General features: G+C 39.9%; 69 protein-coding genes (2 of these 69 only partly in view). 17 read left to right on the top strand and 52 right to left on the bottom strand.

Going from position 1 to position 55,801, the window contains the following annotated elements; translation table 11 throughout:
• From TV75_RS00925 to TV75_RS00890, 8 genes are all read right to left on the bottom strand, one after another.
• Positions 1 to 592: the 5' portion of a hypothetical protein gene (locus TV75_RS00925; protein ID WP_044336592.1), read on the bottom strand. 104 nt of this gene lie to the left of the window's left edge; the window shows 592 of its 696 coding nt (coding positions 1-592); its start codon is at positions 590 to 592; its stop codon lies off the left edge, out of view.
• A gap of 132 nt (positions 593 to 724) precedes the next feature.
• A complete protein-coding gene (locus TV75_RS00920) occupies positions 725 to 1,597 on the bottom strand; it encodes a patatin-like phospholipase family protein (protein WP_044337935.1) in 873 nt (290 codons plus the stop codon).
• Between the two features lie 153 nt (positions 1,598 to 1,750).
• Entirely contained in the window at positions 1,751 to 2,164 is a 414-nt protein-coding gene (locus TV75_RS00915; protein WP_052504379.1) for a GNAT family N-acetyltransferase, read from the bottom strand.
• An 18-nt stretch (positions 2,165 to 2,182) separates the two neighbouring features.
• Entirely contained in the window at positions 2,183 to 2,959 is a 777-nt protein-coding gene (locus TV75_RS00910) for an ABC transporter permease (protein WP_044336590.1), read from the bottom strand.
• Positions 2,956 to 3,858 carry an ABC transporter ATP-binding protein gene (locus TV75_RS00905; RefSeq protein WP_044336588.1) on the bottom strand — a complete coding sequence of 301 codons (903 nt, stop codon included), beginning with the start codon at positions 3,856 to 3,858 and terminating at the stop codon, positions 2,956 to 2,958. Before TV75_RS00905 ends, TV75_RS00910 begins: the two co-directional genes overlap by 4 nt.
• Positions 3,855 to 4,070, bottom strand: a complete 216-nt coding sequence (locus TV75_RS00900; RefSeq protein ID WP_044336586.1) for a PLD nuclease N-terminal domain-containing protein — start codon at positions 4,068 to 4,070, stop codon at positions 3,855 to 3,857. Before TV75_RS00900 ends, TV75_RS00905 begins: the two co-directional genes overlap by 4 nt.
• 125 nt (positions 4,071 to 4,195) lie before the next feature.
• Positions 4,196 to 5,188, bottom strand: a complete 993-nt coding sequence (locus tag TV75_RS00895) for a helix-turn-helix transcriptional regulator (RefSeq protein WP_044336584.1) — start codon at positions 5,186 to 5,188, stop codon at positions 4,196 to 4,198.
• A 149-nt stretch (positions 5,189 to 5,337) separates the two neighbouring features.
• Positions 5,338 to 5,661, bottom strand: a complete 324-nt coding sequence (locus tag TV75_RS00890) for a DUF4870 domain-containing protein (RefSeq protein WP_044336582.1) — start codon at positions 5,659 to 5,661, stop codon at positions 5,338 to 5,340.
• A 243-nt stretch (positions 5,662 to 5,904) separates the two neighbouring features.
• Between TV75_RS00890 and TV75_RS00885 the strand changes: the two genes are divergently transcribed.
• From TV75_RS00885 to TV75_RS00865, 5 genes are all read left to right on the top strand, one after another.
• A complete protein-coding gene (locus TV75_RS00885; RefSeq protein ID WP_044337933.1) occupies positions 5,905 to 6,684 on the top strand; it encodes an undecaprenyl-diphosphate phosphatase in 780 nt (259 codons plus the stop codon).
• A gap of 10 nt (positions 6,685 to 6,694) precedes the next feature.
• Positions 6,695 to 7,294: a DedA family protein gene (locus TV75_RS00880; protein WP_044336580.1), complete on the top strand. Its 600-nt coding sequence runs from the start codon at positions 6,695 to 6,697 to the stop codon at positions 7,292 to 7,294.
• A gap of 63 nt (positions 7,295 to 7,357) precedes the next feature.
• On the top strand, positions 7,358 to 8,488 hold the full coding sequence (locus tag TV75_RS00875) for an amidohydrolase (RefSeq protein WP_044336578.1): 1,131 nt from the start codon (positions 7,358 to 7,360) through the stop codon (positions 8,486 to 8,488).
• Between the two features lie 277 nt (positions 8,489 to 8,765).
• A complete protein-coding gene (locus TV75_RS00870) occupies positions 8,766 to 9,323 on the top strand; it encodes a GNAT family N-acetyltransferase (protein ID WP_044336577.1) in 558 nt (185 codons plus the stop codon).
• Between the two features lie 139 nt (positions 9,324 to 9,462).
• The gene (locus tag TV75_RS00865) at positions 9,463 to 9,978 is read left to right on the top strand and encodes a hypothetical protein (protein WP_052504378.1); all 516 of its coding nucleotides are present in this window, start codon (positions 9,463 to 9,465) and stop codon (positions 9,976 to 9,978) included.
• A gap of 85 nt (positions 9,979 to 10,063) precedes the next feature.
• Here TV75_RS00865 and TV75_RS21315 read toward each other — a convergent pair whose 3' ends face one another.
• The 6 genes from TV75_RS21315 to TV75_RS00840 form a co-directional block, all read right to left on the bottom strand.
• Positions 10,064 to 10,213, bottom strand: coding sequence for a DUF2639 domain-containing protein (locus TV75_RS21315; RefSeq protein ID WP_082051093.1), 150 nt, complete (start codon positions 10,211 to 10,213; stop codon positions 10,064 to 10,066).
• Between the two features lie 60 nt (positions 10,214 to 10,273).
• Positions 10,274 to 11,344 carry an undecaprenyldiphospho-muramoylpentapeptide beta-N-acetylglucosaminyltransferase gene (locus TV75_RS00860; protein ID WP_044336575.1) on the bottom strand — a complete coding sequence of 357 codons (1,071 nt, stop codon included), beginning with the start codon at positions 11,342 to 11,344 and terminating at the stop codon, positions 10,274 to 10,276.
• 153 nt (positions 11,345 to 11,497) lie between these two features.
• Entirely contained in the window at positions 11,498 to 12,973 is a 1,476-nt protein-coding gene (locus TV75_RS00855) for a phytoene desaturase family protein (protein WP_044336573.1), read from the bottom strand.
• The gene (locus TV75_RS00850) at positions 12,970 to 14,064 is read right to left on the bottom strand and encodes a glycosyltransferase (protein ID WP_044336571.1); all 1,095 of its coding nucleotides are present in this window, start codon (positions 14,062 to 14,064) and stop codon (positions 12,970 to 12,972) included. The genes TV75_RS00855 and TV75_RS00850 overlap by 4 nt, the downstream gene beginning before the upstream one ends.
• A 12-nt stretch (positions 14,065 to 14,076) precedes the next feature.
• Positions 14,077 to 14,793: a lysophospholipid acyltransferase family protein gene (locus tag TV75_RS00845; RefSeq protein ID WP_044336569.1), complete on the bottom strand. Its 717-nt coding sequence runs from the start codon at positions 14,791 to 14,793 to the stop codon at positions 14,077 to 14,079.
• The gene (locus TV75_RS00840) at positions 14,790 to 15,557 is read right to left on the bottom strand and encodes a carotenoid biosynthesis protein (RefSeq protein ID WP_044336568.1); all 768 of its coding nucleotides are present in this window, start codon (positions 15,555 to 15,557) and stop codon (positions 14,790 to 14,792) included. The genes TV75_RS00845 and TV75_RS00840 overlap by 4 nt, the downstream gene beginning before the upstream one ends.
• A 156-nt stretch (positions 15,558 to 15,713) precedes the next feature.
• Here TV75_RS00840 and TV75_RS00835 point away from each other — a divergent pair, with 156 nt between their 5' ends.
• Entirely contained in the window at positions 15,714 to 17,081 is a 1,368-nt protein-coding gene (locus TV75_RS00835) for an MATE family efflux transporter (RefSeq protein WP_044336565.1), read from the top strand.
• Between the two features lie 61 nt (positions 17,082 to 17,142).
• On the opposite strand, the gene TV75_RS00830 is transcribed toward TV75_RS00835, so the two are convergent.
• The 4 genes from TV75_RS00830 to TV75_RS00815 form a co-directional block, all read right to left on the bottom strand.
• Positions 17,143 to 17,916 carry an SDR family oxidoreductase gene (locus TV75_RS00830; protein WP_044336563.1) on the bottom strand — a complete coding sequence of 258 codons (774 nt, stop codon included), beginning with the start codon at positions 17,914 to 17,916 and terminating at the stop codon, positions 17,143 to 17,145.
• Between the two features lie 213 nt (positions 17,917 to 18,129).
• A complete protein-coding gene (locus tag TV75_RS00825; RefSeq protein WP_367379294.1) occupies positions 18,130 to 18,993 on the bottom strand; it encodes a CAP domain-containing protein in 864 nt (287 codons plus the stop codon).
• 273 nt (positions 18,994 to 19,266) lie between these two features.
• Positions 19,267 to 19,626, bottom strand: coding sequence for a hypothetical protein (locus TV75_RS00820; protein WP_044336561.1), 360 nt, complete (start codon positions 19,624 to 19,626; stop codon positions 19,267 to 19,269).
• A gap of 158 nt (positions 19,627 to 19,784) precedes the next feature.
• Positions 19,785 to 20,066 carry a hypothetical protein gene (locus TV75_RS00815; RefSeq protein WP_044336560.1) on the bottom strand — a complete coding sequence of 94 codons (282 nt, stop codon included), beginning with the start codon at positions 20,064 to 20,066 and terminating at the stop codon, positions 19,785 to 19,787.
• A 71-nt stretch (positions 20,067 to 20,137) separates the two neighbouring features.
• On the opposite strand from TV75_RS00815, the gene TV75_RS00810 reads away from it, so the two are divergent.
• On the top strand, positions 20,138 to 20,383 hold the full coding sequence (locus TV75_RS00810) for a DNA alkylation repair protein (protein ID WP_044336558.1): 246 nt from the start codon (positions 20,138 to 20,140) through the stop codon (positions 20,381 to 20,383).
• A gap of 87 nt (positions 20,384 to 20,470) precedes the next feature.
• On the opposite strand, the gene TV75_RS00805 is transcribed toward TV75_RS00810, so the two are convergent.
• From TV75_RS00805 to TV75_RS00785, 5 genes are all read right to left on the bottom strand, one after another.
• Complete coding sequence (locus tag TV75_RS00805; RefSeq protein WP_044336556.1) at positions 20,471 to 22,090, bottom strand: MDR family MFS transporter; 1,620 nt, start codon at positions 22,088 to 22,090, stop codon at positions 20,471 to 20,473.
• A gap of 113 nt (positions 22,091 to 22,203) precedes the next feature.
• Complete coding sequence (locus TV75_RS00800) at positions 22,204 to 22,614, bottom strand: MarR family winged helix-turn-helix transcriptional regulator (RefSeq protein WP_044337930.1); 411 nt, start codon at positions 22,612 to 22,614, stop codon at positions 22,204 to 22,206.
• A gap of 104 nt (positions 22,615 to 22,718) precedes the next feature.
• Positions 22,719 to 23,081, bottom strand: a complete 363-nt coding sequence (locus TV75_RS00795) for a DUF2085 domain-containing protein (protein WP_253275450.1) — start codon at positions 23,079 to 23,081, stop codon at positions 22,719 to 22,721.
• 10 nt (positions 23,082 to 23,091) lie between these two features.
• The gene (locus tag TV75_RS00790) at positions 23,092 to 23,388 is read right to left on the bottom strand and encodes a hypothetical protein (protein WP_044336554.1); all 297 of its coding nucleotides are present in this window, start codon (positions 23,386 to 23,388) and stop codon (positions 23,092 to 23,094) included.
• 23 nt (positions 23,389 to 23,411) lie between these two features.
• A complete protein-coding gene (locus tag TV75_RS00785) occupies positions 23,412 to 24,332 on the bottom strand; it encodes a CobW family GTP-binding protein (RefSeq protein ID WP_044336552.1) in 921 nt (306 codons plus the stop codon).
• A 279-nt stretch (positions 24,333 to 24,611) separates the two neighbouring features.
• Between TV75_RS00785 and TV75_RS00780 the strand changes: the two genes are divergently transcribed.
• Positions 24,612 to 25,337, top strand: a complete 726-nt coding sequence (locus tag TV75_RS00780) for an AlbA family DNA-binding domain-containing protein (protein WP_044336550.1) — start codon at positions 24,612 to 24,614, stop codon at positions 25,335 to 25,337.
• Position 25,338: 1 nt separating this feature from the next.
• On the opposite strand, the gene TV75_RS00775 is transcribed toward TV75_RS00780, so the two are convergent.
• From TV75_RS00775 to deoD, 5 genes are all read right to left on the bottom strand, one after another.
• A complete protein-coding gene (locus TV75_RS00775) occupies positions 25,339 to 26,274 on the bottom strand; it encodes an LCP family protein (RefSeq protein ID WP_052504376.1) in 936 nt (311 codons plus the stop codon).
• Positions 26,275 to 26,387: 113 nt separating this feature from the next.
• Positions 26,388 to 27,848, bottom strand: a complete 1,461-nt coding sequence (locus TV75_RS00770; RefSeq protein ID WP_044336549.1) for a S41 family peptidase — start codon at positions 27,846 to 27,848, stop codon at positions 26,388 to 26,390.
• Between the two features lie 118 nt (positions 27,849 to 27,966).
• On the bottom strand, positions 27,967 to 28,554 hold the full coding sequence (locus TV75_RS00765; RefSeq protein WP_044336547.1) for a YitT family protein: 588 nt from the start codon (positions 28,552 to 28,554) through the stop codon (positions 27,967 to 27,969).
• 178 nt (positions 28,555 to 28,732) lie between these two features.
• On the bottom strand, positions 28,733 to 29,584 hold the full coding sequence (locus TV75_RS00760; RefSeq protein ID WP_044336544.1) for a M15 family metallopeptidase: 852 nt from the start codon (positions 29,582 to 29,584) through the stop codon (positions 28,733 to 28,735).
• 149 nt (positions 29,585 to 29,733) lie between these two features.
• Complete coding sequence (gene deoD / locus TV75_RS00755) at positions 29,734 to 30,438, bottom strand: purine-nucleoside phosphorylase (protein WP_044336542.1); 705 nt, start codon at positions 30,436 to 30,438, stop codon at positions 29,734 to 29,736.
• A 129-nt stretch (positions 30,439 to 30,567) separates the two neighbouring features.
• On the opposite strand from deoD, the gene TV75_RS22435 reads away from it, so the two are divergent.
• Both TV75_RS22435 and TV75_RS22040 read left to right on the top strand, forming a co-directional pair.
• Positions 30,568 to 30,690 (top strand): hypothetical protein, encoded by a 123-nt coding sequence (locus tag TV75_RS22435; RefSeq protein ID WP_268876310.1) that lies wholly within the window; start codon positions 30,568 to 30,570, stop codon positions 30,688 to 30,690.
• Between the two features lie 17 nt (positions 30,691 to 30,707).
• On the top strand, positions 30,708 to 30,851 hold the full coding sequence (locus TV75_RS22040) for a hypothetical protein (protein WP_172655602.1): 144 nt from the start codon (positions 30,708 to 30,710) through the stop codon (positions 30,849 to 30,851).
• Positions 30,852 to 30,919: 68 nt separating this feature from the next.
• Here TV75_RS22040 and TV75_RS00750 read toward each other — a convergent pair whose 3' ends face one another.
• From TV75_RS00750 to TV75_RS00740, 3 genes are all read right to left on the bottom strand, one after another.
• Positions 30,920 to 31,240 (bottom strand): YodL domain-containing protein, encoded by a 321-nt coding sequence (locus tag TV75_RS00750; protein ID WP_044336541.1) that lies wholly within the window; start codon positions 31,238 to 31,240, stop codon positions 30,920 to 30,922.
• Positions 31,241 to 31,336: 96 nt separating this feature from the next.
• Positions 31,337 to 32,107, bottom strand: a complete 771-nt coding sequence (locus tag TV75_RS00745) for a sporulation protein (protein WP_044336539.1) — start codon at positions 32,105 to 32,107, stop codon at positions 31,337 to 31,339.
• 17 nt (positions 32,108 to 32,124) lie between these two features.
• Positions 32,125 to 32,928, bottom strand: coding sequence for a serine/threonine protein kinase (locus TV75_RS00740; protein WP_052504375.1), 804 nt, complete (start codon positions 32,926 to 32,928; stop codon positions 32,125 to 32,127).
• Positions 32,929 to 33,218: 290 nt separating this feature from the next.
• Here TV75_RS00740 and TV75_RS00735 point away from each other — a divergent pair, with 290 nt between their 5' ends.
• A complete protein-coding gene (locus TV75_RS00735; RefSeq protein WP_052504374.1) occupies positions 33,219 to 34,307 on the top strand; it encodes a DUF2515 family protein in 1,089 nt (362 codons plus the stop codon).
• A gap of 116 nt (positions 34,308 to 34,423) precedes the next feature.
• On the opposite strand, the gene TV75_RS21310 is transcribed toward TV75_RS00735, so the two are convergent.
• On the bottom strand, positions 34,424 to 34,600 hold the full coding sequence (locus tag TV75_RS21310; RefSeq protein ID WP_082051090.1) for a YozD family protein: 177 nt from the start codon (positions 34,598 to 34,600) through the stop codon (positions 34,424 to 34,426).
• Between the two features lie 124 nt (positions 34,601 to 34,724).
• Here TV75_RS21310 and TV75_RS21705 point away from each other — a divergent pair, with 124 nt between their 5' ends.
• Positions 34,725 to 34,895: a hypothetical protein gene (locus tag TV75_RS21705; RefSeq protein ID WP_156142292.1), complete on the top strand. Its 171-nt coding sequence runs from the start codon at positions 34,725 to 34,727 to the stop codon at positions 34,893 to 34,895.
• Here the strand turns inward: TV75_RS21705 and TV75_RS00730 are convergent.
• From TV75_RS00730 to TV75_RS00690, 9 genes are all read right to left on the bottom strand, one after another.
• Positions 34,879 to 35,538 carry a hypothetical protein gene (locus tag TV75_RS00730; protein ID WP_044336537.1) on the bottom strand — a complete coding sequence of 220 codons (660 nt, stop codon included), beginning with the start codon at positions 35,536 to 35,538 and terminating at the stop codon, positions 34,879 to 34,881. The genes TV75_RS21705 and TV75_RS00730 overlap by 17 nt on opposite strands.
• 258 nt (positions 35,539 to 35,796) lie before the next feature.
• Positions 35,797 to 36,021 carry a YozE family protein gene (locus tag TV75_RS00725; protein WP_044336535.1) on the bottom strand — a complete coding sequence of 75 codons (225 nt, stop codon included), beginning with the start codon at positions 36,019 to 36,021 and terminating at the stop codon, positions 35,797 to 35,799.
• Positions 36,022 to 36,132: 111 nt separating this feature from the next.
• Positions 36,133 to 36,417: a YokU family protein gene (locus TV75_RS00720; RefSeq protein ID WP_044336532.1), complete on the bottom strand. Its 285-nt coding sequence runs from the start codon at positions 36,415 to 36,417 to the stop codon at positions 36,133 to 36,135.
• The gene (gene ablA, locus TV75_RS00715) at positions 36,410 to 37,837 is read right to left on the bottom strand and encodes a lysine 2,3-aminomutase (RefSeq protein WP_044336530.1); all 1,428 of its coding nucleotides are present in this window, start codon (positions 37,835 to 37,837) and stop codon (positions 36,410 to 36,412) included. The genes TV75_RS00720 and ablA overlap by 8 nt, the downstream gene beginning before the upstream one ends.
• A gap of 197 nt (positions 37,838 to 38,034) precedes the next feature.
• Positions 38,035 to 38,868, bottom strand: a complete 834-nt coding sequence (ablB, locus tag TV75_RS00710) for a putative beta-lysine N-acetyltransferase (RefSeq protein WP_044336528.1) — start codon at positions 38,866 to 38,868, stop codon at positions 38,035 to 38,037.
• 193 nt (positions 38,869 to 39,061) lie between these two features.
• A complete protein-coding gene (locus TV75_RS00705) occupies positions 39,062 to 40,327 on the bottom strand; it encodes a peptidase (RefSeq protein ID WP_044336526.1) in 1,266 nt (421 codons plus the stop codon).
• Between the two features lie 11 nt (positions 40,328 to 40,338).
• Positions 40,339 to 41,004, bottom strand: coding sequence for a 3-oxoacid CoA-transferase subunit B (locus tag TV75_RS00700; RefSeq protein ID WP_044336524.1), 666 nt, complete (start codon positions 41,002 to 41,004; stop codon positions 40,339 to 40,341).
• Positions 40,983 to 41,681, bottom strand: a complete 699-nt coding sequence (locus tag TV75_RS00695; RefSeq protein ID WP_044336521.1) for a 3-oxoacid CoA-transferase subunit A — start codon at positions 41,679 to 41,681, stop codon at positions 40,983 to 40,985. Before TV75_RS00695 ends, TV75_RS00700 begins: the two co-directional genes overlap by 22 nt.
• Before the next feature lie 2 nt (positions 41,682 to 41,683).
• On the bottom strand, positions 41,684 to 42,991 hold the full coding sequence (locus TV75_RS00690) for an aspartate aminotransferase family protein (protein ID WP_044336519.1): 1,308 nt from the start codon (positions 42,989 to 42,991) through the stop codon (positions 41,684 to 41,686).
• A 342-nt stretch (positions 42,992 to 43,333) separates the two neighbouring features.
• On the opposite strand from TV75_RS00690, the gene TV75_RS00685 reads away from it, so the two are divergent.
• Positions 43,334 to 45,115, top strand: coding sequence for a methyl-accepting chemotaxis protein (locus TV75_RS00685; protein ID WP_172655600.1), 1,782 nt, complete (start codon positions 43,334 to 43,336; stop codon positions 45,113 to 45,115).
• A gap of 64 nt (positions 45,116 to 45,179) precedes the next feature.
• On the opposite strand, the gene TV75_RS21305 is transcribed toward TV75_RS00685, so the two are convergent.
• On the bottom strand, positions 45,180 to 45,320 hold the full coding sequence (locus tag TV75_RS21305; RefSeq protein ID WP_082051089.1) for a YjcZ family sporulation protein: 141 nt from the start codon (positions 45,318 to 45,320) through the stop codon (positions 45,180 to 45,182).
• 164 nt (positions 45,321 to 45,484) lie between these two features.
• Between TV75_RS21305 and TV75_RS00680 the strand changes: the two genes are divergently transcribed.
• Positions 45,485 to 46,063 (top strand): DUF502 domain-containing protein, encoded by a 579-nt coding sequence (locus tag TV75_RS00680; RefSeq protein ID WP_044336516.1) that lies wholly within the window; start codon positions 45,485 to 45,487, stop codon positions 46,061 to 46,063.
• Positions 46,064 to 46,271: 208 nt separating this feature from the next.
• On the opposite strand, the gene TV75_RS00675 is transcribed toward TV75_RS00680, so the two are convergent.
• The 4 genes from TV75_RS00675 to rsgA form a co-directional block, all read right to left on the bottom strand.
• Positions 46,272 to 46,772, bottom strand: a complete 501-nt coding sequence (locus TV75_RS00675) for a PTS sugar transporter subunit IIA (RefSeq protein ID WP_044336514.1) — start codon at positions 46,770 to 46,772, stop codon at positions 46,272 to 46,274.
• Positions 46,773 to 46,880: 108 nt separating this feature from the next.
• Positions 46,881 to 47,303: a peptide-methionine (R)-S-oxide reductase MsrB gene (gene msrB / locus TV75_RS00670; protein WP_044336512.1), complete on the bottom strand. Its 423-nt coding sequence runs from the start codon at positions 47,301 to 47,303 to the stop codon at positions 46,881 to 46,883.
• Positions 47,296 to 47,784, bottom strand: coding sequence for a peptide-methionine (S)-S-oxide reductase MsrA (gene msrA / locus TV75_RS00665; RefSeq protein WP_253275449.1), 489 nt, complete (start codon positions 47,782 to 47,784; stop codon positions 47,296 to 47,298). The genes msrB and msrA overlap by 8 nt, the downstream gene beginning before the upstream one ends.
• A 241-nt stretch (positions 47,785 to 48,025) precedes the next feature.
• A complete protein-coding gene (rsgA, locus tag TV75_RS00660) occupies positions 48,026 to 49,051 on the bottom strand; it encodes a ribosome small subunit-dependent GTPase A (protein ID WP_253275448.1) in 1,026 nt (341 codons plus the stop codon).
• Between the two features lie 327 nt (positions 49,052 to 49,378).
• On the opposite strand from rsgA, the gene TV75_RS00655 reads away from it, so the two are divergent.
• Positions 49,379 to 50,119, top strand: a complete 741-nt coding sequence (locus tag TV75_RS00655) for a DUF4397 domain-containing protein (protein WP_044336509.1) — start codon at positions 49,379 to 49,381, stop codon at positions 50,117 to 50,119.
• A gap of 63 nt (positions 50,120 to 50,182) precedes the next feature.
• Here TV75_RS00655 and TV75_RS00650 read toward each other — a convergent pair whose 3' ends face one another.
• The 3 genes from TV75_RS00650 to TV75_RS00640 form a co-directional block, all read right to left on the bottom strand.
• Complete coding sequence (locus TV75_RS00650; protein ID WP_044336507.1) at positions 50,183 to 50,770, bottom strand: YpmS family protein; 588 nt, start codon at positions 50,768 to 50,770, stop codon at positions 50,183 to 50,185.
• Entirely contained in the window at positions 50,767 to 51,597 is an 831-nt protein-coding gene (locus TV75_RS00645) for an SGNH/GDSL hydrolase family protein (RefSeq protein ID WP_044336504.1), read from the bottom strand. The genes TV75_RS00650 and TV75_RS00645 overlap by 4 nt, the downstream gene beginning before the upstream one ends.
• Before the next feature lie 119 nt (positions 51,598 to 51,716).
• A complete protein-coding gene (locus TV75_RS00640) occupies positions 51,717 to 52,694 on the bottom strand; it encodes a nucleoside hydrolase (RefSeq protein WP_044336502.1) in 978 nt (325 codons plus the stop codon).
• Positions 52,695 to 52,925: 231 nt separating this feature from the next.
• On the opposite strand from TV75_RS00640, the gene TV75_RS00635 reads away from it, so the two are divergent.
• The gene (locus tag TV75_RS00635; RefSeq protein ID WP_044336500.1) at positions 52,926 to 53,411 is read left to right on the top strand and encodes a PCYCGC motif-containing (lipo)protein; all 486 of its coding nucleotides are present in this window, start codon (positions 52,926 to 52,928) and stop codon (positions 53,409 to 53,411) included.
• Between the two features lie 85 nt (positions 53,412 to 53,496).
• Here the strand turns inward: TV75_RS00635 and TV75_RS00630 are convergent, their stop codons facing one another.
• The 3 genes from TV75_RS00630 to TV75_RS00620 form a co-directional block, all read right to left on the bottom strand.
• Positions 53,497 to 54,339, bottom strand: a complete 843-nt coding sequence (locus TV75_RS00630) for a DegV family protein (RefSeq protein WP_044336497.1) — start codon at positions 54,337 to 54,339, stop codon at positions 53,497 to 53,499.
• Between the two features lie 173 nt (positions 54,340 to 54,512).
• Positions 54,513 to 54,785: a DUF2535 family protein gene (locus TV75_RS00625; protein WP_082051088.1), complete on the bottom strand. Its 273-nt coding sequence runs from the start codon at positions 54,783 to 54,785 to the stop codon at positions 54,513 to 54,515.
• A gap of 83 nt (positions 54,786 to 54,868) precedes the next feature.
• Positions 54,869 to 55,522 carry an SOS response-associated peptidase gene (locus TV75_RS00620; RefSeq protein WP_044336494.1) on the bottom strand — a complete coding sequence of 218 codons (654 nt, stop codon included), beginning with the start codon at positions 55,520 to 55,522 and terminating at the stop codon, positions 54,869 to 54,871.
• A gap of 192 nt (positions 55,523 to 55,714) precedes the next feature.
• On the opposite strand from TV75_RS00620, the gene trhA reads away from it, so the two are divergent.
• Positions 55,715 to 55,801, top strand: the beginning of a protein-coding gene (gene trhA / locus TV75_RS00615; RefSeq protein ID WP_044336492.1) for a PAQR family membrane homeostasis protein TrhA. Its footprint extends 552 nt past the window's final position; 87 of the gene's 639 nt are visible here — the first part of the coding sequence; the start codon lies at positions 55,715 to 55,717; its stop codon lies off the right edge, out of view.

The raw sequence follows: 55,801 nt of genomic DNA, 5'->3' as shown, positions 1-55,801 counted from the left end.
AATCGAAAAGTTGTTGAACACTTTGAGGAAGATATCCTTTTTGTAAGGATAAATAATTTTTTTTGTTATAATTCAAAATCCATCTTTTGTTTCCTTTATAAACGATAATCGTGTCACCCTCGTCACTTCTCCATTCGATAGCAGTAGAGCTCTGATATTTCAAGTGAAAAATCTTTCCGGCTCCTCCTTGATCAATTTTCATGGTTCTGCTCCATTTGGAAATTGCCATCGGGTGTTTATTTTTCCGGTGAAGCATGTAATGCTTCGGTTTGTTGATCAAGGACGTTCTTTGAATAAAGTATTCTGACCATCCATTCGTTTTTACGTAATATGAACCTTCTTTCGTCTGAACCCCGATTAATGCATGCTCGGAAACAGGGATATTCTCATAAAATAGTCGGTTCGCTTTCTTTAGCTCCTTCTTCATACTAAAGCTGAGATAAAGATTTGAAAACGCAGGTATAAAAATCAGCAGGGGAAAATAATATAGTTGTTGAGTCACCATCAGCATTCCTACACCTATAAGAAAATACATGGTACTGCGATAAAGCAACGTATATTGTTCATTTTTGTAGATTTGATAGAGGTTCATGAAATGCTCGTCCTTTCAAGGAATCTCTATCATATGTATGTGAAAATCCCTTAATTAGACCAATCAACAGGAAAAAGCCAACGCATACAGAACCCTCATGAGAAGATTTTCTGACAATCGTTGGCTTATATGTTATGAGTGAACTGGAGCCGCTGAGCGATTCCATTCAATTATCTTTTTCTCTTTTGCCTCTGCATCAAGGTACCCCTGCCAGTACAATTCATCCAGCCTTTGTGGATTTTTTTCAATACGGCTTACTTTTAACGGGTATTGGGGTTGAATGATCAGGACATCCCCTTTCTTTTCTCTCGTTTCTAATTCCTTGATCGTTTGATTGTAACGCAAGTAACGGTTCATCATCGTTTTATGTAATTCAGGATATTGAGGATACTTTCTTTTCAGAAGGAAAGAAAAACGTGAAGGCTTTTTATAATAGCCCCTGTTTCTAGTTAGAATGACTACATTTTTCTTAAACCCGTCCCGCTCAGCTTTTTCGATGGGAACTGGGTCACTTATCCCTCCATCGAGGAGATGACGGGATTCAAACTCAACGATCGGAGCGACAAATGGCAGGGAACTCGACGCCCGGATAACCGTAAGAAGCTCGTCCCCATAGTCTCTTCTCGAGAAATACGCCGGTTTACCTGTATGACAATCTGTGGTGCCGACAATAAATTCCGTTGAATTAGAGTGAAAAGCTTCATAATCAAAAGGGACCAGCTTATTTGGTATTTCATCAAACACATAATCCATTCCAAATAGTTCTCCCGTTTTCCAATAGTTCCTCCAGGATAAATATTTTGGATCACGGATAAAATCTACATTCACTTTTTTATTTCGTCCATTTTGCTTAGATAAATAGGATGCCGCATTACATGCCCCGGCAGATACTCCGATCACATAAGGAAATTCAATGCCTCTTTCCAGGAAGTATTCCAATGCTCCTGCCGTGTATATCCCCCTCATTCCTCCGCCTTCGAGAACGAGGCCAGTGTGTTCAATCATCATCTTGTATACCTCCTTAATGATGCAAGCATTATCGTCACCGGTATCGAATAAACCACTATATTTTCCCACAAAGCAGTAAGAATGTGTACTAACTTGCTCAATGATCAAGCCACTTATTGATTTCATTCCTTATGATTCCCTCTCGGTCTCTCATTCATCGGTCATCAGGGGAATAAGCTTGGCGTTACACATTTTCTCATAGAATTCGATGGGTCCGGCTTCTTTTAATACGGCGTACATATACCCTTTCTCTTGCATGCCCTGCAATGCATGATAAAGGAGACCCTTTCCCACTCCCTTATGGCGAGTGGCCTGGAGGACCCCCATCGGTCCGTATATCCCTTTTTTATTTTTATAAACATCAAATGCTGCAAATCCAATCAATTCACCTTTTTCTTTCGCTTTGATAATCGGGATGGAATCCCCTGATGATTGAAAGGCTTGTAACAACGTTTTTGACCATGGTTTTCCAAAATGCCCCTCAACCCACATCAATAACTCATTTTCATCTTCAGCCTGGACAGGGCTGATTTGAACAGCAGGGTCCCCAGGTCCGTCCCTCAAAAAAGGGAGCTGAGTTGGTCAGATCAAATCTTTTTTCTTGTAGAGTGGTGGTGCTATGAGCAGGATAGCCAGGCAAAGGATGATAGTGAAGATAATGGTTCCTGTCAGGTGATCCGGCCACGTGCTGTAATGAACGATTTCATTTACATAGTTGGATAGCTGCCCTGGAGACCACTTTAAGGTTTTGGTCATGTATCCTGAGACAAAGGTTAATACTATGGCGATCCCAAACGTAAAGAACCCTGCAAGGCCAGAAGTTTTTACTAAACTGCTCATGAAGACGACCAATGTTAAGATAAAGGTAAGCCACAAGCCATAAACGAGGAATCCCTGTAGGAATGATGTATAGCCTATTCCGTTAAATAATACTTGAATATAATACCAGCTGGATATCATCCCCAGTCCATAGGAGATCCACACCAGAACAAATGCAGCCATCCATTTTGAATATATATAAGCTGCGTATGATACGGGCTTTACCAATACCATAACAGCATTTCCGCTCTTTCTCTCTCCTGCAATCGTTCCCATGAAACCTAACACGATGATGAGGACACCAAAGGTACTGAACTGGCTGATAGTCGATAATAACACTTCTTCAGATGATGGCGTTGGAATGCTGATGACCGTTCCTTCCGGCAGATCCCCTACTGAATTAATAATGTCTGGTAAATAAAATGCCGTCAATGGCTCCGTTAAGCCGAATAAGATGAATACGATAGGCATCCAAATCATCTTATAATTCCGTATTAGTTCCAGCATTTCTTTTCTGAATAAAACCCAGAATGTTTTCATTTTTTAATCACCTCCATGAATAGCTCTTCAAGGCTTTGTTCACTTGTTTCAAATCTAGTCACTCCCCAATGGTTTTCTGAGATCAAAGAAAAGATTCTTGCTCTATCCCTCTCCAGTTCACTTACTTCGAAAGAGAGTCGATTTCTGTCTGCTATCAGATGATGGACCCAATCTTTTTGCAGCAGATACGGTTTATACTTTTCGCTATCTTCGTTAAAATACAGGTTCAATCTCGGTGTCTGGTGTCTTTTTTTCACTTCTACTAGAGGCCCTTCTTCAATCAGCACACCACCGTGCAAGAACAACACGTCATCACAAACTTGTTCTGCATCATTCAAAATATGGGTAGAAAAAAGGATCGTCGTTTCCTTCTTTAACTTTTTTAACAGCTCCAGCACTTCTCTTCTCCCGAAAGGATCTAGGGCAGAGACAGGTTCATCAAGGATTAATAGCTTCGGCTGATGAATAAGAGCTTGAGCTATCCCTAATCGCTGCTTCATTCCACCAGAATAATGGCCAATTATCCGGTCCTTTCCTTCCTGCAAACCGACTAGCTCTAGAAGTTCTTCACTTCGATTTTGAGATGATTTCCTCGTTAATCCAGCTATTTCACCTGAAAAGATGAGAAATTCTTTTCCTTTCATCCATTCAAAAAAGGAAGGATATTGGGGCAGGTAGCCGATCATTTCCCGTATATCCCGAGAGGGTTCCCTGGTTGAAATCAATCCATTAGTAGGTGTAATCAACCCTGCAAGCATATTTAAAGTAGTGGTTTTCCCCGCTCCATTGGGACCCAGAAGAGCTGTACAACGACCTTGTTCTAATTGAAAAGAAAGATTCTTCACAGCAGGCTTTTCCCTATACTTCTTTTCTAAAGACGTTACTTCCAATACGTTCATCCATCTTGCCTCCTTCCAAAAATGAAATACACAACCGGTCCGATAATATTGATAAACAGGATAATGAGAACCCATAACCATTTAGGCCCATTCGTTGCTTTAATACGGATCACATCAATCACTGCAACCACCATTAGTATGACTTGAATAAGGATGACAGGAGCAATAAGCCCCCAATTTATAGACTGGAATGTTTCTTGTAATTCGTTCATATCCGATTCCTCCTTTTGTATTCAAATATAAGACGGAGGAAAATGAAAATCGTTCATTTTTCTTTCAAATAAACTCTGAAACAATAAAAAGCACTGAGCCCCATTCAATGAGGTTCAGTGCTTCATTATTGATGATATAAGGAATACAGCTTAGTCACTTCCGTTTTAACGGTGTCCACCAGGGTAGGAGGAGATATGACTCTCGCCTGACTGCCAAAATTTAAGATCCAGTTCACCAGTCCACTACTGACACGGGCTTTTGTTGTTAGAATAAAATGGTTTTCACCATCTCTTTGAATGTTTACATCCTTTCCGAACTTATCGATGACAACATTGATGAGGTGGTTTTGAAATGAAACTTTAATCCATTCTTCATCACCTGCAAACATGTGAAAGGTGGACTGTACATACTTGGATACATCAAAGGGTTCGTATGGAAAGGTTTCTGAAAGGGGTTCTACATTTCTTAATCGATCCACGCGGTAGTGTCGAATTTCATCTGCTTCAAAATAATAGGCAATGAGATAGTAGAAATCATTTGCCCATGCAAGGGCATGGGGCTTTACTTTATATAGTTTTCCTTCATGGCTCAAATTAAATTGTTTTGTCACATCGTATCGACCATATTGGAACGTAATCATTCTACGTTCTGCTATTGCTTCATGAATATCATGGATAGCGAGACGAATATAAGGACTTTCACTTTTAATGGAGGAATCGATTTGAATTTCATTATGGAGCTTTTTCCCTTGATGAATACTCGTGAGCCGCTTTATTTTTCCAGTCAGCTGTCTCGTTTCCTTCTTTGATATAAATTTGGCCGAAACGACTGCATCGATGAGCATGCGAAGTTCATATAACTCGAACAAACGATATTGATGACTATAATATTTAGGCAGCCCTTCTTTTTCCTGGTTTATAGTGACATCAAAATTATTTCTAATAAGGTGCTCAAGGTCATCTTTTAATGAATTCTTGTTCAATTTCACGTCAGGGCCAAACATCTGCTTAAAACGCAGAATTATATCATCCAAACTCAACTCATGATCCTCATCCGTTTCTTCACTCAAAATACTCATCAACCTGAGCACTCTCTCTTTATTATCCACCCTCGTCATTTTGACACGCTCCTTCTATGGATAGACCCATCCTAATCGCAGAGACATTTTTATAAAACTATCAATATTCCGATAATTTTGTCAACACTTTATTCTTTTTATTTCAACAGAAAAAGAGAACCCACGAATACTCATGGGTTCCCAATTGATTATTTAAGTAAACGAAAGACCGTCGGGATTCTATATTGCTCTCCCTCGTAGGCTCTGATCGCTCCCAGTATCGTAAAGATCAAGGCCATGACTCCCACTACGGGAGCTAGAATAAATCCAATCAGCACCACCATCAAAATGGTGCTCACCAAACCATAAATGGCATATGAAATAAGAAAGTTGAAGTATTCCTTTCCATGATAGTCCACAAATTCTGAATCATCCTTTTTGATTAGCCAGATGATCAATGGTCCGATGAATGCTGTGAAGAAGCTTAATATATAAATAAGGGCAGCCATCATTCTTTCATCTTTTGTAGGCATATTGAAATTCCTCCTTTTCACTGCTCACCCTAGACTGGAGTAAACAGACTGTTAGATTATATCCTCCTCTATACTTACGTGCATTTTATCAGAAAGTTTCATCCCGGCATGAATTTTTTTTTGAGAACCCTTTAAGAGAAATTCTTCAAACTTCAGGACAGTCCTCATGAAACGTGAAAGGATGGAATATAAGTTAAAAGAGGAGTTTGTCCTTAGTGGACTTGCAGAAAGGTAGTGATGGATTTGAATAAATTTGAAGCCTTTATTCTGGGAATCATACAAGGTTTAACAGAGTTCCTTCCAATTTCAAGCACTGGTCACCTTTATCTAGGAAGGCTTACCTTTGGACTCCAGGAAGCTGGACTATTCTTGGATACGATGCTTCATATCGGAACATTGATTGCTGTTCTCGTTGTGTATCAAAAGGAACTTCTCTACATGCTGAGGCACCCCTTTAGTAAACTATCATGGATTCTTATTATTGGAACGATCCCGGCTGTGGTCGTGGGCTTTTTGTTCGAGGATTTCTTTGACTCAATCTCAAAGACGGGTGCTACGATCGGATGGGAGTTTCTTGCAACGGGATGTATCATGTATTTGGCAGATGGAGTGAAAAATGGCTACAAAAAACTGGATGATCTTACTTACGCAGATGCAGTGGTGATCGGAAGCTTTCAAGCAGCAGCCATATTCCCGGCATTATCAAGGTCAGGCTTAACCATTGCGGCAGGTTTATTCAGGAAGCTTGACAGGGAAACGGCGGCTTATTTTTCTTTTCTTCTCTCTACCCCTGCCATACTTGGTGGGATCGTACTACAAGGAAAAGAAATGATAGGAGGGACTGTTGAAGCGATTTCTTTTTCAAGTTTAGCCATCGGAACAATAAGTGCTGCGGTTTTCGGTTACTTCGCCATCCTTACAATGGTAAATTTCTTGAAAAAGCACTCGCTGAAAATTTTCTCCTACTATGTTTGGGCTTTGGGACTATTGATTCTCTTTCTTCAATACTCAGGGATCATGTAGGAGGAAAATGATGAACCATGAATCGATTGTACACATCCTTACACAATTAACTGATATGGGTTACGCCGGAATCGCACTTGCTCTCATGATAGAAGTGATTCCTAGTGAGCTTGTATTAAGCTACGCCGGCTTTATGGTGAGCGCTGGAAAAATCTCATTTATTGGTGCGTTCCTTAGCGGTGTCATTGGCGGAACACTTGCTCAATTATTTCTATACTGGCTAGGCTATTATGGTGGCAGACCATTCTTCGAAAAATATGGTAAGTATCTCCTTATCCATCCTAAACATTTGAATGCAGCTGAGAATTGGTTTGAGAAGCATGGTACCATTGTGATTTTCACTGCACGATTCATTCCGATTGTTCGTCATGCCATCAGTATCCCGGCCGGCATCACCCGTATGCCCCTTTCTACTTTTAGTCTTTATACCTTTGCAGCCATGCTCCCATGGACATTATTATTTATGGTCATTGGAATGGAACTTGGCACACATTGGGAGCATATAGAAGTAATCGGAGTCCGTTATATCAAACCTTTGAGTTTAATAGCGGTGCTCGGCACATTCCTTTATCTATTTTTTTCAAGTTGGAGGAACAAAAGGAAGGATTAACTTCTTTTTTTTCATGAAATTGTTTAAAATAAGAAGGAAACATGTCCCACGAAAGGATTAATTATGAATTCCATACTATTAAAAAACGCAACCATATACCCCATCACATCCAAGCCCATTCAAAACGGTTCTGTACTCATAAAAGACGGAAAAATCAAACAGATATACTCCCATAACGTAGAATCATCCCGGGATGTTTCCGTATATGATTGCCAGGGCAATTTTCTCTTCCCCGGCTTCATTGACTCCCATACCCACCTAGGGCTGTATGACGAAGGCACCGGCTGGGCGGGGAATGATGCCAATGAAACCATTGAACCGATGACGCCTCATATCAGGGCTTTTGACGGAGTATATCCATTGGATCCCGGTTTTAAGGATGCTCTGAAGTACGGTGTCACAACAGTTAATGTCATGCCTGGGAGCGCAAACGTAATCGGTGGAACGACTTCTGTGATCAAAACCTATGGATCAACGATTCGTTCGATGCTGATTAAGGAAACGTCCGGTTTGAAAATCGCCCTTGGGGAGAACCCGAAGCGGATTCATAGCAATGGAAACAACGATTCCATAACGAGAATGGGCATTATGGGAATGCTTAGAGAGGCATTTTTCTCAGCTAAATATTGCGATCAACCCGAAGAGCTCAGGGTAGCACCTTTAGTATCTGCATTAAAACGTGAAATCCCGGTTCGCATCCACGCTCACCGTGCAGATGATATCCTGTCTGCTGTCCGGTTTGCCGATGAGTTCAATTTGGATTTACGCATCGAGCATTGTACAGAAGGCCACCTCATTTCTGAGGAATTTAATGGTAAGAATTTAAAGGTTTCAGTAGGCCCAACCTTTACGAGAAGATCAAAAGTAGAACTAAAAAACAAAAGCTGGATCACGTATCAAAAATTGACGGAGGCTGGTGTCGAAGTATCCATTACGACAGACCACCCGTACACTCCGATTCAGTACTTAAATATGTGCGCGGCTATCGCTGTTCGGGAAGGGTTGGATGAACATAAAGCCCTTGAAGGAATTACCATCCTCCCTGCCAGGAACCTTGGTGTTTCTGACCGCATCGGTAGTATCGAAGTAAACAAGGATGCCGATCTAGTACTTTGGAGCCACCATCCATTTCATTTTATGGCCAAGCCGATTGTAACGTTGGTGAATGGAGAAGTCGCTTATCAAAACGTGTAGAAATTTGTTAAAAATTTTCATCAAAATTTAGCATTTTACCTATTTCCTTTTTGAGATATTTCGTATATGATACAGATGGATAATATATTTCCGGTTACAAAGACGCGATTTATTTAAATATTGAGCGACTGTAATGAAGGGAAGGCAAAAGGTGCGCCACCAGTTTCTTGACTGGTCTTAGTGGGTTCGATTCCCACCCCGAAATTTTTTAGTTACCATTTAAAAATTTCGAGGGTGGGATCGTACGCAAGTAGACTGCCCTCAAGGAGGGTCTACTATGATCAAGAAACGTGAATTACATGAGTGTCATGAGCTCTATGACCTGATGGTGCACCCGGATGTCTTCCCTTTTGTGCGTCAAAAAGCTCATTCCTATGAGGAACTTCTATTCTTAACAAAACAAACCATTGAAGCAGAGGAACGTGGAGAGCTCATTTCACGCACAATTTTAGACGAATGGGGCAGCCCTATCGGAACGATAAACTTATTTGATATTCAAGAAAATGCTGGATTCCTGGGAACCTGGCTCGGCAAACCTTATCATGGAAAAGGATACAATCAACCAGCCAAAGATGCATTCTTCGCTGAACTTTTCTTCGAATTAGGAATGGAAACCATCTTCATGAGAATCCGTAAACTGAATACCCGCTCCCAAAAAGCAGCAGAAAAACTTCCGTATGTACTAAAGGCAAACGAAACAAGAAGATCTCTTTACGAACAATTAAATGCTCAAGAAGAGGTTTATGACCTATATGAAATTCCTAAAGACTTATATACACTTTATCTATATCAGCTTCAACATTCCCAAGAAGAAGAGCAGGCTATGGAAGCTTAGAATAAAAACCGATTTCCACACGAGAAATCGGTTTTTTGTTATAAATCTAAAGATTTCCCATCTCTTCTTTCATACATAAATTCAAGTTACATCCGGGAAAGCTATAGTGAAGAACAAGGTTTATAGGAGGGCTGTCACGATGCCTATTCGAATTATCTTGGTCGTACTATCTTGGGGAAGCCTGCTGTTCCTCAAGAAGGAAACGATCATACGCTTTTCTCCTTCTGCGATTTTAGTGAGCTTCATTCTAACAACCATCACATTATGTAATTCGATTCTGAAGTTTTGGGAGATACGAGGTAGCAAACAAGAAAAATTGCTTGGTGATTTATCATTTATTCTTGGACCGTTTTTTTCTGCTACACTTTGGGTTTTCAGATTGACCTTTAGATCCTTCCCGCTCTATATGCTATTGAACCTCTCCATTAATTATGTATTTGCCTATCCCCTTACCTCATTTTTTGAGAAAAAAGGCATTTATAAATTAAAACGGATGAAGAACCACTATATGTACATGCTTACGGTCAGCTATTCTATTATTATTTATTGGTATCAATCCCTTATTGAAAATAAATTCACGAACAAAAATGAAGACCTATCCCCTCACAGATTCAGCGAAAAAACGAACGATATTATCGCCGAAAAATTATTATAGCTCATTAAAAATAGGAGCTGCTCATAATTGCCATCTTATCTTTTTTTCATAAAAGATAAGCACACACTACAGGCAGCTCCCTATATTATTTCTTTTTCGCTGCTTTCTCGAAATACAGATTTCTTACGACAAAGGTTTTATAGTTTTCCAATTTTCTTTTTTCTAACGGATGATGACTGATCCCCATCTTCTTAAGCTCTTGAAGGTACCAACCTTTTGAAAATTGATAAGCCATAGTCTTTCTCCCCTTCAACCATTTATATACTATATGCTTAAAGGAGGGTACGATGACTTATTATCGGGACATTGATGAAAGTTCCTCATACATGTCTTGTATGGTATAGGCTTTTTGACCTTTTTCCATGTTGTGGATATAGGTATCTCTGTGATCCTTCAACTCATTGACCTTCTTGAGGAAGCTTTCTTGGGTCAGCTCTTCCTCTTCAAGCTTCAATGCATATCCATGCTTTACAAAGCTGTTGGCGTTTAAGATCTGATCTCCACGGCTCGCTTCTCTTGATAGGGGTATCAGTAACATTGGTTTCTTCAACGCAAGAAACTCAAAGATCGAATTAGACCCAGCTCGTGAAATCACATAGTCCGTCATCGCTAAATAGTGAGGAAGATCACCTTTTATGAATTCATATTGTCGATAACCTTTTTGAGTATAGGTTTCATCGATATTTCCTTTGCCGCAGATGTGCAGGATTTGGAAAACGGAAAGTAGTTCATCCAGGTTCCCTCTTACCGCTTCATTAATTTTTCTCGCACCAAGACTGCCTCCCATAATCATTAACACAGGCTTTTCTTCATAATAACCGGTAAGCCGCTTTCCTTCACGTGCATCCCCTGAAAATAGCTCTTCACGAATGATGGCTCCAGCACACAATGATTTATCACTAGGAAGTGACTGAACCGTTTCAGGAAAAGTGGTGAAGATTTTGGTGGCAAAGGGAACAGCTAATTTGTTCGCGAGACCCGGTGTTACATCCGATTCATGAATCGCTACAGGGACCTTTGCAATCTTAGCAGCCATGACGACGGGAACGGAAACAAACCCCCCTTTTGAAAAGATGATATCTGGTTTCGTCTTACGAATGACGTTTAAAGCATCAAACACACCTTTCATCACTCGAAATGGATCTGAAAAGTTTTTCCACGAAAAATATCTTCTGAGCTTTCCACTTGAGATGCTTTCATATGGGATATGGGGAAATTGTTCTGTTATGATTTCCTTTTCAATTCCGTCTTCTGATCCTATATACGTTATCTTCCAACCTTCTTTTTCAAAGTGTGGAATCAAAGCGGTATTAACCGTAACGTGTCCTGCCGATCCACCGCCTGTAAATAATATACGTTTACTCATATGTATTAACTCCTAACTCAATTTTCTACTTTATCTTTTATCATTATACACTTTACCAAAAATGCCTTGGGGATAGAACTACGAAAAATTGACAAAAGAATAGGGTCCGTCAACCGGAACCCCTTTCAATTCCAAAAACAATCGAGGTGAAATTTAATTAGATAAGGCCTTATCTCTTCTCAATATATAATTGGCCACATTTCTTCCGCTGATTGTAACCATTGGAGATCCTCCACCAGGATGAGTTGTCCCTCCCACATAGAAGAGGTGATCAATGTCCTTGCTAACGTTGGAAGGGCGAAGAAACGCTTCTGTCATCCGGTGGGAAGCCAGGCCATAAAGGGAGCCCTTATAGGCGGAGAATTTTTGTTTGATCGCATTCGGTGTGTATACCCTCTCTACTTCTAGTGAGTCCCGGATCGGGAGCCCTTTTTCTACTAGTTTCTGATAAATCTTCTCTTTATATGCCTCGGCTTGTTCACCAGTCACATCAACGGCTGGAGCATTCACAAGAATGAATAAATTGCTTCCCTTTGTTATATCAGGATCTGTGGCAGCTGAATGGCTGATATAGATCGTCGGGTCGCTGGGCAGCTCTTTCTTCATGAAAATCTCTGAGAACTCCTTTTGATAATCCTCTGTAAAATACACTTGGTGATGATGAACGGAATCCTGATAGGACCTTAACCCTGCCAATATGACAAAAGCGGAAATCGAAGGTTCATAGGAGTCCAGCTTCCTATCATGATGGCTTGGTCGATCTTTCTCATTAATAAGATTCTTCGTAGCCGTGATAAAATCCCCATTCACAATCACATCGTGGGCCGTTACCGTTTCACCATCTTCTGTTACAACACCCACCGCTCTTTTTTCCTCAACTAATATCTCTTTAACCCTTTTGCCCAGATGCACCTTGCCTCCCAGTTCTTTAAAGAAACGGTAGAAGCCTTTTGCAATCTTTGGGTTTCCACCTTTCGTATAATACACCCCTTCTTTCATCTCGAGATGCCCGATCAACGCAAAGGTCGCCGGGCACTCAAACGGTGATGATCCAATATACGTTGCATAACGATTAAAAACCTTCAACACATCTTCATCTTGAAAGAATCGTCGGTGAAAATGATCCATCTTCTCAAAGGGACGGACCTTCAAAAAGCTATAGGATAGCTGTGGAGCGAGGTAATCCTTCCATGAACCAAAAACCCGGTAGAAAAACCCCCGCTGAGCTAATATGTATAGCTTTTCCACTTCCCTTAAATACTCTTTGTAATGGACTGCCCCGTAAGGATCAAGCTTTTCAAGTTCCGTCATCATTTCCTGTGGGTCCGCTGATTGGTAAAGTATCCTCCCATTGTGAAAGACATTTTTAGTATGTCTTACTAACCTTTCGAACTGGAAATATTCGGATGAGTCTCCTCCTGCATCATTGATCACCGATTGAAACACTTCAGGCATTGTAATGGTATTCGGACCAAAATCAAAGGAATACCCCTCTATTTCAACAGGCATCATTTTACCCCCGGGATGAAGGTTCTCTTCTAAGATCGTTACGTTATAACCTTTGCTTTGGAGTGAAATACCGGCAGACAATCCCCCTAATCCGCCACCAATGATGATGATATCTTTCATGAATAGGTCCTTCCTTTCCAAGCGTAACCTTTGTTCTTCATTCCCCTCAACATCGAAGCCCACATAATGATGATAAAGCTTATAGAAGCAATCGGCATGATGAGAAAATGCCACCTGGATTGATTGGATGCGATATCAATCATGAGGGTTTGTACCCATATCGCAACCAACGGTATACAATAGCTCCATTCACCTGCAATGAATCCATATAGGAAAAAGGGAAGCGGCATTATGTAAAATACGAAATAAAAAAGGGAAAGAAGCAAAACAGAAATGGGATTCCTCCCTAAGCCTATATAAATATTCTTTAAGAAACCTGACCATACTTCCCTATTGGTGTCATACATATGACATGTCACGTCATTTGTATTGTTGACGATCGTTACCTTCCAACCTTTTTCTTTCACTTTCCTCGCAATATGCACATCCTCTAATAAAGACGATTTCACAGCTTCATGACCACCGCACTCCTCATAAGCTTCCGTCTTAAAAAACATAAAGGCCCCATGAGCAGCCGTGAATGCTTTTTTAGTCGTATGATTGGCTACCGCAATGGGTAAATGAAAATAAACCAGGAAGTGCTGAAACGGAACCAGCATTTTACTGAGTAATGTAGGAATGGGAAATTGGGGAAATCCCGTTACAAGCCCTGCATCGTAGTGGTTCATCTGGAATAATACCTTCTCAATGACGGACGGGGAGACCCTGACATCTGCATCGAGGAACAAATAATACGTTCCGCGGGCATGCAGACTAAGCTCCTTGCAAGCATGGACCTTCCCCACCCATCCTTTTGGGAGAGGCTTTCCGCTGACGATTTTAAACCGGGAATCCCCTTTCGTCGATCGGGAGAGGAGTTCAGGGGTCCGGTCCGTTGATCCATCATCTAATATGATGAATTCAACAGGCGAATGGGTAATTTTCCTCATACTCTCAATTAATCCTTCCACATTTCTTTCTTCATTCCTCATAGGAATGAGTACAGAAACAAGTTCTTTCGAAGATAATTTATTAGAAAGCTTCGGTAAAAAGAGTAGATTGATGAACGTGATTATAGCAAACATAATAGTAATGAGGATATAATAATTCATTATTTTACACCTCTACTTCCTTCTTTTCCAAAAGGTCAACCATTCACTATTCGTTGGAAATCCTTTGAGTAATAAATCAAAGCTTGTAATGTCTTCATTAATAATATCGGCTTTTAGGGATTCGATCTTTTTTTCCATAACGGTTCTTAGAATGTCTGTAAGCTCTTTTCTTGATTGATGCTGATTGTGATCTACACGCTCATCACAAATCCGGATAAATAATTCAGGCCTTTGGTCATGACGAAATGTGTAGTAGAAAGTGACCAGCGAAACACTTATTTCAGGATTACGTTCACTTAAGAAGCTTGGCCCACTCATGAATGAAATTGGCCTCTTCTCAAGATGCTCTTCCTTACCCTGTGGAAAAATCCAGACTGTCTTCTTCTCTTGCAGGCATTTTTCAGCAAACTTTAAGGAAGTGACCAAGTCTTTGGGCGAATCGGGATTAACAGAGAATGCTCCGATTTTACGAAAAAAAGAGAAATCCTCCATCCCTTTCTGGCTCATCATGGCGTAGCTATCTTCTTTTACAACATAATGATTCAAGTAAAAGACCATCAATCCATCCCACCAGCTTGAGTGATTCGCGAGTATCAAGTGTCCGGAAGAAGATTTTCCAGCCTCCCTCCGATCATCGATCCATACACGATAAAAATGTTTTTTGAGCTGGTAGGTAAGGTAGTGGGCCAAGATTCGCTGAAATCTTTTGCTTTTTTTAGGTTCGATCATACTGCTTTCTCCAATCGTTTTCTAAGTAAGAAAGAAACACCGTAAAATGCCAACGTAACCCAGACAGCCAACCACAGGCCTTCCACGATCGCTGTCACGATAAACATTAAGATCACGAGGAGATACAACCGTCTCATCCGAGAGCTCCAATGTGAAGAAACCCCATCGTGTTTGATCAAATAATACAGGAAAAATTGAATGAAGAACGATACAAAAAACCAGCCCAGAAAATTTTGAGTTGGAATATCATAATACATCCCACCCTCATCCCATATCCAGTACTCCCGTCCCTTGAATGCGACGGGATCAATGATTAAATCCATCGTAACAGCCATAAGGGACGAAGCCGTGCTATAAATGATCCCACCTATTACAGTCTTTCTTCGATGCAATAAAAATTCATAGTGTGCCATACTCGTATAGATGACCATGACCCAAGCAAAGCCGATTGTGATGGGCACCCCTGCCAATTGAAAGCCAAAATCTTTTTCATAATGATAAGAACCAAAGATCAAACCGTAATGAACGCCTAAAGACTCAGCAAAAATCGTTAGCAGCATAATCCCTAAAGCGATGATGATCCCATATTGTCCTCTAAATTTCTTCATTGCATAAAGAATAGCCAAAAAGCCGGCTAGATATAAGAAAACGGCATTCGCCCATTGAAGAGCAGGAGGTAGCCAGTCAAGAGAAACAAGGATAATCCCCACTCCGTACCAAATAAGAAATACAATCCAAATCCAGTCCTGCCATTCTTTAGTCATTCTCTTCCTCCCCGCCATGCTCATTCTTTTCAACACCCATTATATAAGAGTGATATGTATAAAAGCATTTTTAACTCTCTGTCTCTCAAAAATGTGATACAGTATGATAGTGAATTTATGATACGCTCAATGAAGTTATTTAAAGGAGTTCATATTATGAGAGAAACCCATACTATCAAAGATAAAATCAAACAATTATCCGTTATACTCATTCCCATTCTGGTCACCCAGCTTGGAATGTTTGCAATGAATTTTTTCGACACCATCATGTCAGGGAAGTATTCTCCGATAGACCTGGCCGGTGTTGCCATAGGGTCCTCCCTTTGGGTCCCGGTGTTTACAGGTTTAAGCGGCATCCTCCTCGCGGTTACGCCGATCGTCGCTCAACTAATTGGAGGAGGTAATAAGAAAGATGTTCCTCACACTGTGCTTCAAGGAGTATATGCCGCCATTGCATTATCTACTTTCGTCATGATCGTGGGCGCAACTGTCCTACATCCTATTCTAAATGGAATGAATATAGAAGCAGAGGTCCGTACAGTTGCGAAAGATTATCTCATTGCCCTTTCATTCGGGATGATTCCCTTATTCATCTATAATGTGCTGAGATCATTTATTGATGCCCTGGGAATGACAAGGGTCACCATGTTTATTACATTGCTTTCTCTTCCGATAAATGTGGTATTCAATTATTTATTGATATTTGGAAAACTCGGTTTCCCTGCATTAGGAGGAGTCGGTGCTGGTTATGCATCAGCTATCACATATTGGGTCATTACAATCATTGCATTTTGGGTTGTGCATACGAAAAGGCCATTTGACCAATACTTTATCTTCAAAGCCATCCATAAGCCTGACATCTCCAAATGGAAAGAGCTCTTTCAAATCGGGATTCCGATAGGTCTATCCATTTTCTTTGAAGTAAGCATCTTTTCTGCTGTCACTTTGTTAATGAGCAATTATGACACAGTCGTGATCGCAGCTCATCAGGCAGCGATCAATTTTGCATCCTTCCTCTATATGATCCCGCTCAGTATTTCCATGGCATTAACCATCGTTGTAGGGTTTGAGGTGGGAGCGAAAAGGCTGCGTGACGCAAAGATTTATAGTTGGATGGGAGTAAGCTTTGCATTACTATTGGCAGTCATATATGGTGTGATTTTGCTTGTGTTCCGATCAGAAATCTCACACCTCTATTCTGATGATCCATATGTATTGGAATTAACGGCTCATTTTTTATTGTATGCCGTATTCTTTCAGCTATCAGATGCCATTCAAGCTCCAGTACAAGGAGCACTAAGAGGGTATAAGGATGTTAATATCACCTTTATGATGGCACTCATATCCTACTGGGTGATTGGATTACCGCTTGGTTATGTTCTAGCCAACTACACTGAATTTGGTCCATACGGATATTGGCTCGGCCTGACATCCGGCTTAACGGCAGGAGCACTTACGTTATCAGGCAGGCTCCTATTCATTCAAAAAATGTATAGAAAGCAATATAGTCTTATTAAACAATAAACTCATAATGTAAAATCCATTAGACACGGCAGATTCTTTTCTGCTGTGTCTATTTACACCTTCACTGACGGAATACCTTTCCCAGTACATCCTTGCCCCCAGTAACAGGAATAATGGAACCGGTAATAAAATCAGATTCTTCCTGACATAGAAAAGAGATGATTCTTGAAAGATCTTCACCCGTTCCAGGACGCCCCACCGGTGTGTCCGGATCATGATGTTCTTTCGCTTTATGGATCTCTTCTTCTTTCCATTCCCCAACGATGTCCCCGGGGCAGACCATATTCGCCGTTATTCCATTTCGTGCTTCTTCCACTGAGATGGTTTTCGTAAACGAAGCGAGTCCTGCTTTAGCTGCCGCAAACGCGGAACGATAGATCCAGCCTGGTGATGTTTCAACTCGATCATAGCCAAATGTGATAATTCTCCCCCATTTCTTTTCCCTCATTTTAGGAATAATCAACCTTGATAAGTAGAAAACACTATTTAAATTTCCATTTACTATGTAGTTCCATTCTTCTGGGGAATAATCAGCAAATGACTTCCGCTCTTTAACGTAGGGACCTGCATTATGAATTAAGATATCGACACTTTCCACTTCATTCAGAATTTCTGTTACCATTCGCTCACATTCTTCAGGTACGGAGATATCACCCTCGACGGCTATTAATTTATTGTTATATTTCCCCTTCAAATGGGAAATCAGATCCTCAACAATTTGACTGTTTTGTCTGTAGTTAATGATAATGGTATGTCCTTGTTTCGAGAATTCCTCTACCGTTCGCCGTCCGATTCCCTTCGATCCTCCCGTTATAAACACAACTTTTTCTTTCATCAAGCTCACTCCACGTACTCGTTATAACTCAATACTAAGAATGATTATGATGAAATGCAAATGTAAGCTCTTAAATAATCCGTTCATGCTCGTCAAGACCACTATTTTACGTATAACTTCCTTAGGTTCGAGAAAACTAACCTCAGACATGATTCAAAAATAAAAAAAACAACCTCTCCAAGAAAGAGAGGCTGCTTTTATGATTGTATTCTATTATTTACCAATGAACTGTTGAGTCCAGTAGTTACCGTTTTCTACATGTCCCACACCGATGTGAGTGTAGTTTGAGCTTAAGATATTTTTACGGTGACCTTCACTATCCATCCATGCTTGCACTACTTCTTCAGGAGTAGGTTGACCCATAGCGATATTTTCACCGGCAGAACTGTATTGAATACCGAACTGCTTCATCATGTCGAATGGTGAGCCATACGTCGGGCTATCATGGGAGAAGTAGTTATTCGCTTGCATATCACGAGACTTTTCACGTGCAACTTTACTTAGCTCAGTATCTACTTTAAGCGCTGGAAGACCCTGCTTCGCACGCTCTTGGTTCGTTAATTCCACTACTTTTTGCTCATATTGACTTAATTGACCTGTTTCTTCACTGGCCTTTTGTTCTGGTTGTTGTTGCTGTTCTTTTGGTGCAGGAGCCGGAGCTTGAGCTTCTGCTTTTGGCGCTTCTTGTTTTTCAGGAGCTGGTGCTGGTGCTGGTGCTGGCGCTTCTGCTTTTGGAGCTTCAGCTTTTGGAGCTTCCTTAGCAGGAGCTGGTGCTGCCTGAGCTTCAGGAGCCTGTCCTTTTAACAAATCTTGTACGTTAATGTTCTTACCATCAATTTGGTATTTTGATAGAGTATCTTGTACAAATTTATTTAAATCTTCTTGATTACCATTATATTTAAAAGTATTCACCTGCTGTGAAACCTTATCTGGAGTTGGACATGGTGCGGCAGCATCAGCTTTCCCTGCTGCAAATGGTGCTGCTAATAGTGTAAATGCTGTTGCTGTTGAAACCATCATTTTCTTGTTCATAAAAATGAATTCCTCCTTAGTGAATGTGTTTTCCTTGCTGCACATTCATCATACCACCCTGTTTTTGTTATATTTACGGGAGATCTTGGTAACTAGAAATCAATTGTTCAATTATGAAAGACAATTTTCCTATATTACTATAGTAATCATTGATTCTAGTAGGGAGAAAGTACTTTTAAAATGATTAACTTACATTTCCAGTGGTTGTATTATTTAGCTTGGGAAACTAATTATTACCTGTTTATCAGTATTGACAGCTTTTTAGCGCACCCAATTTTGTAACGGATGTTACAATAGCATTTCATTGAAAAAGCGATTTTACCCTAAAGATAGGTATTCTTTACATTTTTTATCAGATTCAAGGATAATATATCCTTTTACTTTAAATCCAAGACGTTTTAGTTGTCTAACACCTACATTGCATTCTATAAGATTGCTTCCCATTACTACGACAGGACCATTGGGAATATCGTGTGAGTGCCTTCTTATATATCCACAGGGGATAGCTATAATGTTATGGCAATCTTCTTTTGCAGAATCCTGATAATCACGGACATCCACCACTACATGTCGGGAAGTTACCTCAGGAGAAGACAATCGTTTTGTCCTAACAGGGAAATACCGATAGTACATCATATAAGTAAGTACACTAAGTAGAAGTAAGCTAATCACTAGCATGCTGGCATCATCCTTTTTAATAATCTAATCATCATTATATACCTATATGGGTATTAATAAAAGCAAAATGCTCAGAATGAATAGATTTGCTTATTTCTGTTAACTCATCATGAGTGAAAAGGTATGTCTGTCCTCGGTTCCTAGACAATTAAATGTCTTTATGTATCTCCATTCAGTTCTGACATCATTTCAAGATGTACTTTTATTAATGCAACTTTCTCTTCACCCGTCAGTTCCGATTCAATAATTCTCTTTGTAGCTGATAGATATTTTTCTTCTTTAGATTTACGCACTCTTGGATGACTATTGCCGTCCAATAATTCACGTTTGATGGTTTCCTTCAGGATCTTTTCTGAAGAAGTATCCTCACTTATTAATAATCTGTTTTTCCATATCTGTCTGTATGCCTCTAATAAAGCATCGAATGATTCTAATCTCATGTTCAATCAACCCTTACATAAAAAGTTTATTTATAAAGCATACTAGAAAAAAACAAAGAAAGGTGATGTACATGACTACACCCTATCGCTGTCCCAGCTGTAAAACAAATCGCACCCGGTTTAATATTATACAACAAGTATCTCAGAGTGTGAAACTCGATCCCGCCTCTGGAGAAGTTGTTCAGAGTTATGAAGAAGGGCAGCTCGAGCCGTTTCATCTTGCTTATAATGGGCCGGATTTAAAAGTTCAATGTGCCGCTTGCGGTTTAGTAGAGGATGAGATGACGTTTAAGAAATTTGGAGAAAGTACGATGTAATTCAAATGAAAAAGGGTAACTGGTTGGCACTGTAATCGTAAACAGATCCACCCGGTTACCCCTTTTCTTATTTAAAACTGGAGCCAATCAATGATTGGAAGCTTCTTTAAGTTTTGTTTCTTTTTCTTCTTCCGTTACATCTTTATTCGACATACGTAATGGGATTTCTTTCATAAAGAACGTTAATACAAAACCAACAAGAAGTATCATAGCACCAATAAAGAAGACATTCGTTAAAGCGAAACTTAACGACTCTCTCACCCCTTCGAGAATGGTTGCGTAAATCCCTTGGTATTCTTCAGGTAATATTGATTGTAATTCTTTTAATTTCTCACCATTCATTATGTTTTGAGGATCCTGAAGCTGCTTCAACACTCCTGATGTTTCAGGATTTGTTAGAAGAGGTGAGTCTTTCACTTCTGACATTTTCTCAGTCATCTTTGAAGACATGGAGGTATTCATCACGGTACCCATGATGGCTACCCCAATCGTACCGCCGATTTGTCTGAATAATTGGGTGGCAGCGGTAGCCACACCTAAGAACTTATGCTGAACAGCGTTCTGAACCGTTAAAGTGAAAACAGGGAAGCTCAGCCCAAGACCTGTTCCTACTATAATAATATTGATAAGGGCCGTTGTATTGGTAGTGTTCGTATCCATAAAGGATAAAAGAATCATTCCTGCACTCATTACGAACAAACCGATCAGGGCTAGAAATTTATATCTGCCTGTCTTCGTGATGATCTGCCCACCAACTGTACTTGCAATCACCATACTCACTGTCATAGGCATCATCACCAAGCCCGACTTAGTGGCAGATGTCCCCATGACACCTTGAATAAAGAACGGCATATACATGATGGCTCCAAACATCCCGGCACCCAGGATAAATCCAATGATATTGGATAAGGTGAAAATTTTATTCTTGAACAATTGAAGTGGAAGAACGGGATTACTTGCTTTCTTTTCCGTAATGATAAATAAGACAAAGAATATCACCGTTGCTGACAGTAACCCAATAATCGGAAGGGAAACCCATTCATAGTCATTTCCACCCCATGTAAAGGCCAATAATAATGGAATAATCGTCAGAGTAAGCATAACAGAGCCCAAATAATCCACTTTCAGTCCTCTATTTGGTTTCTGTGAAGGGAACATTTTATAAATCATCCCAAAGGCGACGAAACCTACTGGCAGGAAGACCCAGAATACCCAATGCCAATCTGCATTATCAACGATCCAGCCTCCCAATGTAGGTCCGAACACACTTGCGAGACCAAATACACTACTCATTAAACCTTGCCATTTCCCTCTTTCCCGAGGCGAAAATAAGTCTCCTACAGCCGTAAACGCAGTAGACATGATCATCCCGGCTCCAAAGCCTTGTATCCCCCGGAAGATGATTAATTGAATGATTGATGAAGAAAGTCCATTCAAGAATGACCCGATCATAAAGACTCCTATACCTAGGAGGATGAATGGTTTCCTTCCATACATATCAGATAATTTCCCTACTAATATGGCAGTTACCGAACTGGTTAGCATAAAGATTGTAAATACCCAGCTATAGTAGTCAATCCCACCAATCTCGGAAATGATCCTTGGTAAAGCGGTCCCTACTATTGTTTGATTCAATGCTGCGAATAACATGGCTGACATGATGGCTATCATGATCATTACTTTTTTACGATGTTCTAAGTGCTCCATTTATAAGTCTCCCTTAATATTTATAATAAGAATAATTCACTTACTTAAGTAATTAAGCATAATAGAAGGGATGACCCATCCCGGTCAACCCTTGCTTTGTAACCTCACGCTTGTTACCTGCGATTTGATGCTAATAGTTTTTCAAACAGTTCAATCAGGTGATTTATCTCTTCTTTATCAAATTTCACAAATAATTCCTGAAAGTATTGAGTCTTTTTTTCTTCACATTGAGAAAGCATTTCTTCGCCCTGGGGTGTCAGGGCTAACTCTACTACTCTACGATCTTCGTTCGAACGCATTCTTGTGATGTACCCTTTTTCTACTAAAGTATCTGTAATCGAAGTAATGTGACTTGCCGATACTTCCATACGTTTGGATATTTCAGAAGATTTCAACGCCCCATTCTCTTTAATGAGCTGAAGTACACGGAATTCACCATTGGAAATGAACTCACCAAAGATGGTCCGGATATCTGATTTCATCATTCTAAAAACGGATCTGAATAATCCCTCTAACTCGTACATTTCTTTTCCCACTAAAAATCGACCTTTCTCACTTCTTGCACTAAATAAATAGTTCACTAAGTTAACTATTATAGTTTAAACATTTTCTTATGATCTGTCAATGGTTATGAACCGGTCAATACCATGAGGGCTCTGACTGCAACTTTGGAAATTAGAATGATACTGATCGCTAACCCAATCCCGCATAGGAGTCCGGTCAGTAACCGTAACGAATTCGTACTGGTTCTCCACATCCACTTCTGCGTGTATCCATCTGCCAGAAGAGGGATGATGAGAATCCCCGCATAAACGAAATGAACGAATGTTACCGAGGGGAAGTACAGCCAAACGAACGGGATCCCGATGAGCATTCCCACGAGAATACCCATACAGCGGAAACATAAGGGAAATTGTTTCCCCCTGACGACGAGTGAGCGTTCAGGTATTCTATGACAGGGCATAAAGGATAATGTAAGGATGTCTTTCACTCTATCCCCCCTATGGACTGCAGTCCGGAGTGCAGTCACAGTCCGGTGAATCACAGTCAAATTTCTTTCCTAAGCGTGGAAAAGGCATACAGTCAGGTGAATAGATTGCACAGTCCCAGCAGTCATATGCTTGATCCCTCTTTTGTTTTTTCCGCTGATAATACACGATCGTTGTAATAAACATGATTACACTGATTCCTATTAATCCAATAAAGATAATGAATTGGAGGTTCGTTTCATACATACTTAAACCGTAGATGCCACTGATAAATAAGATTAATTCTATACTAAACAAAAGAAACACCATATTAAGTTTCTCCCCACTTTAGGTTATTCCGCTATGTCTATCTTTTCCAGTGAACGTATTATCTCTGATTTATGTAAATTTTCTCCAATTATTACAAAATTGGTTGGATACTTCATGTCTCCGGGCATAAACAGGGGCATGCCATATGAATATTGAAACAAGGTCGGGTTTTTCCGTCCCTGTAACGGAACATAACCCTTCATTCTATAAATGCTATCAGGTTGTTGTTTCACCCATTCCTCAAATGCTTCTCCCCTTACTGTTCCTTTAAAGGAGTATATGATGGCTTGTAATGATAAATGTTCACCGAGGGATGCTTTCTCATAAGAATCGCTTCTGTCATCCGCTCTCATAGAAAATAAATCTTTCATTGACACCTTTGAATAGTTCGTTAAATATACCTTTGCTCTCGGGTTAATTTGCTGAAGTTCATATGAGAATGTCCCTTGCTCCATTTCTGAAAGCAAATCCATTTTATTTGCCACAATATATTGAGCATGACGAATCTGTTCTCTCATCAAATGTAAAACAGCAGGGCTGAATTCATCCCTTCTTCTCCACTGTAGACCATCCACCACAGTAACGATCCCCCTAAATTCGAACTGATCAGCAAACAGTGGGGATAGGATTGAATCGACCACTTCAACAGGGTGTGCAGCTCCTGTCGTTTCTATCACTAATACATCGAAATCTTCGTTCATTAACAGTTCCTGAAGTTGGGACTCCAGCTTTTCTGATATGGTGCAGCATATACATCCATCAAGCAACTCTCTTAAAGCTGTATCTTGATCAACTTCATCACTATCGATGGATACACTTCCTAGTTCATTCATTAGGACAGCCGGTTTTTTATTCTGTTCCTTTAAGGACTCCAGCAAATTCTTTAATAAGGTCGTTTTTCCACTTCCAAGAAATCCGGATAGTATATAAACATCTTTCTTCATTTAATCTTCCTCTCTATAGATCCTATACATATTCTATTAGAAAGTGCTCATGAACACAACGAACCACATCATTCACCTCAACTATTTGTGTACATAGGGGAAATAGGGATGAAGATTCTTTCCTAATAAAGCGTTTTCTTATTTTCATACGCATAGAATGAATAGACAGGAACCGTGTCAGTCAAGATTAGATCTGGATCTTTGAGTAACTTTTAATAAAAACTGCATCATTGCAGCTGCAATTATAAACCAGTTAAAACTTTAAAGGTGGGGTTGTCATTGTACTACGAGAAGATTGTTCCCCTTAAACTTAGAGATTTTTTGAAGAATCCTTCTCATGAAACATTGAAGGAACTGTTGCTTCATAATACGGGCGAAACAGATTATGTGGATTTTAAATCAGATTGGATTGAATTCACAAAAATGGCGAAGCATATTCTGGCTATCTCCAATACGGGGGGCGGATGCATCATTGTAGGTGTGATGCAATATGATGATGGCTCGTTAGATTTAAAGGGTTTGTCGGATGAGGAATTTTTAGATAAAGCAGATGTTGATAATAAACTACAACATCTGCTTCCAAAATATTTACGGTATAGGACGGAGGACTTCATTTTCCCTAAAGGTATTCATCCATTGTTGGACGTAAAGCGGTTCCAGGTTCTCATCATTGACTATGATCCACGTTACGTTCCCTATACCTCTATTGTGACAAGAGGTGAATTAAGATATGGGGCCATATATGCAAGACAAGGAACGAAAACAATCGAAGCTACACACGAAAAGTTGGTGGACGTGATTCTTCGCAAAGTCCAGTCAGGTGGATCTGATAGTGACGAGCGTACATTAAAAGAGCATCTTGAACATCTTAAAATCCTGCATTTGGAACATAACCAAGCTGAGGATCTGAAGTACAAAAATTATCTTCATGATTTAATTGTAAGAAAAATGAAGAAGATAGAAAACTTTCTTGACTTGGATTCTTCTGAATTTCACTCTTGGTGAATCATTCAACCGTTTTCAGAAAATCCCTGATGGCTTCTTGATTCTTCTGTTCGTCCATATCTAAAACCAGTCCTGCATTCACAGTCGAAAGGTCCGTAAAGCTCCCTTCTATCGGTACACGCAGGGTTTCCACCCTGTTCACGGGGTCGAGCATTAATGACATACCATACTTAATCACTTCACTAATTGGCGTAGAGGTTTCTACGTTTTTCAAACCTTCTCTCATTAGGGAAACGACGGTTGTAATTCCTTCTCCGGACTGCAATAGATCCATAAGACTTTTTTCCGCTAATGCCATGATCTCCTGCTGCCGCTCCACTCGTCCAAAATCGCTTTTTATGTCTCCCCTAAACCTCACATATTGTAAGATTTCTTCTCCTCTTAACACTTGCTTCCCGGGGTCCTTCGACCATTTCCAATACTTTATCATAGGTTCAGACACTGTAACCCCGACACCTTCCGGAAAAACGAGGTCCATCACATTAATGAAATCATTAAAGTCTACTTTGACGGTATGGTGAACATCTATGTTGAAATTTTTCTTAATCGTTTCAGCGAGGAGCTCCTCTCCCCCCCACGAATACGCATGATTTATTTTACTCTTTTCATATCCAGGGATGTTTACGTATGTATCCCTCATGATTGAAACCATCTTAATGGAAGATGATTGTGGGGTATACTGAGCAACCATTAAGACATCTGCTCGGGCGGGTTCGTTTTTACGTTTATCAGAACCGATCAGAAGAACATTGACAGGAAATTTTTTATCCTGCGGGACTAAAGGGAAAATCGATTCATCCTTTTCACTTAAGAAACGCTTTTGCGATTGAACCTCTTCTTTTGGTACCGGTTGCTCTCTTTCACCCCAGAAAGGCGAACAACTTACAACAATGAATACAGAAAATAATAGAGCCAATAGTAACCCCGTTTTTTTCATAAAAATCACCTCATATATACCCTCATTGTTGGTAAAGCTCCAGCATTCTATACGAGTAAGAAGAAACCAATCATCAAAAAAGATCTCAGGTGATTTCACCTGAGATCTTACATTTAGTTATTTTTGTTTAATTCTTCGATCGCTTTTTTCACTTGAGGATCGTTTTCTTTTAGTTTTTCTCTAAGATTAGACATAAGCTTAACCGTCGTTTCAGCATTTAACGTTCCTGTCACCTTCAGTTCATTCTTTTCCTGGAACTGCTTAACCGCTTTTGTTGTGTCTTCATCATAGTATCCATCAACGTTTCCTGGATTCAAGTCCAGTGCATTGAGCATTTGCTCTGCTGTTTTCACCTGATCCGATAAATCTGATTCCTTCAGTTCTTTTTCAGGATTGATATATGGAAGCTGTGCATAATCCGGCATCTTCGCTTCAATATCAGGTGTGATTCCTTTTTCATGAATCCAATTGCCATCAGGCGTTAACCATTTTGCCGTTGTGAATTTCATGTTAGAACCATCTTTGAAGGTTTCAGCTGTTTGAACCGTTCCCTTACCAAAGGTTTTTGTCCCGACAAGAGGAATATCGTTTGACTCACTTACAGCTGCTGCCAAGATTTCTGCAGCACTTGCGCTTCCCCCATCAACGAGAACGGCTGTAGGCACGTCTATTTTCTGCCCCGATTCGGACACATACTTTTCCACTTTCCCGTTGCTGTCTTCCACTTGGAATAGAACTTCGCCTTCAGGTACAAACAAGTTAGAAATTTTAACGGCTTGATCCAGCAAGCCACCTGGATTTTGCCTTAAATCAAGAACAAGCTTTTTCATACCCTTATCGTTCATTTCATTTAATGCTTCGGTCAATTCTTTATACGTATTCTCTGAAAAGCTCGTAATTTGAATTTCAGCTACGCCATTTTCTTTCATTTCCGCATAAACCGTTTCAATCGGGATCTCATCCCTGGTGATGGTAACTTGCATTGGTTTTTCCTGACCCGGCCTCTGAATGGTCAGTGTAACCTTTGTCCCTTTTTCACCACGTATGAGGAGAACCGCATCGGTCACAGACATTCCTTGAATACTTTTGTCATCCACTTTAGTGATTGTATCATTCGGTTGTAAACCAGCTTTCTCTGCAGGTGAGCCTTTTATAGGGGAAACGATGGATATATACCCTTCTTTCTCCTGTATTTCTGCGCCAATTCCCTCAAATGAAGAGGAGATGCTTTCCTGGAACTTTTCCGCTTCCTCTACATTCATATAATCAGAATATGGATCACCGACACTATCAAGCATTCCATTGATAGCACCATTTACTAAAGTGTCCTGATCAAGGTCTTTATAATAGTTTTCATTTAACTTATCATAGGCTTCGTAAAGTTTTTGAAATTCTGAACGTTCTGTAACCCCTACATTGACTGCTTTTTCATCCCCGAATGCCAGTGCAAATGTTGTAATCCCTGCAGTTGCAAATACAAGGAAGAACAGGAGCATAACAAATTTAAACTTCTTAATTTTTATAAAATTTGAATGGGTTTCTTGTTGTGACTGATCCGTCTTATCTTGTTCCAAAGCTTCCACCACTTTCGTTGCTATGTATCTTGTGTGAATTTATCGTTTACAATATCATGAATCATCTATATGAGCAATCTTGAGCTCATAACTTCTTTATTCTATCAGCTTTTCAATATTAACGAAAGGAAAATCCATTGTCATGATTATGATGTGTCAAAATGGTTGTAAAAAACCCTACTGTACTGACAGCAAATAAAGAATATAAGAAAGACTCCATACCGATGATCGGCCAGCCCACCACCAGCACTATGCTATCAAAGAGAAAAATTAATTTCCCCACATTAAAGTGAAAGCTTTTTCCAATCAATTGAGCCAGTAAATCGGATCCGCCTGTTGCAGAGTTTCCTTTCAGCATAAGGCCGATCCCAATTCCAACGAAGGTCCCGCCTAAAAAGGCGCTCATAAGAGGAGGAAAAGTGAAAATATTTTTCCATTGATAAAAAAAATCTATCATTAATGAGGATAACCAGAGGCCATGGATACTATTATAGAAAAGCTTTCTGTCCACGAAAAAAGCCAGCATATATAATGGGACACTCAATAGGATGATCGTAAGTCCCGGCTTAAAACCAAACCAATAATGGGCAATTAGCCCAATCCCAATCATGCCCCCATCCAGGAAATGATGAGGTACGAAAAAAAGATCAATCCCGATCCCTACAAACACACTTCCTATAATAATAATGCTAAATGTCCTAAACATCCGTTTCACCCGCTCACCTCAAATTGGACAGCCCTTATTATTGTTGTATGTGAGAGTGTGAGAAAACAGAACAAAAGTGGCGAGCGATTGGGCAGGTGCGAGTTTCCTTAAAGGCAATATTACAAATGATAAACACCAAAAGGGCCAGAAACCCAAAGCTCCTGACCCCTTAAAATTATTAAATCTTTTTCACATTATTAAAAAATTCTTCTAAAGACCAATCATTTTCATAAATGACTTTAGCCGCATCCTTACCTACATATCTGAAATGCCAAGGCTCATATTGATACTGAGTAATCGAAACCTTGTCTTCAGGATAACGGAGAATGAATCCATATTTATAGGCGTTCTCTGCAAGCCACTTGCCTTCCTTTGTATCGGCAAATTCAATGTTTACCTGGAAGTTATTACTTTGACTTGAGATGTCCATAGCCAAACCGGATTGATGCTCACTTTGTCCCGGCGGTGCCACGGCCATTACGGCTTTTTCTTTTCCGAACTGAGCAATTTCTCTTTCCAGCAGCATTTTTTGATATTCATACGAACGATAGCCTGAAATAGCTGTCAGCATAACTCCTTCTGCTTTAGCGGAAGTGAACATTATCTCCAGCTGCTCTGCCGCTTCTTTCCGAAGATATGCCTTTTCTAGTTCTTGATTACCAAATACGAATGGAACATCGGGGCGAACCAAATCAGTCGGTTTGTATTCATCTAATGCATAATCCTTATTCACAAGGGCTAAAAGGTTGGAGGGATTTTGGATGATTTGTTTTCCGTCCACCACTTTTACTTCATTAAAGTATTGGGACTCTAATTGTAGTTCTGGAGGAACCGATTCTTCCTCTGACGGAGCGGATTGTTCTTCTTCAATTTGTTCATCCGGTTGATCCTCTGGAGTTTGTTCCTTCGGTTTCTCTTCTTTCGTTTCTTGCTGTTTTTGGCCAAATAAATTCTCTGACCAATCTTGTACTTGCGAACATCCCGATAATATAATCAAGGAAGCAGCAGTTACGAAGATGATCTTTTTCATACTTTCACCTAGTTTCTCTATAATGGTTCCATCCTTCATCTTACCATGTATCAGGATTTATGTAAGCAGGACATTCTTCATAAAAATGAAAAACTGCTTATAAACCCGGGGAAGGGAATGTAAGCAGTTTCTTTTGATAATAGATGGATCTACTCCCCAATGGCAGCTTCCAATGCAACTTCTATCATTTCATTAAAAGTTGTTTGACGCTCTTCTGCAGTCGTTTCTTCACCTGTCAAAATATGATCGCTAACTGTCAGAACGGATAGTGCATTTCGTCCATATTTAGCTGCTAGCGTGTATAGAGCCGAAGTTTCCATTTCAATTGCCAGAATTCCATATTGTGCCCATTTTTCATGCTCGGCATTGTCATTATAGAACATGTCGGCAGTAAACACATTTCCGACCTTTAAGTTAAGCCCTTTTTCCACTCCGGCATCATATGCCCGTTTAAGCAAGTCAAAGTTAGCTGTCGGTGCATAGTCAATACCGTTAAATGTTAATCGGTTCATTTGAGAATCAGTGGATGAGGTCATAGCGAGGATGACATCACGCACTTTAACATCCTTTTGGATAGCCCCACAAGTACCGACACGGATTAGATTTTGGAGGTTATAGCTTTGCATTAGTTCGTTAATATAGATGGAAATAGACGGAACACCCATTCCTGTTCCTTGAACGGAAATTCTTTTCCCTTTATATGTTCCTGTGTATCCAAACATATTACGGACTTCGTTATAACAGGTTGGATTTTCAAGAAATGTTTCTGCAATGTACTTTGCTCTAAGGGGATCTCCTGGTAGTAAAACCGTTTCAGCTATTTCATTTTCTTTTGCATTAATATGTATACTCAATTACTTTTCCTCCTTACAAGACTGTTGAAACACCATTGTAATCCTTTTTTATTTCTTATGCAACGCTGGAAAATGGAAGGATAGAAAGCGATGCATGGGGTCAAACTAACTTCAGAAGGAGGGATACAGATGACTAAAGAAAAAATGAGTAAAAAACTGAAGCAAGCAGTACAACATGCAAATGAAACAAACCCTTCTACCCGCTCCGGGACACAACCTAACTCTTCAAGAACCGAAAGACTTAAATCATAACGGGGAGGAAAATTGGTATGGGTAAAAAACACCGAAACAGAATTAATGCTCCGAAGAAAAATAACCATATATCCAAAGAAGCACTAGATGCTGAGCATAATGCGCATGCTAAAGAAAATTCAGCCCAGAATCGAAAAAACGGTCCGGGAAATCACATATAAAAGACAATAAAAAAAGGAAAGGATCTAACCACCATGGAAGATTCTTTCCTTTTTTATTCGTTGCTTATTTAATGAATTACGATCCGATTAACTCTTTTCCACCCATTTGGCTGAAGGCGATAATAATAATGACCTCTCCGTCCCTCGTCAATAAAGATGATATCACGTGTAGCAATGTATCTGCCCTGATAATCTTTAGGAACTAGATCTGGCACGTTAAATGTCCTGAACGTTTCATACAGGGCCTCTTCATGATTATTTGCTTGAACAGAGATTCGATATACCTTTTCATATCCCTTATCCTCCCCATACCTAGGAGTTTGGAAAATGGTCATATCGTAGGTCGATCTCAAAAGCTTAGGACGAATGATTTTTTCAAGTAAAGGCATGAGCACCCCTCCGTCATTATGTTGTACTCATACTATTACACATAGACCTTGTCGAATCCTTCATCTAAACATAGGAATGTTTGTCGAATCAATCCATTAAGCGAATTTATTAATCACTTCTCGCAGTTTAGATGAGAGAAGGGGAATATCCGACTTACTTATCGTCATTTTCACCATGGATTCGTCCATTTCAAGAGCTTCCGCTAAAAATCCACCTAACCCTCTAGCACGTCGATCCACTTCTATGAGAAGATCCACTTGTTCTTCCGATTGATTCATGAACATCACTTCAAGTTCATCTAATTTTCGTTGGTACGGACCATTTACCGGTACAAATTCAAATTCCTGTATGAAGGGGTAGCGACCTCTGTAGCGACGTGGTGCTTGCTCACATTCAACCTTACGAATCCTGAAGCCAAGCTCCTGAACAGATGTGAGCACCGCATTCGTCAATTCATTCGGGACGATTTCAATATAATCTTTGTCTTTGGGATCCACTGCATTTTTAATGTCTAAGCCCGTGGCCACCCACACCCTTGTGTTCCCATAGGTGATCGGGGTTTCAAATGGCAATGTAAAGGTAAAAGGGAACTCTTTTGTTTCATTTTCGCCAATGGTAAAAGGCTCGGAAATCTGTACTTTTTGTATAGGAGCATAATCAGTGTATTTCTTGTCGTCTGATTCTCGAATATATGTAGTAAAGAGAGTTAAATAAATTGCATCGATGTTTTGATCTGCGCTCCCTCCGGTAATTTCTACTATACCCTTTGCTGCTTCCCCTGCATGATAGCTTGATTTCTCTAATTTTGTATCTACCGTCGCTGATCCGATTCCAATTGAAGCAAATACTTTGTTAAAAAAAGACATGTGAAATTCCTCCTTGATTATCGTTCTTGTAGTGTGTTAATCACTCTGGATAATTCCTCCAGGATCTCTGCAGCGTCCCTAAACCCTAAATCAATTTGTAGAAGTCTTCGAAGCATCAACCTGGTATTTTGATGAATGGCCAGTTCTTCTTCCCAGCTTCTTTCCTTTCTCATCGTCGGTTCATAAGAAGAATACAGTAAAAATAACAGAAAATGGCCGATTGCGTAGAAATCACTCTTCACAGACTTATCCCTCATGTAACCCTTAAGTTTATCAGGAATCCTCTCTGATGTTGTATTCATTTCACAAGCAAGGCCAAAGTCTATAATTTGAAGAGTCCCCTGATCCAAAAGAATATTAGGGATCCTTAAATCTCTATGAACGTATCCCTGTTCATGAATCCATTGAACCAAGGTAACTAATTGTACTCCTAACTTTAGTGATTCTTCTTCGGAGTAAGTTTTTCCTTCTATGAAGATTAACTCCTCAAATGTTTGACCGTTCATTTTTTCCATAACGAAATAAGGGGTCTTTCTATACTCACCTGCTGTAAATACGGATGGAAACTGAGGGTGAGATAAAGTTTGTAATGCATTCATTTCATTTTGAACATATTGGACGTGATTAGAAAATACCTTCTTGTAAGGGCGTATTCTTTTTAAAATGGCCTCTTTACCATTTGATGGGTTGATAACCAAGTAAGTGGTTCCATAGCTCCCTTTTCCAACTAAACGGATGATATGGAAGCCATCGATGTTTTCTCCCGGTTTCCAAGTCTGTTCAAAACCATCGATCAGTCTGCGAAAAAGAGTCTGTATCATAACACATTCCACTCATTCCATCAGCTGCTGAAAAAGCTGGAAAAAAAGCTTTTACTTTTATGCTTCTTATAATGTTGATGTCCAAAATGTTTATGTTTAGGTGATTTATACTTTCCCCACGCATCACTCGAGCTATATCTATGATGTTTCGAGCTTAACAAACCTTTGATTATTTTTCTTAACATAAACAAACCTCCCTCTAATGATTCATCTTCACTTGTATTACTATATACGTTTCATTTTGAAATTAGTTTCAACCCCAAAAAAATATTTTAGTGGAGCGTGATCACTTGACCTCATCACCGATTCAAAAGATTTTAAATCTGATCAAGACCGGGAGCAACGACCTTACGAGACCGCTTCTCGGCGAGGAGTATATATGCAAGCTCTACTATGCAATTGATGACCCCACTCCCACGGTCTACTTCCCACAGGATCAAAAACTGTATGAACTGATTACGAACAAAGTAAAGAATGCAAACCTCAATAACGTAACCAGAACCGCATGTTACCTTGACTTTTTCAAGAAACACCCTGAAATCCACTGGTCTTTTCTTGCTCATATGGTATCAAGAAATGCTGGTTATTATATGACAGACATACGAAATAATCTGCTTTCATACGTCTTGGACAGAAATGATCAAATAGCGCTATTCTCATTTCTCGAGCTATGTAATGCAGCCATCTTTCACGATGCCTACCCTCAATTATTACTCTATGAACAATGGAAAAGAACGGGACATTCTTCCTTACACGTCCTAAAAAAATTTAACGTTTCCATTTTCATGATGAATATCTGGGATGAATTTCTTACTACCGGTAATGAACAAGTTTTAACCATTGGACTCATCATGAATGAACAGCATATGATCCAAAAAAGAATATTAACAGATCTGAAAAAAACCATTGGACTAGAAGAATGGCTTTTTCTATTGCAGGATCGTCTGGAATTTACATCCATCCTTTTTCCATATGGAAAACAATCTCCCTACTCTCTTGCCGGGCATTCGGTATCTCACTTTGAACAGGTAAAGCGCAGGATTTTGTTAGGCAAGAAGTTATATAGTATATTATTTCATCCTGCAGTCTTTCCAACAGCCTACTCATTTGCGATTAACCATTCACATAGCGGATCCAGAGCAGATTACTGGCCACATATATATTCGAAAAAAAATAAAAAAAACCGCCTATATAGTCCAACACTGCGTTCGGTTTGGAGTAACATCCCTCCTTTGACGCTCTCTTCGGCTGACTGGTTTACGGACCAGCCAATTGAAGTGATGGCCCCTCTGTTGACGAAAATGGTACCCGGCCGTTTTTCCATGACTAAAAAGTGGAAAGCGTTGACCGCTTTACTGGTTAAATTAAAGCGGGATTAACTCAAAATAAAGTGCCTCCATGTTCGAAAAACATGACAGACACTTAAGAGTTAATCCCCAATATGTTAAAGGACATTCCTTACGACGTGATTTCCATTTGGATGGTTGAATAGATCCTAGACATCTTCTTCCCATTCTTCATCAATAATACATTTGGCAATCAGATACTCGAATGTTATATCCGCTATTTCTTCCAGTTCATCTTCTGATGGTACATACCCTCTTTGAATGAGTTCTTTCATGAAGAACTCTGCAATTTCCTCAGTGTCGATAAAGACTTCTATCTCCCGCATGTGATCGCCCCCTTTGATTCTCAATTTATGACAACACTATCCGAGTTATGCTATGAGAAAAAAGTTTTCATAAGACTTTAAAGACAAGCATAGAATTTATCATCAAAGGTTGAGGAGCGATATTATGTTACATACATTCACCCAAAAAACGAAAACGATGTTAAAAGATTTGGAAAATGGAGAAGGGTTGATCGTTTCAGGTATGCAATGGATCCTTCGTGTCATACTGCTATCATTCCTAGTCATAAGCGTTCCCGTTTTTCTGTATATAATGTGGCTTATTCCTTCTCTTTAACAATGGATGGTGAGTTTGTATGATTTTTCAACTGTTCTAACACATAGTCCATCTTATTCTTATATTTAATATCTTGAAAGAGAAGGTATAGTGTTTTGTAATCATTATAATGATCCAGTAACTGATCAATCCAACTTGGCTTCGGGTAAGCAGGCGAATGAAGCATTTTTGTTTTGCCTTCTTTTTTGTTCGGAAATACGAATCCATATTTTTTTATAAATGCCTCTGCCTGCTCTTCATCTGCAACCAGGGTGATTTCATCTTCGTCTGCTTCTAACCACTCGCCATCTGTAATTCTCATTAACTCATAAATAACGTCTTCCCAGGCATCGTCCTTATAGCGCCATATTTCCGTCCTGAATCCTACCACTTTAAAGAGATCCTCTTCATAACCCTTTACAATAACAAGATCTCCAAATAAAAATTTATATTCAATATCAATCTGTTCCTGTTCAAAAATGTATCCATCATAAGAATCCAGCAATTCTAATGCTTTCTCCTTGAATAGCCCTTCACTTTCATTTACTTCATATAAAAACTCACCTTCGAGTTTTTTTATGTCGGTTATTTTCCCGACTGTACCATAGATTGTTACGACAACTGTTTCTCCAACTCTGAATCTAGGCTCTTTTCGTTTCTTCATTCTCCCCTCACCCTTAATCGCCTTTTTTATATGATATGCAATAACAACCATAACGGTATACACGAAATCCCTTACTCACTTTTTTCTTTAGAGTAGGAATCGTCTATGCTTGTCAGACACTTTAACTATTAAATTGATGTTTAGGCTTTGTTTTTATCAACAAAAAGAGAGTTTGAATGTTGACCATGCTACTTGAGAAAAAAAGGACCGACATCAGTTTAAAACAAACGTCGGTCCGGTGGCTTTTAAGTAGCCACGTTAATCTTTTTCTTCTAATAAATAGGCATCCCATGCCATATCGAAAATGGACATACTCTCTAGATAGTGCCCATTCATTTCAAGGTAGGAGCTGATTTCATGGTATTGTTGGGATTGTTTAGGAAAGCTGTGGTCATCATAAGCTGAGTTTGCAAATTGAGTTATTTCATCCTTGGCTGTAGGTTGCCTATACTTCATTAAATAGTGATAAAAGGATTTTCTCATCTGTTCCACCTACCCTTGTTCTATCTTTTCTAAAAGGATAGCCGAAGAAAATGATTTCGTAAAGTGATTGCTTTGGAGAGAGCATAATCACCCTTATAGCCTTCCCCCCATTTAATATCGAAAATAATTTTTCTTTAGTAATCGAGGGAGTTCCATTAAATCTTTATAGGCGACCACTTTATCGATTAACTTGGTGTCAATCAGCATAAGCTGATCTTCTATTTCATTGATGACACCTTCTTCCTGGTACTCCATTCCACAATGGCTGCAACTCATACTTGGGACATCTGCGATTTGAATCGCTCTGGAGCCATCCGGAAGCTCCCAATACACGCTCGATTGATCTTCATGGGCTGTCTTCTCTTCACACCACTCACATACTTTTGTATTATCCATTGATGGTTTCTTCCTTATCATCATTTTTATCCTGATTCATTTTCGTTAGCATCGCTTTGTGCTTCTTCTCCTTAAGCTGATCTCTCTTTCCTCTAAAGTCCTTAAGGGAATTGTGATCCGGGTTTTCCTCGTATTCCTTTCGACGTTCCAAACGCTTTAGCCCACTCGGGGTGAGGGAAGAATGGGTTTGATTCATCAAGCCGGCAATTCCAATGGTTGGTTCTTTAATTTCTTCATCGTGATATACTTCTTTAAAGTAATCATCTGCCCTGCCTGCTACGTATTCTTCCGGTTCCGGATAAGTAGAAATGACTCCTTCGAAATTACGTACAACCACTTTCGAAGCACTTTGAGAAATAAGATAATTTGGCTGCAGGGAAATTTTCCCTCCACCACCAGGCGCGTCTAACACGAAGGTCGGTACGGCATAACCGGATGTATGTCCCCGTAAACCTTCAATGATCTCCAAACCTTTAGAAACCGGTGCGCGGAAGTGGCCAATTCCTTCTGATAAGTCACATTGATAAATATAGTAAGGACGTACGCGAATCTTAACAAGGTCGTGCATGAGCTTCTTCATAATTGGAACACTGTCGTTTATACCAGCGAGAATAACCGCTTGATTCCCTACAGGAACACCTGCATTAACAAGCATCTCGCACGCTTTCTTGGACTCTTCCGTAATTTCGATTGATGTATTAAAGTGAGTATTTAACCACACTGGATGATATTTCTTTAAGATATTGCAAAGGTTTTCGGTAATCCTTTGTGGGAACACAACGGGCGCCCTCGTTCCAATTCGGATGATCTCAACATGTGGAATCTCCCTTAAATTCTTTAAGATGTATTCAAGAATCTGGTCATTGATCAGTAGACCGTCACCTCCTGATAGCAGTACGTCTCTTACACTCGGAGTCTCTCGAATATATCCTATGGCTGCATCAAGCTGTTTCTTTGGTACACCCATACCAATTTGTCCTGAAAACCTTCTTCTCGTACAGTAACGGCAGTACATGGAGCACTGATTTGTCACGAGAAATAATACCCTGTCCGGGTACCTGTGTGTCAATCCGGGAACAGGGGAATCCTCATCCTCATGTAATGGATCCTCCAGATCGTACTTCGTTTTATGAATTTCCTGACCAATTGGAACGGATTGCATCCGAATAGGACAGCGTGGGTCATCTTCATTCATTAACCATGCATAATATGGCGTAATATTAAGAGGGATTGTTTTAGTCGAAATCTTTACACCTTCCTCTTCTTCAGGCGTCAGGTTCACTACTTTCTTCAAGTCATCAAGGGTCCTGATGGTGTTGGTCAGCTGCCATAACCAGTTATTCCATTGTTCATCCGTCACGTCTTTCCAAAGCTCAATATCCTTCCAATCCCTTTTAGGTTTATAGAGATTCATTTTCATTTACTCCACCAACTTTCCAAAAATATCTTTCCACCCGTTTCTCTTCTTCGCAGTTTTGAAGAAAAATAACCATACGATAGCGGAAAGGAGCATGTATTTGCTTTTCTTCCTTATCAAAAGGCTAATATGAAACAGTCGGCACATAACAGCACTTTACATTAGCCTATGAATGAGAACCCCACTCGGACTTTATCCATTTACATTTCACTTAAATCTTTTTCCCAAATGTTCATATCTTCCATTTTGTCAAAGATGATGCAATTGTTCGCCAGTCTTCCCCCATATCGATAACCAAGCTGATGGAATACTGCATTCATGCCAAATGAAAGTGCTCTCGCAATCGTATAGGCACAGAAAATGTCCCTCTCCAGTAATTCCCCCTCTAACTTTCGTATCAGATGCTTCATATATCCTCCCTTTCGATGTGAAGAGCGTGTAGCACAATCCGTCAATTCGGCATTCTTACAGGATAAAGACACTTCAGCAGAAGCGGCACTTATGATTCTGCCATCCTCCTCGATATAAACAAAGATTGTCCCACTTTTCATTGACTCTTTCACATAGTCGGGGTTGTGTAATGGTACAGGATACAGCTTGAATACCTCTTGATACAGATCGGCTAATTGCCCTGCATGCTCCTCAGTTGCGACAAATATCGTTTCAGAACTTATAACCGTTTGACTATCCAGCTGCTGAACCGATTGGAGAATTTCGTCTTCTTTGCTCCAGTACGAACTATTTCTTCTTTCATTCGTTAAAAACTTACTCATAAATAAAGCCTTATCACCATTGAAGTAAGCGTTTACTCCCCCTTCCAATATGAATCCTTTTTCGAAAAAAAAGAGAGATTGATTCCATCTTGCTTTCACAATCACCTTTTCATAAAGGCTGGACTCAGTCTCTCTCTTAACATACTCCCATAACATTCCTGGATTCCCTCTAAACTCATCTACCCGCAGGCGTCTGTTATAGCCATCCTTATAAATGGCAGCTTCCAGCTTCGGTTGTTTTATATATTCGTATATTTGCATTCTTATAAGCCCCTTTTTAACCAACATATGAAATGAGAGGATAAGTTATGAAACAAACCACTACAAAAAAGGAACAAACTCTGTATTTAATCAAGTGAGTTGTTCCTTCTGTGGAGGTTATGAAGTTCAGGGAATTACATTGAGGCGGCCGAATAGTTTTCTATTTGTTTTCCTATACCCCTAAAAAAGAAAATTATGACTGTTTATTGCACCAATCGATAATAAATAAGGTAAGAATTTCAGCAGTTTGGTAAATTCTATCCAATTCGATGTATTCATCCGCGTCATGAGCCACCTCGGTTGTACCTGGACCAAATACGACAACGGGAATATTCCCTCCCTGAGAAAGGATTCCTCCATCCGTTCCCCATGGAGAGGCTTCAATGATTGGAGTGGTTTGCAATACTTCTCTTGCATGATAACAAAGTTTCGCCACTATTTCGTGATCACAAGAAAGATCGCCCGGTTGCCACCTTCCACCAAACCATTCGATCTCCACTGGATGATGATCAAACCATGGATCAACCTCTTTCAGGCTTGAGATTACAGCTTCAAACTCCTCTTCCACTTCTTGGAGGGTTTCCCACGGACCAACCCCCACCCTTCCTTCAATAACAGCCAAATCAGAAACGGAGGATGGCCATTTCCCGCTTTCTATTTTTCCGATGTTAATCGGTAACGGAATAGGAATATTGCTATATAATGGATCCTCCACTTTCTGATTTCGAGATACTTCCAATTGCTGAAGAGAGTGAATGACTGTGTATGCTTTATCTATGGCGCTTACACCTTCATATCTGGTTCCTCCATGGGCAGATTTCCCTTTTACTCTAAGACGAAACCACATGGAACCTTGCTGTTTGGGGAAAATCTTCATATTGGTAGGTTCGGGAATAATTGCACCATCTGCTTTGTACCCTCTTATCAATGCGGCGAGGGTACCCGTTCCACCACTTTCCTCTTCAATCACACTTTGAAAGATAATATCACCTTTTAGAGGGATTTTTAACTCCTTCACAACCTCAATGGCGAGTAGTAAAGCGACAGACCCTCCCTTCATATCCGTTGCCCCTCGTCCATAAAGCTTTCCGTCTTTGATTAAACCACCATAAGGATCATAGGTCCAATCCTTCCTGTCACCTTCTGGTACGACATCAATGTGTCCATTTAGTAGAAGACTCTTTCCACCACCCTGGCCTTTCAGCACCCCGACCACGTTCGGGTTTCCTTTGAATTCCTTTCGATCACACCGGTAAAAGGGATGATCCTTTACATCGTTTTCGTTTATCTCCCAAATGTCCAACTCTAAACCGAGTTTACGCAACTTCTCTATTACAATTGCCTGCGCTTTTGATTCATTTCCTCTCACACTATCCTCTTGGACTAATCTTTGCAGAAATCTAATGGTGCTTTTCTTTTTTTCTTCTATGATTTCCCTGATGAGACTATGAGTTTCCAAGTGGGTCCCTCCTATAAGCGAATATATTTCAAGCAAGAGCTTAATGTGTAACGGGCATCTGTTGACTCCTTAATGTCTTGAAGTGTGTAAGGATTGAATATTTCACACAAAATCAATTGATCATTTTCAATCGTGAATACAGCCCGGTCTGTAATAATCATGGAGACACAAGACCTGGCCGTCAATGGAAGCGTACATTCCCTCACGATTTTGCTCTCACCACTTTTATCTAAATGGGTCATGAGTACAATGACTTTCTTTGCCCTTGATGCAAGCTCGGTTGCGCCTCCCATTCCCGGTACCTTTTTTCCGGGGATGATCCAGTTTGCAATATCTCCCTTTTCACTGACTTGCAGTGAGCCTAAAATCGTAAGGTCAATCTTGCCACGACGAATCATGGCAAATGCTATCGAGCTATCTGTATAACAGCCTCCCTTCATCAATGAGACAGGGAATCCCCCTGCATTACACAAATTTTCATCCTCTTTCCCTTCCCCTGGTGAAGGCCCCATCCCGATAATTCCGTTTTCCGATTGAAATACAACAGGAAACCCCGGGGGAAGATGATTCGGAACAAGGGACGGTATTCCGATCCCTAAATTTACAATCATATGCTCTTTCACTTCCAAAGCCGCACGTTTAGCTAACTTATCCTTCAATTCGTTTCCCATGCCCATTTCCAGTCGACCCCTTTAGACAAAACAATATGATCTACAAAAACTCCTGACGTGACGATTTCCTCAGGATCTAATTCACCAACATTCACAATTTCTTCTGCCTCTACAATTGTGATATCTGCGGCCATAGCTACAAGCGGATTCGTATTTCTGGCACTTTTATCATAAATAAGATTCCCAAATGTGTCGGCTTTTTTGGCAAACACAACCCCAACTTCAGCAACGAGGGCTGTTTCATATAAGAATAGGTTTCCATCTATCTCCAGTATGGGTTTTCCTTTATGCAAATACGGATCATCCACGCCAATTTCGGTTACGATTCCTTTCAACCCGACTCCCCCTGCCCGTATTCTCTCTGCTAATATCCCTTGAGGTGAGAATTCGACCTCAAGCTTCCCTTCACTCATTAATCGACCGGCAATCGGGTTAGATCCGATATGGGAAGCAATCACTTTCTTTACTCTGTTTTGTGCAACTAATTGTCCGATCCCGATATGGGGAAAACCTGTATCATTTCCTATAATCGTGATATCCTTCATTCCCCATTCCAATAAATGCTTACTTATTGTAGGAGGGGACCCAACCCCTCCGAATCCACCAAACATCAAAGTCATTTCATCATGAAAAAAATGTTTTATATTTTCATAGCTGCTTCTCTTATCCTGAAGACCGGGCATAATTAGATCTCCTTCCAATTCTCTTCTACTAGTTGAAAGGTTCTTCTCAGTCTTTTAACCATCTCCTCGAGTTCCCTTTTTGAACTGTTTAATGGGGGGGCAATCATAATGGCAGAGCCTCTCCTCCCATCAATACCAGCAGCTGCTGGATACAATAAAATCCCACATTCAACCCCCGCTTGAACAATCGAAGAAGTAAACGGAGTACCAAGGGAATTAAACTCCATTCCCAGCATCAGACCTCTTCCTCTTACATCGGCTACGAAGGAAAATTCCGTTTTTAATTTCTCTAAAAGATTTTTTAAGTATGTTCCTTTTTGATCGACACCTTCAATCATCTTTTCTGAATCAATCAGTTTTAGAACCGCAAGTGCTGCTGTTGCAGACAATGGATTCCCACTGAATGTATGACCGCTCATAATGACTTTCGATCCATTCAATATCGGGTCCATTACGTTGTCGGAAATGAGGGTCGCAGCAATAGGGGCATATCCCGCGCTCAGCCCTTTACCTATCGCTACAATATCGGCTTTTACTTTCCACTGCTCTAAAGCTAAAAAAGTCCCAGTCCGACCACAGCCGGTCATCACTTCATCTGAAATAAACAAAATATCATGTCTCTCACAGATTGATTTTATCCTTTCATAATAACCTTTTGGGGGAGTGATCGCCCCACCTGCGGCACCGATGATCGGTTCCGCCATAAATGCAGCAATATTGTCGGCTCCTATTCTGCTGATCATTGTTTCTAATTGAGAAGCACAAGCAAGATCACATGATGGATGCGTTTTTCCAAAAGGACAGTTAGCACAATAAGGAGGTTCAATCGTTGGCCAGTCTCCTAGATGGGAATCAAATCTTTCTCTTCTTGATGGGTGTCCAGAAGCAGATAAGGCTCCGAATGTAATACCATGGTAACTCAGCCATCGCGATAAAATCTTTCTTTTCATCGGTTTCCCCTGTTCCTGCCAATGTTGAATGGCAATCTTGATGGCCGTCTCCACAGCCTCAGAACCACTATTCACGAAGAAACTCCATGGATAACCTGTCTTCTCATGTAGAAAACTAGCTAAATCCTCGGCTGGCTGATTACTGAATTGAGAACGATACACAAATGCTACCTTATTTCCTTGATTCACAATAGACTGAAGAATCTCTTCCATGCCATGTCCTACATTTGCCGTGACGGCTCCAGAACAAGCATCCATATACTCCCGTCCATCGGTATCATACAAATAGACTCCTTTTCCATAATCAATTGTCGGATAGTGTTCACCAATCAATGGTTTTATTAAATGCGAATGAGGCATAATCCCCCTCCTGAAAGAATCAGATTCGTACTCTCTTTCGATTCGCTCATCTGGTTGCGCATAAAGATTTCCCTACCATTATTCATATGTATGAAAAACGGAATCTTTCTTTTCTTTAAGAAAAAAGAATAATGCAGATGATTTTTGCAAAACCTCGGGAGAATTTGTAAAGAGTGGACCATTTTTTCTCTTAGCCGCATTTATTGATTGAAATATACTAAGATTCTCAAAAATTCGACAAAAAGTTTATAAACTCACTAGATAAATTAGGTCTATATGTATAAAATAATGGTAAGTTCATCCTTAGATGCTACTTTTTACTTATCTTCAGGAGGGGAAATGGTGAAGAAGACGAAAGATAAACAGACAAAAAAAAATAGAAAACAGAATGAAATATCTAGTAGCAATAAAGGGGGCTTTTCTTATTTACGGACCATCAGAGGAAAAGTGGTTTTGGCATTCGGGTTATTGACAATTGTCCTTTTAGTCCTTGCCTCTACCTCTTACTTCAATATGCTGAAGCTGGAAAAAGAAATCACCACCTTAATTACATACGATATGAAGGTTGATACAAAGGTAAAAGATCTATCAAGGGTATTAAATGAAATCGAAATAGGAGAACAAGGTTTTGTCATTACAGGGGCAACAGGATTTTTAGCACCCTATCAAAATGGTAAACGTGAGGTAGAGAGTCATATTGAAGACTTGACTACTCTCTTCCAGGGTGATCAGGAACAGCTTGATAAATTAGATAAAATCGAAGCCCAATATGGATTCTGGATGCAATTTGTTGATCGGGTTATCGAGACAAGGAAGGATAGAGGGCTCGAGGAAGCAGCAACCCTTGTTGAATCGGGTACGGGAAAGAAATACCTGGACGGTATCCGTTCATATGTAGATATGATTGTAGTCGACCAACAAAACGATCTGAATGATCGTATTGATTCTCTAAACCAACAAGTTTACCTATCGAAGATCGTGACCATTAGCTTATCAGCATTCGCGGTTATACTAGCCATCTTCTTCGGGATCATCTTATCTCATACCATTAAAACGAACACCAAGAAGATCAGTCGTTCTATTTTAGAAATTGCGAACGCTGGTGGAGATTTAACGAAAAGAATTCATGTAAAATCCAAAGATGAGCTGGCAGACCTGGCATCTGATACTAATCAACTCATTGCCGGAATTGCAATCCTTGTTAAACAGGTTTCGGAAATGGCGGAAAGCGTCTCAGCCAGCAGTCAGGAGCTTCTCGCTTCAGCCGAAGAAACGTCACGTACGATCACCTCCATTGCCGAAACATCTACTGAAATTGCGGCTGGAAGCGATCAGACAACAAGTCGAATGTCTGCTTCATTAGACAAAATGAATAGCTTGGAAGAAGCAGCCCGTTTCTTATTCAATCAAGCAGGGCAGGTAAAAGAAACCGCTCGTGATATGAGATTAGTTGCTGAAAAGGGCGGAAAAACCGTTCAAGCATCCTCATCTAAAATGTTGAGCATCGAAGAAACCATGTCAAATACTAGTGAAACCGTTGAGGCGTTAGGACAGCGTTCTTCACAAATTACAACGATAATTGGGACAATTACTGACATTGCAGAACAAACCAATCTACTTGCATTGAATGCTGCTATTGAAGCGGCACGCGCCGGGGAACATGGAAGAGGCTTTGCTGTGGTGGCGGATGAAGTCAGAAAACTGGCGGAACAATCCAGACAAGCGGCAAAAGGGGTAACCGAAATCGTACACAGTATTCAAGAAGAAGTGAATGTAATCATTAGGCAGAATTCAGATGGAGTGAAAGAGGTAATCGCAGGGGTCGAAATGACAAACGAAACAAACGCATCCCTTGAAGATATTTTAAGCCAAACTACTAAAACAACAGTTGTAGTGGACGAAATGGTTAGTCATATCCAGGAAACCCTTAATCTCAGTCAGGAAGTCGCCATTTCATTTGCCCTGGTCAGTGAAATTGCTGAAGCGACTGCTTCTAACACAGAAACTACTGCTGCGGCATCTGAGGAAGGATCAGCTGCGATGGAACAAGTAACAGCAAGCGCATCAGACCTTTCCCAACAAGCGGAAAAATTAAAAGAACTCATTTCAAGTTTTAAAATCTAAGAAAAAAAGAGCTGTCGAATTGACAGCTCTTTTTGATTTTCGTGATTCACTTCGAAATCATGAATCACTTCCCGCAGAAACAAACGGCTCCAATAATAATTAACAGGATGAATAACACAACAATCAACGCAAAATTATTGTAACCGGCAACTGGATAAGCATATCCACCTTGATAACATGGATCACAACCATAACCATAGTTCATACCTATCACTCCTCAAGAAATATTTATTTACAATACACTGTATGTCATTTACCTAGAAAAGGTTTGTGTATTTGCCTATTTTATTTAAGGACACACCTTTCCTGTACTTTAACCTTTCTATATAATAGGGGTAGGTTAAAACCGAAGATAGGAGAAATGACAGCATGAAATGGTTTTTAAAGTCGTTTATTAACGGTGTTCTAACAATAGTCCCGATTGGCCTGGTCGCCTATGTTGTATATAAAATGTTTCTATTTCTAGACGGTTTATTAGGCAATGTATTAAAACCATACCTCGATGAAAATTATATTCCTGGTATCGGACTTCTGGTCACCATCGTTCTCTTGACCGTCCTGGGCTTTCTTTCAACCAAGTTTTTTACAGGTACGATCATTCGAATAGTAGACGTCCTATTACACAAAATCCCCTTTGTCAAAACGATTTACTCGGTCATAAAGGATACCATCCACTCCTTTTTAGGAGAAAAGAAATCCTTTTCCAAAGTGGCTCTCATCAAAATGCCTGGTACAGCGATGAAATGCCTGGGCTTTATCACAACAGAGAACCTCGCAGACCTGCATAATGACCTGCAAGATCACGTGGCTGTATACGTACCACAAACCTTTCAAGTAGCCGGGGTCACTTTTTTGATTCCTAAAACTGATATTGAAATACTGGAAATTAAATCTGAAGAAGCGATGAAGTTTATCTTATCGGGTGGAATGACGACGAAGAAGGAGTAATAGTTGTTATGTTGACTAGAAACAAACGTTGTGTCGTTGTTCGGACGGGGCTTTAGAAAGAGAGTTTATTAGGTAATAGCTACAGGCTAGTCGGATATTTCCTTTTTGGTCTATTTTCTTTCGTTAATTGATCCATTACCCTCTAGCAGGTGCGACGGCCATTCCTCAAAAAAAAGACCGGCAATCAATCCGGTCCTTTCCTACTAAATTATTTAGATGAAATTTCAAATACCTGATCTTGTCCTGCTGTTACAGAAGTTAGCTCTTTTTTCACGAGCTCTGCCATGTCATCACCATTTGTTATGATGATTGGTGTGATGGTACTTTTTGCCTTTTCTTTCACAAGGTCTAAGTCATACGTAATTAATGCATCTCCCATACTCACTTTTGACCCTTCTGAAACATGTGCTTCAAAGCCTTCACCGCTCATTGATACTGTTTCAAGTCCAATGTGGATAAGAATTTCAGCACCGTTTTTCGCTTTGATGCCTACTGCGTGCTTTGTTGGGAAAAGCTGCATAATCTCCCCGTCTACAGGTGACACGACTTTACCTTCTGTCGGATCGATTGCAATTCCATCTCCCATCATCTTCTGAGAGAAAACCGGGTCTGGAACCTCTTCAAGTGATTTTAATGTACCCGTTAAAGGTGCAACTGCACTAACGGTTTTTGGCGCTTCTTCTTTTTTTCCAAAAAGCTTTTTTAACATAATCATTCACCTTCCTATTTATATTTTATATACACATATGTAACTCATTGTAAACATGAGAAGTCTATTTTAGCACATATGTGAAGGGTTTCACAACAATTCATTATTTTAAAATAACTTTTTGTACTTCCCATATCCTTGTTCTTCGAGCTCTTCTACCGGGACGAATCGTAGAGCTGCTGAATTGATACAGTACCGAAGCTTGGTTGGTCCAGGTCCATCATTAAATACATGACCCAGGTGAGAGTCGGCTTCCATACTTCTCACTTCCGTTCGTACCATAAAATGACTTCGATCTTCTTTTTCTAAAATTTCCTCTTCATCAATTGGCTTTGTAAAACTTGGCCAGCCGCAACCGGCATCATACTTGTCTTTGGAGCTAAAAAGAGGTTTGCCTGAGACGATATCCACATAAATTCCATCTGCAAACTTATTCCAATATTCGTTTCTAAATGGTGGTTCTGTCCCGTTGTTTTGGGTAACATCATATTGTTCAGGAGTTAACTTTTTCTTTAAATCTTCTTTACTCATTCTTTTCCCCCCAATGATTTTCAATAAACGCTGCTCTTCCAGATCCTCTGCTGTATCGATTATAATGTGCAGGGTTCTTTTTGTAATAATCCTGATGATACTCCTCTGCAGGATAAAATTCATCCGCGGGTAAAATCTGTGTTGCAATCGGCTTTTGAAACTTGCCTGACACTGCAAGTTCCTTTTTAGATTCCTCTGCCAGCTTCTTTTGCTCTTCGTTATGGTAGAAAATGACCGTTTTATACGAATGTCCACGGTCAAAGAATTGCCCACCGGGATCGGTTGGATCGATTTGTTGCCAATACACTTCTAATAGTTTCTCGTAAGGAAACAGGGAAGCATCGTATTCAATTTGAACGGCCTCATAGTGACCTGTCGTTTCTGAGCATACTTCTTTATAGGTTGGATTCGGAACGGTTCCTCCGGTGTACCCTGATATGACACTACCAATTCCAGGCTGTTCATCAAACGGTTTCACCATACACCAAAAACAACCCCCAGCAAATGTAGCTTTCTGATAATTCGAAGCTCCTGACATGCTCATCATCCTTTCAACTTCATTCTCTTTCACTATTCCCTTTGTATGAGATTTTAACGCATTTAAGTTACAAAGGTAAAATTTAAAGCTTGTTCAATTGGTTAAGGAGAGTGGAAAAAGCCGTTTAGGGAACTGTTCAGAATAGAAATAAAGAGGACTGACCATGGGGTCAATCCTCTTTCCACTATTTAAGTTTTCTTTGTTTAACAGCATTCTTCCACTTCTTACGTTCTAATGATTCCAATCGCTTATTCCCTTTTCTCTCCATGTAGGCGATTTCCCTCTGCAATTTCTGATAATGTTCGAATCGTTCCTCAGAAAGGGAATCCTCGGCAATCGCTTCTCTAATCTTGCAACCAGGTTCATCCACATGACGGCAATCGGTGAATCGGCATTGAAGTGCCAATTCCTCGATATCGTTATATTGCGTGGATAATCCTTCTTGCCCCTGCCAAAGTTGTATCTCTCTCATACCGGGCGTATCAATGATGGAAGCCCCACTGTCCAATAAGAATAACTCTCTATGTGTTGTCGTATGGCGACCCTTATCATCTGATTCCCTAATTTGTTTGGTCTTCTGCACGTCGTCTCCTACTAAGAGGTTGGTCAGGGTGGACTTACCCACTCCTGAAGAACCGACCAGCGCGACCGTTTTTCCCTTTTCCAGATAGGGATGCAGTTCCTCAATCCCTTCATGATTCACAGAACTTATGGCTAACACTTTAACTCCGAGCAATTTGTTTTCAACTTCTCTCTTTTTCTCTTCAATATCCACACATGTATCAGATTTGGTAAGAACGACAACGGGATTTGCCCCGCTTTCCCAACACAGAAGCAAATATCTCTCCATCCGTTTACTGTTTAAATCATCATTTAATGAAGAAAGAATAAAAACGGTATCTATATTCGAGGCAATGATTTGCTCCTCCGCTTCTTCTCCTGCCTTTTTCCTTGAAAATTTACTTGTTCTCTGCAGGACCTTTTCAATGATTGCTCCTTCTTCGCTCAGGAGAACCCAATCACCTACTGCTGGAAGATCTTCACGTTTAACCGTTTGGAACCTGAGCTTCCCCGATATTTTACTTAATAGATCTTCTGTTCTGGTCATGACCATGAAGGCTCCCTTCTGCTCGGTCACAACCCTTCCTAACATATATCCTTCTTCCTCGAAGTGTTTCATCATTTCAAATACTTCTTCTCTACTATTCAATTCAGTTCCTCCCAAAATTAAAAAAATCCGTTGCGGAGTTCTACACGCCAACGGATTTCCTCAAAAATGAAAGAAAAAAATCAGATTATCCCGTTTAAAGTGAGTTGACGCGCAGAACCATTTTGAAACGTATATAGTTTACTAGTATCACAAATCAATAATAAGTTCATATGTCATCACCCACTTTCTCAATTATTAATTATATTATCCATTATTTTCTTTTATAACGCAAGAGATATTTCTGATTTATTCAAAAAATAGGTTCTTTCACCATTTTTTCTCCTCCGCATAATCTATTGTGTTAATAAAGATAAAGGAGAGATACGGATGAGCCAACACGATTATTTGAATAAAGCAGCGATGTATGACTTATTATCCGGTTATTATAAATACACAGATCCATCCATGCATATTCATTACTATCAAAAACATTTAAAATACATGAGGCTGGCTTTACAAGCACAGCGCGCTGATATGACTACATCCACCCAGCCTTCGTATGTTCGCGTTTTACATGCAGTACCGGATGCTCCCAATGTAGATGTATATGTAAATGCAAAACGCGTTTTACGGGATGTGGCCTTTAAAGATGTGAGTGACTATTTAACATTACCGGCTGGCAAATATCATATTGATGTTTATCCAGCAGGTACAAGTGTGACGACTGTTATAAGTAAAAAAGTGAAGATTGATCCAGGTAAGATTTACACACTGGCAGCTGTAGGTACCCTTAATAAACTGCAACTGTTGCCATTTATTGATGATCCTACGGTTCCAAATGGGGAAACAAAGGTTAAATTCATTCATCTTTCACCAGACGCACCTGCAGTTGATATTGCCGTAAAAGGCGGAGATGTCGTTTTTCCAAATGTGTCCTTCAAACAAGCTACCGACTATCTTGGTTTAACTCCAATGACGGTCAATCTCGAGGCAAGGGTGGCAGGAAGCAAAAACAGCGTCCTGAGTGTTCCAAATGTAAAATTAAACCCTAATCAAGCTTACACTATTGTAGCAGTTGGATTAGCCAATGGAACACCGGAGCTGGAGGCAATCCTGTTAAAAGGGTAATAATATCCAATTCCAGGAGTCAATCAATAAGAAAGGTGGCTTCCACTAGGAGGCCACCTTTCTTTATTGAGCACGGTCTACAGGGACTAACAATCGAAAAGAAATATTATCATCCTTCAGATTAAATTCATTTGCTCTTACTTTTATATCACTTTTAAGTTCCATTTCCTGCAGGGAAACGTATATTAATTCATCATTGGGTTGAATTTTCACCCAGTCTGGAAAGTTATATGAATCTCTCATCACTTTCATTACATAGGGAACAGGCAGATCCAGTGATCCTACAGAGATTGATTTCTGTTTCAATAATATATCTCCATTTTCCAATGCTTTAGGTTCAAAATCCAATTTAAAATCAATGTTTGATGTAAAAACGGGTACAGACCCTTTTAATTCAACATCATCTTTTAGTTGAACATTATAATCAACAGGTCCCTTTATTCCTTCTTCTTCAATATAATGCTCAATAATGAGATTAAGATCTTTCTTATTTGTATTAACGTTAAATCCTACTTCCTGGTTGGGATTTTCGTTGTTTTTAGGCAGTGTATCATCTTTTATCGGCATAAAAATCATTGAAACAATGATGGCTGATCCAATTAATACCACTCCTAAAAGAACAAAAAAACCTACCTTCCATTTGTTCTTCATGACGGCTGCTCCTCTTCCTCAACAGAATCTTTTCTATCTGTCAATGTTGCTAATGTTTCCCCGTTTGTCAGGTTTGTAAACATACGATCTGCTATCATTCTATATCCTTCATCATTTGGATGAAAGTAGTCTTCATATAACAATGTATCACCTGCATCAATAAATAAGTCCTCTATCTTAACGAATAGGGTTTTATCGTAATTTGAAAGAATCTCCTGGCTGGCATCATTCCAATCATGAATGACCTGGTTGACTTCTTCAATATCAGAGAACCATGTATTGAATGGATTATACAACCCTGCAAGGACGATTCCTGCATCTGGGTTATAGCTCCTGATCGTCTCGATAATCTCTTTTAACCGTAATTGGTATTGTCGTTTCTCTTCTTGAAAAACTGCTAATTTCAAGTGGGATAAATTTTCACGGAAAATTTTCATAACATCGTTTCCGCCAATCGTGATCATGACTAAATCGGATTGTTCAATCGATTTTTTCACATCTTCCTTTTTCAACCTTTTTAATAATTGGTCGGTACGGTTCCCTCTTACCCCGTAGTTATGAAATTGCGCGTCGTTTACCCCATCCAATGATTCCAGGTGTTTCTCTAAATAAGGTACATATCCACCCTTTTTCGTGCTGTCTCCTACACCTTGAGTTAGTGAATCTCCAACTGAAACAACTTTTAAGTTTTTCGGAATAAAGGTTTCGTTCGGATTATCTTTATCCCACATGGATACTTCTCTTGTAATATGCTTAGCAGCATCTTCTAACGAACAGCCTGACAGGAAAAAAACAAAAGCGAGCATGAGAATCGTTATTTTTTTCATTTACGTCACCTCGCTTGCACTTTAATATTATTATATCACGCTTGTTTAGTCATGAAACCTTTGTAAACAAATCATTATGAACATGTAAACCTATGTGACATGTTTTCTACTATAATGAACTAACGGCTGCTACCTGATTTTAATGTAGCGAATACTTCTGATATAAACTGTCCATAGTTGAACTGCTTCGCGATTTTATGAACCCGCCATGGTGCTTTTTCTGTTGACTTTCTAAAATCTCCTATGCTCTGACCAAAAGTGCATCCTGTATTGACGGCAACCCGGATAGGAACCTCTTCAAACATCATTTTATCCCCATCGGCAAGAGCCCAAATGGCCAATAGGTCGTGCAGGGGACTCCCCGAGATATCAGGGTACGTCTCTTTATAGAATTCATAATAATAATCCACCATCGGCTTAATGATCTGCCCGACCTTGTCATTTGTTTTTATATAGTAATCATGAAGTGAATCAATCATGGCCGGTGTAATGAGTGCATACATGGTTACATCTAATGGAATGAGATGGATTTTTTTGGGCGCGAGTTGAATCAGGATATTCGCTGCATAAGGATCTCCATAAAAATTCGCTTCTGCAGTCGGGGTTACATTTCCTGGTACGTGAAATGCTCCTCCCATTACATAGAATTCCTTCACTTTTTTCATGGTTTCTGGATACAGGACAAAGGCTGTTGCTAAGGAAGTTAATCGTCCGGCAGAGAATATATACAATTCTCCGGCATACTTATCAATTAGTGCATTGATTTCATAGAAATTCTCACTGATTTCAGAGCTATCAAGTTCTATCTGATCAGGGATGATGGGTCCTAACCCGGCTATACCATGAACCTCGGGAAAGAATTGAGGTTGTGCACCCGTTAAAGCAGAGACCGCCCCCCCGATGACAGGGATATCGGTTATCCCAGTGATACTTTGAAGGTATTTGACGTTTTTCAATGCACTCGCTTTGGAGACATTTCCATAGTCACAAACAATTCCCACTATTTCAATCGCATCACTATAATAAGCATATAAGACTGCAACAATATCATCGACTCCAAAGTCTGATATCACCAATACCTTCTTCTTAGGATACAAGTTCGGACACTTCCTTTCATATATATTCTACATAATAAGGAAGAATCGTCAGGCAATTTGATCAATCCCTTGATGAGATCAGACTGAGCTTTCTTACCTATTATATTTCTATGATATGATTGATTTGGTTATGAGGACGCAAGAAGATTCATTAAATCATCAAGAAATGGTACGAACCTGCTTTATTAAAATGGTACAATACATGTACAAACTAATAGGAAAGGTGAACGTATGAAGAAAAATCTCTTATTATATTTCACTCTCGTTATAGGTTTATTAGGTATTATTGCCGGTTGTTCAAGCAATCAGGAAGAGGAAGCTCACCATGATCATACAGCCGCTAATGGGGACATTCGGGAAGAAACCGCTTCCGTTGATACACTTCCGTCTTTCCTTGACGAAAAAGATGACAATATGAAGCTTATTTATTCTTCGGCTGCTAAAAACCATGAGCTGTTACAATATATCCCTTGTTATTGCGGGTGCGGTGATTCAGCTGGACATAAGAGCAATCTGAATTGCTTTGTTTACGAAATAAAAGGGGAAAAAGTGGTTTGGGATGATCATGGTACGAGATGTCAGGTATGCTTGGAAATTGCGGCTGAATCCATTGTGAAGTACAAGAATGGTGAATCCATCAAACAAATCAGGAACTTCATTGATGAACAATATAAAGAAGGGTACGCTAAGCCTACTCCAACGCCGATGCCCTCATAATGAATGCAGACAGCAGAAGATCCTGCTGTCTTTTTCTATATAAAAAAGACGAAAGGAAAATCCCCTTTCGCCTTTTGCTCATAAATCAATCCGTGTAATACATAAATCCTATTGCACCAATTCCAGTGTGTGTGCTGATGATTGGTGTTGTCGGAACGATATCGATTTGATCGTAACCTGTTTTCTCAATGATCTTAGCCTTAAGATTTTGAGCAAGCTCCAGTCCATCTGCATGGACAAGTCCTACGCCCCGTATAGTTTTTCCTTTCACATCTTCCAAGAACTGTGTCGTTAAGTATTTAACCACTTGTGAATGGCTACGGACCTTGGCTACAGGTGTATACTCGCCACCTTCTAATGAAGCTATCGGTTTAATATTTAGCAGGGAACCAATCATTGCCCGTCCCTTTCCGATTCTACCGCCTTTTGCCAGGTTTTCAAGTGTATCAACAACAACAAATAAATTTGTATTTTGACGAATTTCTTCAAGGGCAACAAGGATTTCTTCAAGTGATCTACCCTCTTTTGCAAGCTTAGCAGCTTCAATCACCTGGAAAGCCAGTCCCTTGGAAATGAAACGTGAATCCACAACCGTAACATCTGATGAAGACATTTCAGCAGCCGATTCCGCTGAGCGAACCGTCCCACTCATCCCACCAGTCATATGTATGGATAAAACTTTCGAACCATCTTTTCCTAATTCATCATAAAGTTCAACGAATGTTCCTGCTGGTGGCTGCGAACTTTTTGGTAATTCCTTGGAAGCTTTCATCTTCTCCAGAAAGCTTATAGGTGAAAGATCTACTCTATCTAGGTACGTTTCTCCATCGATTGAAATGGAAAGAGGAACTACATGAATATCAAGTTCTTTTACGACCTCATCGGATAAATCCACCGTCGAGTCTGTTACAATATTTATTTTGGTCATTTTTGCCACATCCTATCTCCCATATCAATAGTATTATATCGCTAAATGCTGCGGATTTAAATAGATAGCAGGGATTTCTTCACCTTGCAATCTAACTGGATGGTATAATTCCCAAATAAAAAGGAGTGGCCCCACGCATCCTTCACGCTAAAGGACCTGCCCCCCTTTTTAAATTATGCATTATTCTTTAATTCTTCTGATTGATAAATTTCTTCATACTCTGACCATTTCGTCGTTCTCTTTAAATGTTCTCTAAAGCTGAAGATGGTCTTAGGCCCCTTATGGTTGACAATTCTTGTAATAAATTGATTCAGCCTAAGATTTACCCTTAGATAAAGTGGGCTATCTTCCTTCATGACAGGAACTTCCAAGATTTTGACCTTCCGTCCATCCTTTGATTTGAACTCAATGGTTTTTGTCAGCAAAGTATCAATCCTCTTTTTCACCCGTTTATACTCTTATTATACCCCATTTTATGGCGCATAAAATGTCTAATCATGCAAAATACTAATATTTTTCTAAAGATTTCTTATGAAACAGGAAGTATGCATTCTACCGAATCGTGTTTGGGTGAGTTAACAATATTGGATACCTCGTATCCTTTCATTACGTCTCTATGAAGGGGCCTTAAAACCGAGGAAGCTTCCTCAAAGGAGTAATCATCTGTGTTCAGCCATTTTTCAATAGCTTCATGATCCGTGAGAATAACGGGCATTCGTTCATGCACCGGTTCTACAAGTGTGTTAGCTTCTGTAGTAAGAATCGTAGAGGTCGTATCCTCCCCATTACGATCCCATAACCCGGCAAATACAAAGGTCTCATCCTCTTTTAATTGAAATCTCACAGGAACCTTCTGTGTGTTCTCCTTCTTCCATTCATAGAAGCCATCTGCAAAGATCACCATTCTTTTCGAATGGACAAGGGATTTGAAGCTCGGTTTCTCCAATAAGGTTTCACTTCGGGCATTGATTAACGGTTTCCACTTCTTCCGGTCTGCCCAATGAGGAACGAGGCCCCACGTTATCTCTCCGGCTCTGCGCTTGCCCTTGTGTGATATAAGGGACAGAACTTTTTGTGATGGGGCAATATTGTACCGGGGCTGCCATTCTTCCAGGAATTCATCAATTAAGTATTGTCTCACTAATTCTTCTAAAGGGGTTGTTAAGGAAAATCTACCGCACACAACTGTCACCTCATTCGTTTCTTTACTTAGGAATATACATTATGATGAGAAAAATTTCTAATCCAAAAGGCGTACTTTAATCCTTTACTATGTTAATGATTGCACAATGACGATAAGAGGATTATCATAATTATATACAATGTTGACTCATTGAGAATTCAATGAGGGGATAATAGAAAGGATGAGACTTCTTTGACTTATGATTTCGACTTTTCCAATTGGAAAGAAGAAGTTGCAAACGCCATTACCCACGGAATCGGATTAATTTTGAGCATACCC

The organism is Rossellomorea aquimaris (assembly GCF_000935355.1).
In the GTDB taxonomy this organism is placed as follows: Bacteria; Bacillota; Bacilli; order Bacillales; family Bacillaceae_B; genus Rossellomorea; species Rossellomorea aquimaris_B.
The sequence above is the reverse complement of the archived record's forward strand: the minus strand, read 5'-3'. Positions and strand labels throughout refer to the sequence as shown.

What these genes read in the sequence shown, in the direction of transcription:
- TV75_RS00865 (WP_052504378.1), top strand. Translation starts at nt 9,463, where the DNA reads ATGCCTATTCGAATTATCTTGGTCGTACTATCTTGGGGAAGCCTGCTG.
- TV75_RS00830 (WP_044336563.1), bottom strand. Translation starts at nt 17,916, where the DNA reads ATGAAAGAAAAAGTTGTGTTTATAACGGGAGGATCGAAGGGAATCGGA.
- TV75_RS21310 (WP_082051090.1), bottom strand. Translation starts at nt 34,600, where the DNA reads ATGCGGGAGATAGAAGTCTTTATCGACACTGAGGAAATTGCAGAGTTC.
- TV75_RS00870 (WP_044336577.1), top strand. Translation starts at nt 8,766, where the DNA reads ATGATCAAGAAACGTGAATTACATGAGTGTCATGAGCTCTATGACCTG.
- TV75_RS00840 (WP_044336568.1), bottom strand. Translation starts at nt 15,557, where the DNA reads ATGACTAAAGAATGGCAGGACTGGATTTGGATTGTATTTCTTATTTGG.
- TV75_RS00900 (WP_044336586.1), bottom strand. Translation starts at nt 4,070, where the DNA reads ATGAACGAATTACAAGAAACATTCCAGTCTATAAATTGGGGGCTTATT.
- TV75_RS00920 (WP_044337935.1), bottom strand. Translation starts at nt 1,597, where the DNA reads ATGATTGAACACACTGGCCTCGTTCTCGAAGGCGGAGGAATGAGGGGG.
- TV75_RS00675 (WP_044336514.1), bottom strand. Translation starts at nt 46,772, where the DNA reads ATGTTAAAAAAGCTTTTTGGAAAAAAAGAAGAAGCGCCAAAAACCGTT.
- TV75_RS22040 (WP_172655602.1), top strand. Translation starts at nt 30,708, where the DNA reads ATGGGTAAAAAACACCGAAACAGAATTAATGCTCCGAAGAAAAATAAC.
- TV75_RS00785 (WP_044336552.1), bottom strand. Translation starts at nt 24,332, where the DNA reads ATGAAGAAAGATGTTTATATACTATCCGGATTTCTTGGAAGTGGAAAA.
- TV75_RS00645 (WP_044336504.1), bottom strand. Translation starts at nt 51,597, where the DNA reads ATGAAAAAAATAACGATTCTCATGCTCGCTTTTGTTTTTTTCCTGTCA.
- TV75_RS00720 (WP_044336532.1), bottom strand. Translation starts at nt 36,417, where the DNA reads ATGGATAATACAAAAGTATGTGAGTGGTGTGAAGAGAAGACAGCCCAT.
- msrB (WP_044336512.1), bottom strand. Translation starts at nt 47,303, where the DNA reads ATGAGTAAAGAAGATTTAAAGAAAAAGTTAACTCCTGAACAATATGAT.
- TV75_RS00725 (WP_044336535.1), bottom strand. Translation starts at nt 36,021, where the DNA reads ATGAGAAAATCCTTTTATCACTATTTAATGAAGTATAGGCAACCTACA.
- TV75_RS00810 (WP_044336558.1), top strand. Translation starts at nt 20,138, where the DNA reads ATGACTACACCCTATCGCTGTCCCAGCTGTAAAACAAATCGCACCCGG.
- TV75_RS00800 (WP_044337930.1), bottom strand. Translation starts at nt 22,614, where the DNA reads ATGTACGAGTTAGAGGGATTATTCAGATCCGTTTTTAGAATGATGAAA.
- TV75_RS00760 (WP_044336544.1), bottom strand. Translation starts at nt 29,584, where the DNA reads ATGAAAAAGATCATCTTCGTAACTGCTGCTTCCTTGATTATATTATCG.
- TV75_RS00850 (WP_044336571.1), bottom strand. Translation starts at nt 14,064, where the DNA reads ATGAATTATTATATCCTCATTACTATTATGTTTGCTATAATCACGTTC.
- TV75_RS21305 (WP_082051089.1), bottom strand. Translation starts at nt 45,320, where the DNA reads ATGAACTATGGTTATGGTTGTGATCCATGTTATCAAGGTGGATATGCT.
- ablB (WP_044336528.1), bottom strand. Translation starts at nt 38,868, where the DNA reads ATGCAAATATACGAATATATAAAACAACCGAAGCTGGAAGCTGCCATT.
- TV75_RS00775 (WP_052504376.1), bottom strand. Translation starts at nt 26,274, where the DNA reads ATGAAAAAAACGGGGTTACTATTGGCTCTATTATTTTCTGTATTCATT.
- TV75_RS00655 (WP_044336509.1), top strand. Translation starts at nt 49,379, where the DNA reads ATGAGCCAACACGATTATTTGAATAAAGCAGCGATGTATGACTTATTA.
- TV75_RS00825 (WP_367379294.1), bottom strand. Translation starts at nt 18,993, where the DNA reads ATGTGCAGCAAGGAAAACACATTCACTAAGGAGGAATTCATTTTTATG.
- TV75_RS00875 (WP_044336578.1), top strand. Translation starts at nt 7,358, where the DNA reads ATGAATTCCATACTATTAAAAAACGCAACCATATACCCCATCACATCC.
- TV75_RS00690 (WP_044336519.1), bottom strand. Translation starts at nt 42,991, where the DNA reads ATGCCTCATTCGCATTTAATAAAACCATTGATTGGTGAACACTATCCG.
- TV75_RS00890 (WP_044336582.1), bottom strand. Translation starts at nt 5,661, where the DNA reads ATGCCTACAAAAGATGAAAGAATGATGGCTGCCCTTATTTATATATTA.
- TV75_RS00635 (WP_044336500.1), top strand. Translation starts at nt 52,926, where the DNA reads ATGAAGAAAAATCTCTTATTATATTTCACTCTCGTTATAGGTTTATTA.
- TV75_RS21315 (WP_082051093.1), bottom strand. Translation starts at nt 10,213, where the DNA reads ATGGCTTATCAATTTTCAAAAGGTTGGTACCTTCAAGAGCTTAAGAAG.
- TV75_RS00765 (WP_044336547.1), bottom strand. Translation starts at nt 28,554, where the DNA reads ATGTTTAGGACATTTAGCATTATTATTATAGGAAGTGTGTTTGTAGGG.
- TV75_RS00730 (WP_044336537.1), bottom strand. Translation starts at nt 35,538, where the DNA reads ATGAAGAAACGAAAAGAGCCTAGATTCAGAGTTGGAGAAACAGTTGTC.
- TV75_RS00790 (WP_044336554.1), bottom strand. Translation starts at nt 23,388, where the DNA reads ATGGTGTTTCTTTTGTTTAGTATAGAATTAATCTTATTTATCAGTGGC.
- TV75_RS00805 (WP_044336556.1), bottom strand. Translation starts at nt 22,090, where the DNA reads ATGGAGCACTTAGAACATCGTAAAAAAGTAATGATCATGATAGCCATC.
- TV75_RS00880 (WP_044336580.1), top strand. Translation starts at nt 6,695, where the DNA reads ATGAACCATGAATCGATTGTACACATCCTTACACAATTAACTGATATG.
- ablA (WP_044336530.1), bottom strand. Translation starts at nt 37,837, where the DNA reads ATGAAAATGAATCTCTATAAACCTAAAAGGGATTGGAAGGATATTGAG.
- msrA (WP_253275449.1), bottom strand. Translation starts at nt 47,784, where the DNA reads ATGGTGAAACCGTTTGATGAACAGCCTGGAATTGGTAGTGTCATATCA.
- TV75_RS22435 (WP_268876310.1), top strand. Translation starts at nt 30,568, where the DNA reads ATGACTAAAGAAAAAATGAGTAAAAAACTGAAGCAAGCAGTACAACAT.
- TV75_RS00680 (WP_044336516.1), top strand. Translation starts at nt 45,485, where the DNA reads ATGAAATGGTTTTTAAAGTCGTTTATTAACGGTGTTCTAACAATAGTC.
- TV75_RS00855 (WP_044336573.1), bottom strand. Translation starts at nt 12,973, where the DNA reads ATGAAAGATATCATCATCATTGGTGGCGGATTAGGGGGATTGTCTGCC.
- TV75_RS00910 (WP_044336590.1), bottom strand. Translation starts at nt 2,959, where the DNA reads ATGAAAACATTCTGGGTTTTATTCAGAAAAGAAATGCTGGAACTAATA.
- TV75_RS00630 (WP_044336497.1), bottom strand. Translation starts at nt 54,339, where the DNA reads ATGACCAAAATAAATATTGTAACAGACTCGACGGTGGATTTATCCGAT.
- TV75_RS00895 (WP_044336584.1), bottom strand. Translation starts at nt 5,188, where the DNA reads ATGACGAGGGTGGATAATAAAGAGAGAGTGCTCAGGTTGATGAGTATT.
- TV75_RS00845 (WP_044336569.1), bottom strand. Translation starts at nt 14,793, where the DNA reads ATGATCGAACCTAAAAAAAGCAAAAGATTTCAGCGAATCTTGGCCCAC.
- TV75_RS00815 (WP_044336560.1), bottom strand. Translation starts at nt 20,066, where the DNA reads ATGAGATTAGAATCATTCGATGCTTTATTAGAGGCATACAGACAGATA.
- TV75_RS00860 (WP_044336575.1), bottom strand. Translation starts at nt 11,344, where the DNA reads ATGAGTAAACGTATATTATTTACAGGCGGTGGATCGGCAGGACACGTT.
- TV75_RS00650 (WP_044336507.1), bottom strand. Translation starts at nt 50,770, where the DNA reads ATGAAGAACAAATGGAAGGTAGGTTTTTTTGTTCTTTTAGGAGTGGTA.
- TV75_RS00700 (WP_044336524.1), bottom strand. Translation starts at nt 41,004, where the DNA reads ATGGGCATGGGAAACGAATTGAAGGATAAGTTAGCTAAACGTGCGGCT.
- TV75_RS00905 (WP_044336588.1), bottom strand. Translation starts at nt 3,858, where the DNA reads ATGAACGTATTGGAAGTAACGTCTTTAGAAAAGAAGTATAGGGAAAAG.
- TV75_RS00695 (WP_044336521.1), bottom strand. Translation starts at nt 41,681, where the DNA reads ATGCCCGGTCTTCAGGATAAGAGAAGCAGCTATGAAAATATAAAACAT.
- TV75_RS00750 (WP_044336541.1), bottom strand. Translation starts at nt 31,240, where the DNA reads ATGCCTTTACTTGAAAAAATCATTCGTCCTAAGCTTTTGAGATCGACC.
- TV75_RS00820 (WP_044336561.1), bottom strand. Translation starts at nt 19,626, where the DNA reads ATGCTAGTGATTAGCTTACTTCTACTTAGTGTACTTACTTATATGATG.
- TV75_RS00745 (WP_044336539.1), bottom strand. Translation starts at nt 32,107, where the DNA reads ATGTCTTTTTTTAACAAAGTATTTGCTTCAATTGGAATCGGATCAGCG.
- TV75_RS21705 (WP_156142292.1), top strand. Translation starts at nt 34,725, where the DNA reads ATGTTACATACATTCACCCAAAAAACGAAAACGATGTTAAAAGATTTG.
- TV75_RS00740 (WP_052504375.1), bottom strand. Translation starts at nt 32,928, where the DNA reads ATGATACAGACTCTTTTTCGCAGACTGATCGATGGTTTTGAACAGACT.
- TV75_RS00835 (WP_044336565.1), top strand. Translation starts at nt 15,714, where the DNA reads ATGAGAGAAACCCATACTATCAAAGATAAAATCAAACAATTATCCGTT.